The following is a 47,853-nucleotide window of genomic DNA, read 5'->3' as shown; positions in this document are numbered from 1 at the left end:
GGGGATTTTGGGGAATTTTGCAAAGGTCTCAAACAACAAAAAACCGCACATCCAAGCGTGGTCGGTTTTAAAACGGTTTTTGTCGGAACGGGAAACGAAGATCTTTTCAGACGACCTCTGAACATTTAGAGGTCGTCTGAAAAAACAAATCAAGCGATAACGTTGCCGTATTGCTTTGTGAAACTTACAAAACGCCTTGATTGGCGGCATCGTGTCCCAAAGCGGTCAAGAATTGCGACATGCTGTACGTTTCGCCTGATGCGGCAAACTTAAACGCATCTACGGTGTTGCCGTTGATATCTGATGACTGAACGGCATCCAAGACGGTCAGGGTGTCGTCGCTGCCTTTGAGTTTGACTACCCAGTTCACTTTGTTGTTTTCGGCTTTGTTGATTTCCAAATCGATGTCTTTCAGCGTCAGATTGCCTGAGAACAATACGGTATTGTCCTCGTTGCTTGCGTTCAGCGACAATTTGTCATGCCCGCTGCCTTTGCCGAATGTAATCGTATTGGAATAGCCGCTGACGGAAATGGTGTCATCACCGGCTCCGGCATCAATAACAGTATTACGCCCTACATCAACGGTATCGTTACCGCTGCCGCCGATAAAGGTGGTTTTGCCGCCATAGTTGCCTGAAACGCTGACGGTGTCGCCGTTGTCGGTGCCGTGAATAATACGGTCGGAACCTTCGTACAGTCGTTGGTCAAAGGTATCGCTGTTGTCATTCAGGTATTGAACTATCGTGCCGTCTTTGCGGACATGGGATACTTTCAAACCGAAATGTTCGATGATTTGTTCCGTGCTGTATGTGCCGTTGTCGAATTGGAACTCGGATATGGCGCCTTGCGAACCCATTTGGTTTTTAATCGTCAATACGTCATTGCTGCCTTTGATGGAAACGGTCCATGTGTTGCCGTTCAGACGAGGTCCGGCGAGGAAGTCGAATGGATCGGGCATATAGTCGATGCCGGTTTTATCGTAGCCTTGGGTAACGGAGATGCTTAAATCGTCCAATGTCAGACCGCCGGTAAATTTTACGGCGTTGCTGATGGAGGTGGGATTGAATTCTTCGTCGATATCGAAACCGAAGTCGAAAATGGTGTCGTGTCCGTATCCTTTGCCGAAGACATAGGTATCACGCCCATCGCCGCCCTCCAGATAGTCGTCGCCTGTGCCGCCGTCGAGGTAATCGGCACCAACCCGCGCATACAGTTTGTCATTGCCGTTGCCACCGTACAGTTTGTCGTCCGAAGACCATTCGTTGCCCCAGTAGCTGGTGCCTTCGTCTCGGATAATATCGTCGCCATCCATGCCGTAAATGACATCTCTGCCGTCTGTGCCGGAGCTTAATTCGTCATTAAACTGGCTGCCGACAATAATATCGTCGTTTGGCGTGCCTTCATTTTTGATGCCTTTGTCAGCTTTGTCGGTATTGACGGCTTTGAGCAGGGTTTCGGCTGTATAGTTTTCGCCGAAGAATTGGAATTGGTTGATGGAAACATGACCTTTGGCATCGACTTGGTTTTGAATGGTGGCAGAACCGTTTGCCGATGTGATTTCCCAGTTTTTACTGCCGTCGGCATTGTCGATGACGTTTACTTTGATGTCGCTCACGCGGAGGTCGTCTGAAAAACGCAGGGTGTTGTTGCCTTGATTATCGATAATCGTATCGTTGCTGCCGTAGATATAAGTGTCGTTGCCTAATCCGCCTTTCAACATATCTTTGCCTGCTCCTCCGATTAAAGTGTCGTCACCTGCATCGCCGTTGATGTTGTCGTTGCCATCGCCGCCGTCCAAGTAGTCGTTACCGTCGCCGCCGTTAATGTTGTCATTACCGCCCATACCGTAAACGATATCGTTGCCGCGACCGCTGTTGAGGCGGTTGTGGCCGTTGTTGCCGGTCAGGATATTATTGCTGTTGTTGCCTGCTGCATAGATATTGGTATTGCCGGTCAGGGTAACGTTTTCAACATTGGTAGAGGCGGTATAAGAAACGCTGCTGATTACGGTATCATTGCCTTCACTGGCATTCTCAACGACAACATCTTTAACGTTGTCAACATAATATGTATCGTCGCCGATGCCGCCGCGCATCATGTCCGCGCCTGCTTTACCGTCGATGACGTCGTTGCCGACGGTGCCATTCAGCTCGTCGTTTCCGTCTGTGCCTTCAATACGCTCGCCTGCATTGTCACGAGTTTCTACTTGTGCTTGAGTGGCTTTGATGAATTGATTGAGATTTAATGTGCCGTTTGCAAAAACAAACCGTTGGACGGAAGGCATATTGCTGCCTTCTTGGTATTGATTGGAAATGGTCAGGACGGATTGTGTGTGTTTCACCGCGATACGCCAGTCCTGTCCGCCTTCAGCATTGCGCACGGCGGTAACTGTCAGATCGTCTGCGCTGAGACCGTCTAAAAAGCGGATGCTGTTGCTGCCTTGGCGGTCGATTACCGTATCTTTGCCGCTTTTCTCGCCGAACAAGTAGGTATCGTTGCCTTCCCCGCCTTGTAAAACGTCATTTCCTGCCGCGCCGTCTAGGATATCGTTGCCTTCATCGCCGAACAGTTGGTCATCGCCCTCCCCTCCGTTGATGTTGTCGTTGCCTGCGCCTCCGTAAACGATATCATTGCCGCGTCCGCTATACAGGCGGTTGTTGCCGCGGTTGCCGACCAGCACATTATCTGAATTGTTGCCCGCGCCATAAATATTGTCCGAACCGGTCAAAACTAAATTTTCAACATTGTTCGGCAAGGTATAGCTGACATTGCTGTAAACCGTATCCTGTCCTTCATTTACCTTTTCCGCAATACTGTCTGCGGTATGGGTAACATAATAGACATCATTGTTTTTTGTTCCTTGGGAGACCTTGGGTTCAGACGACCTTTCCAAAGACGCAGAGTGTGCGACAGATTCTTCAGAAACGATAGTGCGAAAGACTTGTTTTGCATCCATGATATTATTTTTCCGTGAGTTGACGATTGCCTATCCGGGGAGATGGGATAAATAACCAGATTGGGGGTATCGTAATTTATTGATTGAATCATTTCACGCAGTCGAACTGCGTGGCTTCCTTAGACTGCTTTAACCTCAACAAGTTCTAACTCTTTCTCAAAACATTATTTAATCGGAATTTATATTTTAATTGATTAATTTGTTTATCATTTATGCCGAATTGAATTCAAACCAAGATTAAGCGTTGGCCAACGCCGCACTGCGCCAATCCAATCCGCTATAAAACGAAAAGGTCGTCTGAAAACCTGATGGATGAGGTTTTCAGACGACCTTTTATTTACAACGGCAAATTACAGCGAGCGGGCAACTTCGACGATGTCGAAGCATTCTAATTGGTCGCCTTCCATAATTTCGTTGTAGCCTTTGATCATTAAGCCACATTCGAAGCCCATGCGGACTTCTTTGACGTCGTCTTTGTAGCGTTTCAAAGAAGACAGTTCGCCGGTGTGGATGACCACGTTGTTGCGGATAAGGCGAATATGCGAATCGCGTTTGACCACACCGTCAGTAACCATACAGCCTGCGATGTTGCCAACTTTGGATACGCTGATAACCTGACGGATTTCAACCATACCGGTAATCTGCTCTTTCTCTTCCGGTGCCAGCATGCCGCTCATGGCTGCTTTGACGTCATCAATGGCATCGTAAATGATGTTGTAGTAGCGGATTTCCACGTTTTCATTTTCGGCAAGTTTGCGCGAAGAAGCGTCTGCACGCACGTTAAAGCCGATGATGAACGCGCCTGAAGCGATGGCAAGGTTAACATCCGATTCGGTAATACCGCCGACGCCGCTGTGCAATACGTTCACTTTCACTTCGTCGGTGGACAGTTTTTTCAGGCTGCCCGCCAAAGCTTCGTAAGAACCTTGTACGTCTGCCTTGATGATGACCGACAAGGATTGGGCTTGGTTTTCGCCCATGTTGTTGAACATATTTTCCAGCTTCGCCGCCTGCTGTTTGGCAAGGCGCACGTCGCGGTATTTGCCTTGACGGAAGAGCGCGATTTCACGGGCTTTTTTCTCGTCCGCCAACACCATTGCATCCTCACCGGCGTTCGGCACGTCGGACAAGCCGAGGATTTCGACCGGAATAGACGGGCCGGCTTCGTTGACGGCTTTGCCGTTTTCATCAACCATCGCACGGATTTTACCGAACGCGGTACCGGCAAGCAGCATATCGCCTTTTTTCAGCGTACCGCTTTGCACCAAGAGGGTGGCGACCGCGCCGCGTCCTTTGTCCAGACGAGCCTCGACGATGATGCCTTTGGCGGGCGCATCGACAGGAGCAGTCAGTTCCAAAACTTCGGCTTCGAGCAATACGGCTTCAAGCAATGCGTCGATATTGATGCCTTTTTTGGCGGAAACGTCGATAAATTGCACATCACCGCCCCATTCGTCAGGCACGACTTCGTGTGCGGTCAACTCTTGGCGGATACGCTCAGGATTGGCGGCTTCTTTATCGATTTTGTTCACAGCAACCACCATAGGCACGCCCGCTGCTTTAGCGTGGGCAATGGCTTCGATGGTTTGCGGCATCACACCGTCGTCGGCGGCAACCACGAGAATCACGATGTCGGTTGCTTTCGCGCCGCGCGCACGCATGGCGGTAAACGCTTCGTGACCCGGAGTATCCAAGAAGGTAATCACGCCGCGCGGAGTTTCAACATGGTATGCACCGATGTGCTGGGTAATACCGCCCGCTTCGCCTTGTACCACTTTGGCGCGGCGGATGTAGTCCAGCAGCGAGGTTTTACCGTGGTCGACGTGACCCATCACGGTAACGACAGGCGGACGCGGCAGTGCTTCAGCCTCTACTGCTTCTACGCCTTCATCCAAGAATGCTTCGGGATCGTCGGCGGCAGCAGGTTTGCCGATGTGGCCAAGTTCTTCCACCACAATCAGGGCGGTGTCTTGGTCGATGGATTGGTTGATGGTAACCATCATGCCCATTTTCATCAGGGCTTTGACCACTTCCACGCCTTTGACTGCCATTTTGTGCGCCAAATCGGCAACGGTAATGGTTTCGGGCACCAAGACTTCGTGTACGACAGGTTCGGTCGGCGCTTGGAAGGCGTGTTGGTTCGGCTCGAGTTTGAGTTTCTTACCTTTTTTACCGCCGCGTACGCGCTCGTCGTCGCCGTTGCGTGCATTGCGGTCGCGTCCGCCTTTACCGCCTTTACCTTTGGCGTTGCGGCCTTGGTTGTCATCGTCGCGGTTGTGGCGGTCTTCTTTTTTCGCGCGCGCTGGATTGGCGGCTTTGTTGTCGGCAGGCGCTGCCTTGGCTTTTTCGGCAGGTTTGCGTTGCTCACCGGCTTTGGCTTCGGCTGCGGGCTTGGCTTGTTGGTCTGCCTGTTGTTTCATGGCTTCACGACGCGCCTGACGCTCTTGTTTTTCTTTCAACAAGGCTTCTTGATGGGCGCGTAAAGCGGCGGCGCGGCGTGCTTCTTCGTCGCGTTGCGCTTGCTCTTCCGCACTGACCACAGGTTGCGGAGCGGCTGGAGCAGTGGGTTTTGCTGCTTTTTTCGCGTCTTTGCCTTTATTGCCTTTGTCTTGTTTAGGTTTTTTGCCTTCGGCAGGTTTTTCAGACGACCTTTGGACAGGTTTATCTTCAGCCTGAACTGCTTGCGCAGCGGGTTCTGCCGGTTTGTCGTCGGCTTTGCTTTCAGCTGCTTGCGCTTCGGCAGGTTTTTTAGCCGCTTCAACAGGTTTCGCTTCTTCCGCTTTGGCTTTCGGCTCGGCTTTTGCCGCTTTGGCAGCTTTCAGCTTCGCAGCTTCCGCTTCGGCTTTCGCGCGCGCTTCGGCACGGGAGGCGGCTTCTGCTTCGGCTTTCGCCTGTTCTGCGGCTTGGTCTTTCGCTTCTGCCTGCTCGGCTTTCTGCGCCTCAGCTACTGCTTTGGCTTTAGCTTCGGCGGCAAGCTCTTCCGGCGAAGGAATCGTTACGGCGCGGCCGCGTTTGCGTTCGACTTTGACGCCGCCTACGGTGCTGACTTCGGTTTTTTTGCGGCGGATGCTGATGGTTCCACCGTCATTGCCGTTTTTCTTTTTCAGATAGGCGTTCAGCAGTTGCTTGTCGTCCAGCGTCAGGGAATCGCTGCCGCTGTTTTTATTGACGCCGGCTTCTTTCAGTTGTTTCAACAAATCATCGACGGGGCGTTTCAGTTCGGCGGCAAATTGTTCTACGGTTGTGTTACTCATCTGTACCCCCATTAGTTCTCTTCGGTAAACCAGTGTTCGCGGGCGGCAAGAATCACTTTTTTCGCCGCTTCTTCATCTACACCGGTTATTTCAATCAGTTCGTCAACGGCAAGCTCCGCCAAATCGTCGCGCGTGGTTACGCCGGCTTCCGCCAGTTTGCGGAGCATGTCGGAATCTACGCCGTCCAAATTGCGCATGTCGTCTGAAACTTCTTCCAGCTTCTCTTCGGACGCAATCGCCATGGTCAGAATCGCATCGCGGGCGCGGTTGCGCAGGGTTTCGACGATTTCTTCGTCAAAGCCTTCGATGGCGAGCAATTCGGCAGCAGGAACGTAAGCGACTTCTTCCAGCGTGGCAAAACCTTCTTCAACCAAAATATCGGCGGTTTCGTCGTCGATATTCAGATGCGCGGTGAAGAGGTCGCGGATGGCTGCGTCTTCGGCGGCGGTGCGCTCATCCGCTTCTTCGACAGTCATAATGTTCAACTGCCAACCTGTCAGGTCGGATGCCAAGCGCACGTTTTGACCGCCGCGACCGATAGCAAGTGCAAGCTGGTCTTCGGCAACGATTACGTCAACTGCGTGTTTGTCTTCATCAATCACGATGCGGCTGACTTCGGCAGGAGACAGCGCGTTCATCACGAACTCAGCAGTTTCAGACGACCACAGAACCACATCAATGCGCTCGCCCGCCAATTCGTTGCTGACAGCATTCACACGGGAACCGCGCACGCCGATACAAGTGCCTTGCGGATCGATACGTTGATCGTTGGCTTTGACCGCCACTTTCGCACGTTGGCCCGGATCGCGTGCCACTTCGCGGATTTCCAACAAACCGTCAGCAATTTCAGGCACTTCCATTTCGTACAGCTTCGCGAGGAAATCGCCCGAAGTACGGCTGAGAATGACTTGTTTGCGGCCGGTATTGCCGATTTCGTCCACACGCAAAAACAGCGCGCGGATACGGTCGCCGCCGCGGAAGTTTTCGCGCGGAATCATTTGTTCGCGCGGAATCAGCGCATCCAGCTTACCCGGAACGACTTCGACGATGATGCCGTGGCGTTCTACGCGTTTTACCGTACCGGAAACGATGTCTTCTTTAACAGCCAAGAATTCGTTCAGATTTTGCTCACGCTCGGCATCGCGGATGCGTTGCAGGATGATTTGTTTGGCAGTTTGCGCGGCTTGGCGGCCAAAACCTTCGTTCGGCAGCGTTTCTTCGTAGTAGTCGCCGATTTGAATGTCGGTACCCGGAATTTCTTCTTGGATTTCCTCGATAGTTTTTTCCAGATCGGGATAGGTGTAATCCTCGTCGGCAACAATCAGCCAGCGGCGGAAAGTATAGTATTCGCCGGTATCGCGGTCGATTTCGACGCGCACGTCCATATGCTCGCGGTCAGCTTTTTTCTTGGCTGCGGTAGAAAGGGCAAATTCCAATGCTTGGAACACCACTTCCGCTTCAACGTTTTTCTCGCTTGCCAACGCTTCGGCAAGTTGCAACATTTCGCGACTCATTTTTTAGAATCTCCAATATCAAGTTTTAAAATTTAAATTCGGGGCGCAGGCGGGCTTTATCGATATTGTCTAAGCCGATTTGCGCGGTTTTGCCGTCGAAAGAGAGCGTTACGGTATCGTTTTCACAACCCTCGATGCGGCCGATAAAGTTCTTTTGTCCGTCAACAGGCAGGCGGGTTTTGATTTTTGCCTGCTGTCCTGCAAAGCGCACGAAATCGGCGGCTTTTTTCAGCGGACGGTCAAGGCCGGGGCTGGAAATTTCCAGATTTTTATAATCGATGTCTTCCACCATGAACACGCGGCTCAAATGATTGCTGACAGTCGCGCAGTCTTCGACGGTAATCCCGCCTTCTTTATCGATGAACACGCGCAGCGTGCCTTGCGCAGTCAGCTCGAAATCGACCAGTTCGTAGCCCAAACCCGGCAGGGTTTTTTCGAGAATTGTTTGAATATCCATGAATCTCCCGGAGTACATAAACAAAAAAATGGCCCGGTGGCCATTTTTCGTCGGAGTTGAAAAATTGGCTTATTATAACCGCTTTCCACTCAAAAGAAAAGCGTTGATTTATCGCGGCTTTTTTTCAGACGACCTCATAGAATGAATCTGTCGAATTGCATAAATTAAAACTTAAAATTGTTGACAAAAACAGTCGTCTGAAAAATCACCTATTAAACTTACCCTTTGATAATCATCATATTATTTCCAACCCTTCTTTTTCAGACGACCCCGTTTCCCTTCCATACGGCTTGCACGAAGCACGCCGTCATTCTAAAATCCAAAGCTGTTATCATCGAAACAAAAAGGCATTGCCATGTCCGCCCGCCCCATCTACAACTTTTCCGCAGGCCCTGCCGTCCTACCTGAAGCCGTATTGCGTACCGCGCAGCAGGAAATGCTCGACTACAACGGCACAGGCTTTCCCGTCATGGCGATGAGCCACCGCTCGGAAATGTTCCTCAGCATCCTTCATCATGCCGAACAAGACCTGCGTACGCTGCTGAATATCCCTTCGAACTACAAAATTCTGTTCCTGCAAGGCGGCGCGACCACGCAATTCAACATGGTTGCGATGAACCTGGCGCATGGCTTCCCGTCCGCCGACGCAGTGGTAACGGGCAACTGGAGCCGCATCGCCTACGAACAAATGAGCCGTCTGACCGATACCGAAATCCGACTCGCAGCACACGGCGGCGAACAATTCGACTACACCGCCCTACCGCCCGTCGAAACTTGGGACATAGACAAAAACTCCGCCTTCGTCCACTTCGCCATCAACGAAACCGTCAACGGCCTGCAATACCAAACCGTTCCCAAACTTTCAGACGACCTGCCGCCGCTCGTTTGCGATATGTCCAGCGAAATCCTCTCGCGCGAATTTGACGTTTCCGACTACGGGCTGATTTACGCGGGCGCGCAAAAAAACATCGGTCCCGCCGGCGCAACCGTCGTCATCATCCGCGAAGACCTGCTTGACCGCTGCCCCGACAGCATTCCCGACGTCTTCAACTACCGCTCGCACATCAACCGCGACGGCATGTACAACACCCCGTCAACCTACGCCATTTATATGTCGGGTTTAGTGTTCCGCTGGCTGCTGACACAAGGCGGCGTGAAGAAAATCGAAGCCGTCAACAACATCAAAGCCCAAACGCTTTACGACGCCATCGACGGCAGCGGCGGCTTCTACATCAACCGAATCAGCCCCGATGCCCGCTCGAAAATGAACGTCGTTTTCCAAACCGCCTCAGCCGAACTCGACCGCCGCTTCGTCCTCGAAGCCGAACTGCAAGGCCTGTGCCTGCTCAAAGGCTACAAAACCGTCGGCGGCATGCGCGCCAGCATCTACAACGCCATGCCGCTCGAAGGCGTACAGGCGTTGGCGGACTTTATGAGCGATTTCCAGCGACGTTACGGCTAAAGATTCATGTGTTTTTAAAAGCGCAACAGATTCAAAACAAATCCCCAAAGCGGATCAATTTGAATTGAAACAAAGCAAACCGACGCTATTCAACTAAAACTCGGTCGTAGCAAAACCTAAAAGGTCGTCTGAAAATCTTAAACTAAGATTTTCAGACGACCTTTCTTTATCCGGCGCGGCGAATGCTTGTCTAATTCAGCCAAAGCTGCCGTTGCCGAAACCTACATCCCGCCGTAATTCGGCCCGCTTGCACCTTCGGGGCAAATCCAAGTGATGTTTTGCGTCGGGTCTTTGATGTCGCACGTTTTGCAATGAACACAGTTGGCGGCGTTGATTTGCAGGTGCGGACTGCCGTTTTCTTCAACGATTTCGTACACACCCGCCGGACAATAGCGCGTTTCAGGCGAGGCGTATTCCTTGTAGTTCACGTCTATCATCGTTTGCGGATTTTTCAGCACCAAATGGTCGGGCTGGTTTTCTTCGTGCGCAAGATTAGCGAGGAAGACGCTGCTTAAGCGGTCGAAGGTCAACACGCCGTCGGGTTTCGGATAATCAATCGGCTTGCACGCGGCGGCTTTTTTGAGTTGCTCGTTGTCTTTGCCGTGATGTTTCAAGGTCCACGGAGCTTTGCCTCTGAAAATCATTTGGTCGATGCCGGTATAGATTGAGCCGAGGTAAACGCCCCATTTGAATGACGGACGGACGTTACGCGCGGCGTAAAGCTCTTGATACAGCCAGCTTTGTTCGAAACGTTGCTGATAATCCGCCGCTTCTTTGCCGCTGTCGAAACCCTCCGCTTCTTCAAGGTTTTCCAACAAGGGGAACACGGCTTCTGCGGCGAGCATGGCGGATTTCATCGCGGTATGAATGCCTTTGATGCGCGGCATATTGAGGAAACCCGCCGCATCGCCGATTAAAACGCCGCCTTTGAACGAGAGCTTCGGCAGGCTTTGCAGACCGCCTTCAATCAGTGAACGCGCGCCGTAAGCGATACGGCGGCCGCCTTCGAAGGTTTTGCGGATTTCGGGATGGGTTTTGAAGCGTTGGAACTCTTCAAACGGCGACAGATAAGGATTTTTATAATCCAAACCGACTACGAAACCGACGGCGACTTTGTTGTCGTCGAAATGGTAAACAAACGCGCCGCCGTAGGTTTTGCTGTCCAGCGGCCAGCCCGCGCTGTGTATAACCAAACCGGGCTGATGTTTTTCAGACGACACTTCCCAAATCTCTTTGATGCCCAAGCCGTAAGTTTGCGGCTGGCTGTTTTGGTCGAGTTGGAAACGTTCGATGACTTGTTTGGAAAGCGAACCGCGGCAACCTTCGGCAAACAGGGTTTGCTGCGCCCAAAGCTCCATGCCGGGCTGGAAACTGTCGGTCGGCTCGCCGTCTTTACCCACGCCCATATTGCCGGTTGCAATGCCTTTGACCGAACCGTCTTCGTGATACAGCACTTCGGCGGCAGCAAAGCCCGGATAGATTTCCACGCCCATATTTTCCGCCTGCTCCGCCAACCAACGCACGACTTCGCCCAAGCTGACGATGTAGTTGCCGTGATTGTCGAAATTGGGGGTAACGGGCAGATTGAACGCCTTTTTCTCAGTCAGGAACAACACTTTGTCCTGCGTTACCGCGCGCGTCAGCGGCGCGCCTTTTTCTTTCCAGTCGGGAATCAGCTCATTCAGCGCAACCGGATCAATAACCGCGCCCGCCAGCGAATGCGCACCCGCCTCCGAACCCTTCTCCACCACGCAAACGCTGATTTCGCGCCCGTTTTTTTCGGCAAGCTGCTTGAGTTTGATGGCGGCGGACAAACCCGATGGGCCTGCGCCGACAATCACGACATCGTACTGCATACTGTCGCGGGTGATGGATTCTGTCATGGCGGTTCCTGTATGTTTATTATTGAATTGAAAACCCGTGATTATACAACGGGAACATATAGTTACCAAATACAACAAAGGTCGTCTGAAAACCATATTTTCGGTTTTCAGACGACCTTTTCATCTTTAAAGTTATTTGGTTTTAAACCAAGCAAACCACACCAATACAATGACAAAACCGAAATAGGCGATGCTCCAGTATGGCAAGGCAATGCCCAGCAGATAGTCCGGCACGGCACAATCGCCAAAGCCGCGCACAATCGGTTCAAACCAGTCAAACAGCGGCCAGTCTTTTAAACGGAAAGTCCACGGCGCGCCACAAGACGGCGCACTACCCGGCGGCAGGCTTTGCAACCACAATTGATATGCAGCAACACCCGCGCCATACACCGCCGGCACACTGACCAACAAGGCGCTGAACAGTCTGCCAACCTTAGAAGCCTGACGGGAAAAGGCCGCTACCAAAGCCACCAATCCGACCGCTAAAACCGACAAGCGCTGCAAAATACACAAAACGCAAGGGTCCATTCCCAAAACATATTGCGAGACGAACGAACCGCAGGCAGCCAAGATCGATAAAACAACCAGAAAAAAGATAGTTTTTCTAAAAAAATTCATAACCTTAAACTTTCCAATTATTCAGACGACCTTTTTATTCATTTCAAAACAACCGCCGCATCAGATGCGCATCGGCATTACGATGTATTTGAAGTTCGGGTTGTTCGGCACGGTAAACAAGGTCGAACGGTTGGCATCACCGAAAGCAAGCTGCATATCGTCGGAATGGATGTTGCGCAATACGTCCATCAGATAGCCGATATTGAAGCCGACTTCGAGTTCGCCGCCTTGGTAGGCGATTTCGAGTTCTTCGCGGGCTTCTTCCTGCTCGTTGTTGCTGCACACGACGCTCAAGAGGCCGGGTTGCAGGAACAGGCGCGCGCCGCGGAATTTTTCGTTGGCAAGGATGGCGGCACGTTCCAACGCGCCCAAAAGTTGGGTACGGGAAACGAGGAAGATTTTGTCGTTGTCCAGCGGGATGACGCGGTTGAAATCGGGGAATTTGCCGTCGATGACTTTGCTGACGATGGTTGTGCCGTTGCATTGGAAGCGCACTTGGTTGTTGAGTAACTCGACGCTGATGGGTTCGGACGGGTTGTTCAGCAGCTTGAAGAGTTCCAAAACGGTTTTACGCGGCAGGATGACTTCGGTTTTGGGCAATTCGGCTTCGATTTGGCTGGCGGCGTAGGCAAGGCGGTGGCCGTCGGTGGCGACGAGGCGTAGTTGGTTGCCTTCAACCTGCATCAGCAAGCCGTTGAGGTAGTAGCGGATGTCTTGCACTGCCATGCTGTATTGGACTTGCGAAAGCATGGTTTTGAAAGTCTCCTGCGACAGGGAAAACGCTGCGCTGATGTCTTCGCCGACGCTCATCAGCGGGAAATCTTCGGCAGGCAGGGTTTGCAGGGCGAAGCGTGATTTGCCTGCACGCAGGGTCAGACGGTTGTCCGCCCAGTCGAGCGAAACGATGGCGCTGTCGGGCAAGGCGCGCAGGATGTCTTGGAATTTTTTGGCATTGGTGGTAATGCGGAAATCACCCGCCTGACTTTCCGGGCCGGCCGTGTTGATTTGGATTTCCAAGTCGGTCGCCAAGAGTTTGGTTTGACCGTCTTTGCTTTCGAGCAGGACGTTGGAGAGGATGGGCAGGGTATGGCGGCGTTCGACGATACCGGTAACGGCTTGCAGCGGCTTGAGCAGACTGTCGCGGTCGGCTTGTAAAATCAGCATGGTCAATTCCTTTTGAATCGGTTATTTCGGGTGTTTTTGAATCGGGTTCGGCGGACGAGATAGTTGATTCGCCGCCGTTAAAATCAAAGTGTATTTGTGTTTTCAGACGACCTTTTAAGAGAGGGGTCGTCTGAAAGACGGTTCTGACTCAGTTTTGAATCAGAATCAGGAGTTTTTCGTAATCTTGCGCCAACTCGGGATCTTCTTCGCGCAGTTTTGCTACCGCTTTCACGCCGTGCATGACGGTCGTGTGGTCGCGTCCGCCGAACGCATCACCGATGGACGGCAAGCTGAGGGTGGTCAGTTCTTTGGTCAGGCTCATGGCGACCTGACGCGGACGGGCAATGTTGCGCGTGCGTTTTTTGCCGAGTATATCGCTGATTTTAATACGGTAGTATTTGGCAGTCGCGTCGATAATGGTGTCGGCAGTAATGATTTTGTGTTTTTCGGCGATGATGTCCTGCAAAGCCGTGCGCGCCAAATCCATGTCGATGACGGGGCGGTTCATAAAGCGGCTGCTGGCACTGACGCGGTTGAACGCGCCTTCCAGTTCGCGCACGTTGGAACGAATCAGGTTGGCGACAAACAATGCGGCCTCGTCTTCAATGCTGATGCCTGCCGCTTCTGCCTTTTTCTGCAAAATCGCCACGCGCATTTCCAACTCGGGCGGCTCGAGTTCTAAAGTCAAACCCCATGAGAAACGCGATTTGAGACGGTCGTCCATGCCTTCGATTTTGGCAGGCAATACGTCGCAAGTGAGGATGAGCTGTTTTTTCTCGTTGTGAAAATGGTTGTACAGATAGAAGAATTCTTCCATCGTACGGTCTTTGCCTTTGATGAACTGGATGTCATCGATAATCAGCAGGTCGTATTGTTTGTATTGCTGCTTGAACACATCGTAAGTATTGTTGCGCACCGCCTTCATAAAGCTGCGGATATAGTCGTCTGAATGCATATAGCGCACTTTGGCGTCAGGGCGGTTTTTCAGCAGTTCGTTGCCGATGGCCTGCACCAAGTGGGTTTTACCCAAACCGGTGCTGCCGTACAGGAAAAACGGGTTATAGCCCTGCCCCGGATTCTCCGCAATGGCTTGGGCGGCGGCGGCGGCAAGGCGGTTACCCTTACCTTCCACCAAGGTATCGAATGTGTAGTCGCGAGACAGATTGGTCTGCTCGTAACGCGCTTCTTCCGCATCGCGCTGCGCTTCCGTTTTGGCTTTGGCAACGACTTTGGATTCTGCGGGCGCGGCGGCAGGCTGTTTGCTCTCGTGCGGCAGATTTTTCATGCGCTGCGCCAAAATATCCGCCGCCGTTTTCGCAACGGAGGGTTTGTCTGCGTTTTCAGACGACGTCTCATCCGAAAAAGATTCTTGCGCGTCAGTTTTCGGTATTTCTTCCGTCAACGCAGCGTGTTCGGACGCCACTCCACCTATATTTTCCGACATTTCATAATGCTGCCCCACGCCCGCCTTAAACGCAAAAGCCGCCTGCTGCGGAGCCAATTCCGCACGCACCACTTCGATTTTGGCGGCAAACTGGCTTTTGAGCATATTGCAGGCAAACTGGTTTTTACCGTAAACCACCCACACGCCGTTTTCCTCGCCCACGGTCAAGGGCGCAATCCATTGCGCGAACTGCCCGGCAGGCAAAATATCGTGAAGTCGGCGGAGGCACTGCGGCCAAAATTCTGCTAGCGTCATGAATAAGCTCGAGTCGTGGAAATCGTTGGAAAGAAACGGAGAGAAACCGTCGGAAATTGCAGCCTTTGAAAATGCGGTTTCAGCCCGACGGGAAAAGTGTCGCAAATACCGCACAAACCCTATCCGCCAAACCGAACGTCGTCTGAAAATACAATTAAATTATTTTCGGAAAATCATCACGATAAATCCATATCAACATTTTCAGACGACCTATTGCCCAGCAAAGGGACAGGAATTGCCGATTATACCCACTCCGACCAACTTTATCCACAACCCGCCGGAAATTTTATCCACAAAGCGCCACGCAAATCCGCAAACCAAACCACCCCGCGCGCCATATCCATTTACTCAACCGAGATTGACAAAAGATGAAAATTAGAGTGTAATTCACGGTTTATTTATCTACCGATTTTTTAGGAAACATCATGAAACGCACTTATCAACCTTCCGTTACCAAACGCAAACGCACCCACGGCTTCCTGGTTCGCTCCAAAACCCGCGGTGGTCGCGCAGTATTGGCAGCCCGTCGCGCCAAAGGCCGCAAACGCTTGGCAGTGTAATTTTGGACTACCGCTTCGGAAAGCAGTACCGCTTATTAAAAACGGATGATTTTTCATCCGTTTTTGCGTTCAAAAACCGGCGCAGCCGCGATTTGCTGCAAGTCTCCCAATCTGCCGACAACGGATTGAACCATCCGCGGCTCGGCTTGGTCGTCAGCAAAAAAACAGCGAAACGCGCACATGAGCGCAACTATATGAAGCGCGTCATCCGCGACTGGTTCAGACTGAACAAAAACAGCCTGCCGCCACATGATTTCGTCGTACGCGTCCGACTGGCATTCAACCGGCAAAACGCTGCCGAAGCCCGAAACCAATTGGCGCAACTCATGCGCAAACGCTGATGAACACCCTGTTGTCCAAATTCATCCTCGCGCTGATCCGTTTTTACCAATACGCCATCAGCCCGCTGATACCGCCGCGCTGCCGCTATACCCCGACCTGTTCGCAATATGCGGTCGAGGCAGTCAAAAAATACGGTGCATTCAAAGGCGGCTGGCTTGCTCTCAAACGCATCGCCCGCTGCCACCCTTTCGGCGGACACGGACATGACCCCGTCCCGTAATCCAAATCATTCGGATAACTTGATTTCCTTTAATTTCCCGTCGGTTTCTATATAATGCCGTCTGAAGCAGTTTTCATCTCCATTACATACCCGTCAATTCCAGGAATCTCTTATGGATTTTAAAAGAATAATGTTAGCTTGTATTATCTCGCTGGCAATCCTTGTAGGCTGGGAACATTTCTTCCCCAGCCCCAAACCCAATCCGGCACAACAAGCCGCGCAGCAACAGCAGCAAACCGCCGCAACCGCTGCCGCTGAAGCCGCACTCGCCCCCGCAACGCCGATTACCGTAACGACCGACACGGTCAAAGCCGTCATCGACGAAAAAAGCGGCGACCTGCGTCAAATGACACTGCTCAAATACAAAGCAAATGGCGACGAAAACAAAGCATTCACCCTGTTTAACGACAGCAAAGAATACACCTACGTTGCCCAGTCCGAGCTTTTGGATGCACAAGGCAACAACATCCTCAAAGGCGTCAACTTTACTGCAGCGCAAAAAGAATACAGCCTCAACGGCGACAAAGTCGAAGTCCGCCTGAGCGCGCCTGAAACAAACGGACTGAAAATCGACAAAGTCTATACTTTCACCAAAGACAGTTACCTCGTCAACGTCCGTTTCGACATCACCAACACCAGCGGCAAGCCCGCCAACCTGAGCGCGGACTACCGCATCGTACGCGACCACAGCGAACCTGAAGGTCAAGGCTACTTTACCCGCTCTTTCGTCGGCCCCGTCGTTTACACTCCTGAAGACAAATTCCAAAAAGTCAGCTTCTCCGACTTGGACGACGATGCCAAATCAGGCAAAAACGAAGCCGAATACGCCCGCAAAACCCAAACCGGCTGGCTCGGCATGATTGAACACCACTTCATGTCCACCTGGATCCTCCAGCCTAAAGGCGGACAAAGCGTTTGCGCCGCTGGCGACTGCCGTATCGACATCAAACGCCGAAACGACAACCTCTACAGCACCAGCGTCAGCGTTCCCCTTGCCGCCATCCAAAACGGCGCGAAATCCGAAGCCTCCATCAACCTCTACGCCGGCCCGCAGACCACATCCGTTATCGCCAATATCGCTGACAACCTGCAACTGGCAAAAGACTACGGCAAAGTACACTGGTTCGCCTCCCCCCTCTTCTGGCTCCTGAACCAACTGCACAACATTATCGGCAACTGGGGCTGGGCAATCGTCGTTTTGACCATCATCGTCAAAGCTGTACTCTACCCGCTGACCAACGCATCCTACCGCTCGATGGCAAAAATGCGCGCTGCCGCGCCCAAACTGCAAGCCATCAAAGAAAAATACGGCGACGACCGTATGGCGCAACAGCAAGCCATGATGCAGCTTTACAAAGACGAAAAAATCAACCCGCTGGGCGGCTGTCTGCCTATGTTGTTGCAAATCCCCGTCTTCATCGGCTTGTACTGGGCGTTGTTTGCCTCCGTAGAACTGCGTCAGGCACCTTGGCTGGGCTGGATTACCGACCTTAGCCGCTCCGACCCCTACTACATCCTACCCGTGATTATGGCAGTAACGATGTTTGCCCAAACATTCCTCAACCCGCCGCCAACCGACCCGATGCAGGCAAAAATGATGAAAGTCATGCCACTGGTTTTCTCAGCCATGTTCTTCTTCTTCCCTGCCGGTTTGGTACTTTACTGGGTAGTCAACAACCTCCTGACCATCGCCCAACAATGGCACATCAACCGCAGCATCGACAAACAACGCGCCCAAGGCGAAGTTGTTTCCTAACAGCGGTTTGACACACTAAAAAGGTCGTCTGAAAACTTAATTTCAGACGACCTTTTCGTTTGGGAACGTCACAAAACTTGATTGATTGGACATTCAGCAACAATCAAACACAAATGCCACACGGCTGAAATCGCGTTTAGCCAAATCTTCGGGCGTAATGAAGAAATTCGCTACACCAGAATCGCCCCACATCAGTTTTCCGGTACAGTGGTCTTTTTCATTGATATCAGTGTCTAATTGCAACAGCAGAATGTATTTGCGCCAGTCGGAATAAGTGATGGTAGCTGGATCGTCAAAATCGGCTTTTTCGTCATACTCAATAAACGGGTCGCCCTGAAGAAAAATCGGAGAACCGCCGATTTTATGCCCTTGAAATTTATTGAAATCTTCATCTTCCTCTTCTTCGCTTGCCGCTTGGAAAATCAGCGGAAACTCGCCGGAAAACGGCAGACATTCAGAATCGGTTGCCTGATAAGCGGAAAAATCGGTTTGCAATTCGCTCTCGGGCAACAGTTCGGGATAGTACATGATACGCCAACCGGTTTGTTCCGACAGGTTTTCAAAGTCGTAGCCTAAACCGTAATCCAGCCCATCAACAAAAACTTGCAAGATGCCGCGTTCAGGGAACCCAGGCAACAGCGGCACTTCGGCAAAGTTGATTTGCGCCACTAAGGTCAACGGATGCTTTTTCTCGGCGTGATACGGGTATTCAGCATTTTTTGGCAGGTAAGGTTTGCCGCCAACTTTGCTTTGATAAGGCGTAGTGGCAGCGGCTTCTCCCAATGTAAAGCGGACAGTGGGACGGTACATGAGGTTCTCCTATCGGATAGAAAGCTTTTGAATGGAATAAATTATATCGGATTAAATCAATGTTTACCTGCAATCTCTGAGGGGTCGTCTGAAAGCATAAACTTGCTCAACTAGAGTACGCCTTTAAAATACTCCTCCCCTTTCACAATGAACACAAAAAGGTCGTCTGAAAACTTAATTTCAGACGACCTTTTACATTTCCAACCTATTTCACAAACTTCAACACCTTGCCGGATTTTGCCGGCGCATCGGTTTCTTGTTTGTTTTCAGTTTCCTGTTTCGGTTGTTCTTTATCGGAAGGTTCATAAGGTTCGACTTCGAATCCCATGCCTTCGCCGCTTTCTCGGGCAAACAGGCTGACAACGTGTCCGACCGGAATCCAAATATCGTGCGCTACGCCGCCAAACCGAGCCGAGAAGCTGATCCAATCGTTGTCGATATTCAAATTATGGCTGGCAGTCGGTCCGATATTGAGGACAATCTCGTTTTCGCGAACATACTGCATGGGGACGCGGGTATGTTCGTTTACCCATGCGACAATGTGCGGCGTTTGATTGTTGTCCGTACACCATTCGTACAAAGCGCGAATCAGATAAGGCTTGGTAGATGTCGTCATGATGAATCCTTTCGGCCTTTAACGGCGCATTGCCTTCTCAGCGGGGGTCATGGCTTCGATGAAGGCTTCGCGTTGGAAGATACGTTCGGCGTATTTCAGCAATGGCGCGGCAGATTTGCCGAGTTTGATGTCGTAATGGTCGAGACGCCATAGTAACGGAGACAGCGCCACGTCAATCATTGAGAAATCATCGCCGAGAATGTATTTATTTTTGGTGAACGCAGGCGCGAGCATGGTCAGACCGTTGCCGATAGCTTCGCGCGCTTTCGCCATTTCTTTATTGGTGGAATTCGGGTTTTCCAATACATGTACTAAGCTGAACAGCTCTTTCTCCATGCGGAACAAAACCAATCGTCCGCGGCCGCGCATGACGGGGTCGCCGGGCATCAGTTGCGGATGGGGGAAACGTTCGTCTATGTATTCATTGATGATATTGGATTCATAGAGGATCAAATCACGTTCAACCAAAACGGGGACTTGGTTATACGGATTCATTACGGCAAGATCTTCGGGCTTATTGAAAATATCAACGTCTTTGATTTCAAAATCCATGCCTTTTTCGTACAGGACGAAGCGACAGCGTTGGCTGAACGGGCATGTAATGCCTGAATATAATATCATCATGGTATTTGGCTCCTATAAGCATCCCAGACAATCCATTGCCTGAAATTGCAGAATAAAACAATCGCAAAATTATACTCGATTGTATCTAACAATTCCACAAAAAGCGCATATCCTTTTGTTTATAAATAAATTTTTAGTAAAATCTAAAATCCTAAAAATGATGGCAAACTCGGATTATTTGCTTTTCTGATGTATAGTGGATTAAATTTAAATCAGAACAAAGCGACGAAGCCGCAGACAGTACAAATAGTACGGCAAGGCGAGGCAACGCCGTACTGGTTTAAAGTTAATACACTATATCTCGATTTTTAGGGCGGATTTGAATGGAAGCAGGACAGTGCCGCCTCTCCTTATGCTTAGGTGAAATAATCAGCAGCTTTATTTTTTCCACTTGCTTCCCACAAGTGATAAAAGGTCGTCTGAAAACCGGTTTCCCTGTTTTTCAGACGACCTTTTGTTTGTTTTGCCTCTTCAGCCCAATTCTTTCAATTTCCGGCTCAAGATGCCGTGTACTTCCTGCGCCGTTTCATAGCGGTCTTCTTTGGCAGGAACTGGCTCCAGGAAATGCAGCTCCACTTTACTGGAAGGCTGGCTGATAATCATGCAGATGGATTGCCATAAGCTGGTATCGCCCACATAAGCCGCCTGAAGGTTCGGACTGGTGCCGTCGGGATTGGGGTAGCGGCAGAGCATGGGGATAATGGGAACACCTGCATCGTAGGCAGTTTGGAAAAAGCTGGGCTTAAACGGGAGGATTTCATAACCTTCCGTACTCGTCCCTTCCGGGAAAATGGTTACGGTATCGCCGTTTTTGAGGGCTTCGGTTACCGTGGCGATTTTAGCGGTATTGCCTTTGGTGCCTTTATTGCGTGAAACGTAAACGGTCTGCGCCTGCGTGGCGAGATAGCCGACCACCGGCCATCTGGCGACATCGTCTTTCGCCACAAATCGACCCGGAAATGCGCCGTTGACTGCCATGATGTCTAACCAAGAGATATGGTTGCTGATTAACAACTGCGCCTGCCCTTCCTGAGGCAGCGTGCCGAAGGTTTCCAGCTTCATGCCGCATGAAGCGAGGACGCGCAGCGACCAGATTTGGATGGCGCGCAGTTTGCGCCGTTTGCTGTAAAAGGGAAACAGGAAGAACATTTCCGCCATGCCGTAAAGCAGGCAGATGCCGATGCAGAGCAGGCGGAAGGTAAAACGTAGTTTGGCAATCATAAGGTTGTGGTGTGTACAATCTTGGTATAGGGTGAAACCGCTAAAAATCAATTATTTGCTGATTTCACAATAGTTGAGGTCGTCTGAAAAGGTTTTCAGACGACCTTTTAGTCTTTATGGTTTAGGGGCGAAACGTTGGAGGTAACGGTCTGCCAGGCGGGTGATGTCCATCATGATGAGCACGTCGGCGCAGTTGAACGCTTCATCGACGCAAGGCTCGCCGCAGAACCATGCGCCCGCATTGAGGTAGCCTTTAATCAGCGGCGGGACGTCCGGTTTGTCCGACGGGGTAATTTCGTCCCATTTGAGCGGATTGAGCGGCTTGACGCACCATTTTTCGGGCGCAAGGTATTTGGATTTCAAGGCATGATACAGACCTGCCGCATCGCTGCCACCGTCGTGCATATCAATGCTGCCGCAGCCTATCATGAAGCGCAGGTTTTCGTCTTTCATGAATTTGACCAAACCCGACCACAAAAGCATGACCAAACCGCCGTTGCGGTAGTCGGGATGGGTGCAGGCGCGACCTAGTTCGACGGTTTGCGGCAAAATGTCTTTCAAAGGGGACAAGTCAAATTCGTGTTCACTATACCAGCCGCCGACTTTTTTGGCGGTTTCTTCGGTAATCAGGCGGTAGCAGCCGATGACGTCTCCGGTTGCGTCGTCAAAAGCCAAAAGGTGGTGGCAATGTTCGTCGTAAGGATCGACATCGCGACCGTCGTCGCTTTCGATTTCTGCACCCAGTTCTTGGGCGAATACCTGATAACGCAAGCGTTGTGCTGCTTCAATTTCCGCCTGCGTTTCCGCAAGGCGCACGCTCAGACCGATTTTGGGGCCGGTTTGGTTGAAACGGCTTTGGGACATGAATTTTCCTGTCTTATACATTGGATAATCGATTTGCGATTATAGCGGATATAGGACGGAATTTATATTGAGTTCGGACAAGTGAAGCAAATTAGGGATGAAATGTCTATGCAGAAAGAATTTTTTACAACAGAATGGGTATGGTTGTTTTCAGACGACCTCTTCCCTGTTTTGAAAACATCCTGCATCCCCTTTCCCCAAACTTACTCTAAAAGTTTCAGGTCATCTAAAAATCCTATTCACTCAAAAACAAACCGCCCTTTCAGGCGGTTTGTTTTCAGCTTAAACAGACGGTTATTGTTTTTTACCGCCGAATACACCGAAGGCATTGTTACTTGAAGAGCCATTATCACCTGGTTTTTCATTGTAACTGTATCGTCCCGCCATTTCGGCAGCTTTATCGCCGTAGAATCCGCCGGAGATAGAACCTTGCACACCGGAATCCCATTTACCATTAAAGCTGCTGCCTGCAATATCTGCAGTAAAGGCTCGTTCATTCATGAACCATCTGTCACCACTATTGATTTTACCTGCGATGGTTTTGGTATCGAAGTTAACATCTGCGGTAAACGAACCGGCAGTACGGTAGCCTCCTGTATCACCCACCCAGTTTTCCTTATTATCCAAGTTGCGGGCACGGAAATTCAACACATCGCCGGCGTATTTAGCTGTACCGGACGGCAAAGAAGCACTCATTTCACCCTGAACAAACAAGGAGTAGGCATTATCGGCAAGTTTTGCCGCACCGAAGACAACATTGCTCAAATTGCCTGAAGCAACAAACGACTTGTAGTCCGAACCCAATTCAGTTTGATAGAGCTTGTTGGTAACAGGTGCCAAAGCGATTGCCGTACCGTTGATGACGACTTTGGTCAAATCGGCGATATTCGATAAGAAGTATTGCTCGCCTGTTTCGCCTTTTTTCAATTCGGTTGCGGCAGCGTCAACTTTAGGCTGAGTTACAGGCGCATCAGGTTTGACAACCGGCGCATCAGGCTGTCCGCCTGCTTGAGCTGCATCTTGGCGTTTTGCACCAAACACACCGCGCGCCACTACGTCTTCATCACGTTGGTTTTTGCCTGCCGCACTATATGTACCGGCAAGTTGGTCTGCCTTCGCGCCAAAGAATCCGCCTTGCATCGTACCTTGCTTGTTGGAGAAGGTGTTGCCGTGCAAATCGCCATTGAAAGACAGATTTTCCGCCATATCGCGCGCATTGGATTTGACGACACCTGCAATCCTATTGCCACCGCTACCACCGCCAACCGTTTGATCGGAATAGCGGTTGATACCGACATTGATGGTTTTTTGGTCGAAATTGACTTTTGCGGTAACATCGGTTGCTCTGGCGGCAGGATACAGGTTTTCCAATTTAGATGCAGAGCTTGTATCAGGAAGCTCGTTTAACAAGCTGGTATTGACCGGCAATCCGTTTGCAAAATGCAAACCGATACCTTTATAAGTAGCTTCACCTTTTAGAGCGGCAACGGTTTCGCTACCAGACGGCGCACCTTGTACAAATAAAGCTTGTTTGAAATCACGCAGGTTGGTTACATCGGCAACACCGCCGTAACGAACGTCAGGCAGCAGGTCGCCGCTGTGTACCGCATATTGTGCTGCATCGGCTTTACCGCCGTTCGTACTTCTTTCGCCCAACGTGAACTCACCTGCTTTAACGTCTTTGGTATTAATGGCGACACCATCAAGTACGACGCTGTTTTTATCCGAAGCAGTCGGAGCTTCGGTTTTGGCATATTCCAAATCGCCGGTTTCACGCTTTTTCGCTACCAAGACACCGCCATCCAAAGCCTTGCCCATTACTTTGCCTTCACCGCCAAAACCTTGACCTGAATTGGCCTCATTGGCTTTCTTAGCTTCCTCAGCTTTCTTGGCCTCTTCAGCTTTCTTAGCTTCTTCAGCTTTTTTGGCTTCTTCAGCTTTTTTGGCTTCTTCAGTTTGTTTTGAATCGCTTCCTCCGCCCGAGCCGGAATTATTGCCCGGCTGTTGCGGGGTCGGTGCAGGCTGTGCAGAAGGCGTGCCACCACCGCTTGAGCCGCATGCACTCAATGCGATGCTGCAAGCAATCGCCAACATACTTAATTTAAATGATTCCTTCATGGTCAAACTCCTGAATGTGATAATGGCATTTTGGAATGATGATAAAATATTTGATAATTATTTACATCAAACCAATTAAAATCTACCGCAAATGCGGATAACCAAACGGTACTAAACTTACATCAGCATGAAGGTCGTCTGAAAACAGAATTTATGAATCCGCGTATACAGATGTGTTTCAGACGACCTCTACTTATATCGTCAAACCATTAATGACGGTGCGGAACAAAGCCTTCCGGAGCTTCCGCACCTTCAGGCAGACCAAAGGTTTCACGCAACACGACTTTGTAGAACGCAAATGCATCTTTTGCACCTTGAATCGCTTCGGCTTCAGCTTCAGGGCTTAAACCCAAAGCATTCAGATGCTCGACAAAAGCACGCCAATGTTTGCCGCGGCCGTTCGGATGAGGGGCGAGGTGGCGCGCGCCGTGTTCACCGTTGTAATCCAGCTTTTGCGCGTGTTTAAACAAAAATGCTGCGCCCAAATTGGAACCTTCGGCGCAATACAGCCAACCGATGGCTTTATTGCCGGTTTCATGCGGCAGCGGGTTCCCGTATTCGTAAGGTTTGTCACCCAAATCCGCCAAGTCTTGCGTTACCGCATCGTAACGCGCCATGTATTCCAGCTCAGGAATGGCTTTGTTCAACTCGGGGTCTTTATAGATATGATCAACCGCTTTGTGGAACACGGATTGCAGTTTCAAAAATTTAATGTAGTTCTCTTTATTGGTAAACGGCTCGACAGACATAACCAAGTTGTCCACGCTATCATGAACGGTGGTGGTTTGCTCTTTCAGACGTTTGGCAAAAGTCAGCTCTTGTGTTTCGTTCATGTGAATATCCTTTGATAATCTACAAAATTCAATGAATGTTTTAATAAAACCCGCACAGCGGGTTTTCAGACGACCTCAAATGAAGACCGCCCCGAATCAATAAAAAATTAACTGATGAAAAATCTGTATCTAGAAATGGAAATTAAGATACTTCGACATTGACTCGTTTACAAACGAAGATTGTCATATTACAAAACAATTTAGGAATATATATCATTTCTATTACAATAGCAAGAATTTAACTTGCTATTATTTACATAAACCTGTTGTTTCTACATATTTGCAACAAATATGACAAGGGGTCGTCTGAAAACGTTTCAGACGACCCTTTATTAATTACAAACGATACTATTTATATAGTCATAATTTATTTTCCAGACACTATCTCCCCCATATGTAAGCAATTTGGGCTATCCCTATGTTTTCCTTTATAATACCTGCCTCTTTGACCTCTTCCCTCCTCCATGAAACCGATTCCTAGCTATACGCGCTGGTGGCGTTATAAATCCTACCTGCCCGACGCATCGCTGCCGGCGCATACGGTGGATTGCCCGGACTGCGGCAACCGCATGGATATTCCGCGCCTGCGGCAGGGGCAGGAGGCGCATTGTCCGGTGTGCAATCATGAAGTGGTCGAGGTGGAAAACAATCCTTATGTTGCGCCGCTGGCTTACGCGACGACTTCGCTGATTTTGATGGCGTTTGCGTACAGCATGGTTTATATCCGCGTGGAACTCTTCGGCGTAACATCAGTCCTGTCGCTGCCGGAAATGATGCGGCTTTTGATTTATCAGGATTACGGTTTTCTGGCGGAAGTGATGTTCGTCCTCACTTTTGGCGCACCGGTATTGTTTTTACTGCTTTGCCTCTATGTTTATACGGCACTGGTGCGCGAGCGGGCTTATCCTGCGTTGAGGTTTGCGACGCGGGTTTTGGTCAGGCTGCGCCATGCGATTATGGTGGATGTGTTTTTTATTTCCACTTTGGTGGCGTATATCAAGCTCTCGTCTGTGGCGGCGGTAGAATTCGGTTCGGCGTTTTATTTGATGTTTGCGCTGTCGGTCATGCTGATTCGGACTTCAGTCTCGATTCCTCAGCATTGGGTTTATTATAAAATCCACAGACTGACGGGCGGGGATGCGGTGCAAACGGCATCCGACGACAAAACCTGTTGCAGCCGATGCCTGTATTTCCGTGATAAAGACGAGCAGCCTTGTGAGGTCTGCGGTGCGGATTTGTACCGCCGCCGCCCGAAAAGCCTGAGCATTTCGCTGGCGTTTTTGATTGCGGCGTTTATCCTGTATTTCCCTGCGAATATTCTGCCGATTATGATTTCGTCGAACCCTACCGCGCTGGAGGTCAATACGATTTTCAACGGCATTGTGTATATGTGGAACGACGGCGACAGGCTGATTGCGGTGATTATTTTCAGCGCGAGTATTTTGGTGCCGGTATTGAAGATTATCGCGATGGCGGTTTTGATTGCATCCGCTTATTTCAAACCGCCGATGAGCGCACCAAAAATGTCGGTGCTTTACCGGATTACCGAATCCATCGGCCGCTGGTCGATGATTGATATTTTTGTGATTATTATTTTGATGAGCTCGTTCCACACCAACATGGCGCGCGTCGTCCCCGGCGGGGCGGCGGTTTATTTCTGCCTGGTGGTGGTATTGACCATGCTGTCTGCCTATTATTTCGACCCCCGCCTGATTTGGGACAGACACCAGCAGCTTTCAGACGACCCCGATTCCGACGATAACCAGAAACAATGAAAAAACACGATTCTTCTCAAACACATCGCGCACCTGCGCGTGTCAAAAAAACCAATGTCTTCACGTCTATCGTGTGGCTGATTCCGCTGATTGCGCTGATTGCAGGCGGCTGGCTGCTGGTGAAAGACATCCGCAACCGAGGTCCGGTCGTCACGCTTTTGATGGACAGCGCGGAAGGCATTGAGGTCAACAACACGGTGATTAAAGTGTTGAACGTCGATGTCGGACACGTTACCCGCATCAAGCTGCGCGACGATCAAAAAGGCGTGGAAGTCACCGCCCAGCTTAACGCCGATGCGAAAGACCTCATCCGCAGCGATACGCAGTTTTGGGTGGTGAAACCGCGTATCGACCAAAGCGGCGTAACCGGTTTGAGTACGCTCCTGTCCGGCTCGTATATCGCGTTTACGCCCGGCAAAAGCAATGAAACGAAGGACGTATTTGAAGTACAGGACATTCCGCCGATTGCAGCCATCGGACAAAGCGGTCTGCGCCTGAAGCTGGTCGGTCAAAACGACAAAATCCTCAACGTCAGCAGCCCCGTGCTTTATGAAAACTTTATGGTCGGACAGGTAGAAAGCGCGCATTTCGAACCTGCCGACCAAACCGTGCATTACACCATCTTCATCCAAAGTCCGAACGACAAATTGATTAATTCGGAAAGCCGCTTTTGGCTGGAGAGCGGCATCAATATTGAAACCACAGGCAGCGGCGTGAAACTCAATTCCGCTCCCCTACCCGCGTTGCTTTCCGGTGCGATTTCGTTTGATTCGCCGAAAACCAAAAACAGCAAAAATGTGAAGAGCGAAGACAGTTTCACGCTTTACGATAGCCGCAGCGAAGTGGCAAACCTGCCCGATAACCGTTCGCTGTACTACACCGCGTTTTTCAAACAGTCCGTGCGCGGTCTGACCGCCGGTTCGCCCGTCGAATATAAAGGGCTGAATGTCGGCGTGGTTTCCGACGTTCCCTATTTCGACCGCAACGACAGCCTGCATCTGTTTGAAAACGGCTGGATTCCCGTGCGCATCCGCATCGAGCCGTCGCGCATGGAAATCAATGCCGACGAACAAAGCAAAGAACATTGGAAACAACAATTCCAAGCGGCTTTGGGCAAAGGTCTGACCGCCACCATCTCCAGCAACAACCTGCTGACCGGCAGCAAAATGATTGAATTGAACGATCAGCCTTCGTCTTCGCCCAAGCTGCGACCGCACACCGTTTACGCAGGCGATACCGTCATTGCCACGCAAGGCGGCGGTTTGGACGATTTGCAGGCGAAAGTGGCGGATTTGTTAGAGAAATTCAACAATCTGCCGTTGGATAAAACCGTTGCCGGGTTGAACGGCTCGCTCGCTGAACTCAAATCCACCCTTAAATCTGCCAATGCCGCCCTAAGCTCCATTGACAAACTGATCGGCAAACCGCAAACGCAAAACATTCCGAACGAGCTGAACCAAACCCTGAAAGAATTGCGTCAAACCCTGCAAGGCGTATCGCCGCAATCGCCCATCTACGGCGACGTGCAAAATACCCTGCAAAGCTTGGATAGAACCCTCAGAGACGTACAGCCCGTCATTAATACTTTGAAAGAAAAACCCAACGCGCTGATTTTTAACAGCAGCAGCAAAGACCCCATCCCGAAAGGAAGCCGATAATGCGCCTCTTCCCGATTGCCGCCGCCCTGACGCTTGCCGCCTGCGGCACTACGCAAAGCCCGCAATATTTCGTTCTGCCCGACAGCCAATACATCCGACCGGTGGCGCAAGGCAGTGAAATAGCGGTCAAAGTCAACCTTGCCGAGCCGCTTGCCAACGGCGGCCTTGTTTACCAAACCGACGCGTATCATGTGAATCTGGCGAAAAACCACCTTTGGGCGGCGCCGCTTGACGGCGCGTTGGCGGCGAACTTCAGCAACAAACTCAACCGCCTCAACCCGCGCCATACTTTCGTTCCCGCCTCACGCAGCCAAAGCAGCCAAACCCTGAAAATCTATGTTGAAGCCTTCCAAGGCAGCTATCAGGGGCAGACTACCGTCAGCGGCTATGCCCTGTGGCCGGACGGACGCAACAAACCGTTTGACATCACTACTCCGCAACAAGGCGACGGCTATACTGCCATGCTGGAATCTTTGGAAAACGGTTTGAACGAAGCAGCAAAAAGCATTGCCTATTGATGAGGTCGTCTGAAAACCCGCTGCGCTGGTTTCGTCAAACCATTCATCGTGTAAAGGATAAAACATGCAAAACATCACGCTCTACACCCATCCCCTTTCACGCGGCAGATACGTCGTATGGATGCTCAAAGAATGCGGCGCGGAATACACCGTCGTACCCATTCAGTTCGGCACGCAAATGAAATCCGCTGAATATCTCGCCATCAACCCACAAGGGCAAGTCCCCGCGCTCAAATTTGGTGATGCCGTACTGACCGAATCGACCGCCATCATTACCTTTTTGGCAGAACAGTTCCCCGACAAACACCTCATCCCCGCCGCAGGTACGGTGGAACGCGGCGAATACTACCGCTGGATGTGCATATTGATGCACCTCGAATACGCAGGCTTCAACAAACTGCACAACCTGCCGGTCGATACACCCGAGTGCCGCCGCCAAATCGGTTACGGCGATTTCGATACCGCATGGAACACATTGCGCGAACACTTGAAAAACCACGACTACATCGTCGGCAACAGCTTTACCGCGATGGATTTGTACTGCTCCGCACTGATTCTGCACTTAACGCAAAATTGGAAAGTGTTGCCCGCCGATGAAACCGACGTATTGCAACGCTACGCCGCCAAACATCTCGCCCGCCCCGCTTTCGCCGAAACCCAAGCATGGACGCAAGAAACCGCCGCCCAAATGCCGCCTGTGGCATAAATCAAGATTATTAAAACCAAAAGGTCGTCTGAAAACCCTTCGCAATCAGGTTTTCAGACGACCTTTTATCAGACGATTGGAAAATCAGTATTTCACTGAATCATTGCCGCTGTTTTTTTGGATAAATTCGATTTTATAACCGTCAGGATCTTCGACAAAAGCGATAACGGTCGTGCCGTGCATCATCGGTCCTGCCTCGCGCACGACTTTGCCGCCTTTTTGTCTGACCCGTTCGCAAGCTTCATACGCGTCATCCACTTCTACCGCGATATGACCGTAAGCGTTGCCGATATCGTAGCTTTCCGTATCCCAGTTGTGCGTCAATTCCAGTACGGTATTTTCAGCCTCATTACCATAACCGACAAACGCCAAAGTAAAACGTCCTTCGGGATAATCGTGGCGCCGCAGCAAAGACATACCTAAAACATTTTGATAGAAGTCCAAAGATTTTTCGAGGTTGCCAACGCGCAACATTGTATGGAGCAGTCGCATAATGTATTCCTTTTATAGTGGATTAACTTTAAACCAGTACGGCGCTGCCTCGCCTTTCCGTACTATCTGTACTGTCTGCGGCTTCGTCGCCTTGTCCTGGTTTAAAGTTAATCCACTATATATTGTTTTAAAAACAGATTTTATCATAGTTCGCCCTAAGCGCCGATTGTCTGCACGGAACGAAATAGCGACACATTTTATCCATAAGGAACAACTTTTTCATCCGTCAGGCAGCCATCCTCGTTTTTCAGACGACCTTGCTTTATAATTATGCTTTATGTGTTTTTCAGAACTATCATGAAGTTAAGACAAACAGCCGCTCTTTTATGGCTGTCCATCCTCTCTTTGCCGGCATTTGCCATCGATTTCGGCCGCATCCCTCAAGACGAAATTTCTGTGTATGTTCAAGAATTGGACAGCGGAAACGTCTTGGTCGACCACCGTTCGAATGTGCCGGTCAACCCCGCATCGACCATGAAGCTGGTTACAGCGTTTGCCGCATTTAAAGCTTTGGGCGGCGATTACCGCTGGACGACACAATTCAAAAGCGACGGCACGATTCAAGGCGACACCTTGCAAGGCGATATTTACTGGGTTGGCAGCGGAGACCCTGTTTTCGACCAAGAAGGCTTGGTCGGGATGCAGCAGCAATTGCGCGATAAAGGCATACGCAAAATCACCGGCGGCTTGGTACTCGACCGCCATTTATGGGGAGATATTCAAAATCCGAGCGATTTCGAATCCGATGTCGGCTCTCTATTTATGACGCCGCCCGACCCGCATATGCTGGCTTACAAAGTCGTATCGGTCAAACCGGAACGCAATGATATGGGCGATGTGGATCTTGTGACCAACCCGCCCCTTCCCGATATTAAAATCGACAACAAAATCAACGTCACACCATCAAATGCATCCTGCAAAGCCTTGCAAAACCATATGCGCGCAAACTACAAAGGCGGCGTATTGCATGTTTCCGGCAAAGTTCCGGAATCGTGTTTGGGCAATGAAATGTACGTCAACATGTTGAACATGCGTGAATTTGTGCAAAAAAGCTTTATCAACCAATGGCGTTACTCAGGCGGAGAAATTACCGACGGCATCAAGACCGCATCCGTGCCGCCTCATGCCAAAACGCTGGCGGTACACCAATCCAAACCCATGTCTGCCATTTTGACGGACATGAACAAATATTCGAATAATCTGATTGCACGCTCCGTATTTTTGAAATTGGGCGGCGAACATTCCGGCAACTCTGCTTTGCAGCAAGCCTCTTCAGCCGTAAAACGTGAATTGGCCACCGCGGGCGTGGATACGGAAAACTTGGTCTTGGAAAACGGCTCCGGTTTATCCCGCCGCGAACGCGTCAGCGCCAATATGCTCGCGCAAATGCTGGAAAAAGCCTATTTCAGCCCGTTCAAACAAGACTTCATCGACACCTTACCCATCGCTGGTCAAGATGGCACACTGAAATACCGCCTCAAACAGGCAGGTCCCGCCCTGCGCCTGAAAACGGGAACGCTCAAAGACGTACGCGCACTCGCCGGATATTGGTTGGGAGACAAACCCATGATCGTGGTGGTGGTGATTAACAGTCCGAATGCAACCAACTATCTAAACGACTTGGATAAACTGGTTTCAAAAATCGTACAGCCGGGCGGTGATACTTGGATTGATGCAAGAATGAAGTGCGAAGAACGAATGGAAGCATAAAGCACTAATACACTTCAGGCAGCCGAGAAATGAAATTCCGGCTGCCTGAAGTGTATTTTAAAGGCGGTAAATCCTGCTATTTGGTTTCATTGCACTAAGCTGATTCCGAATCGGCTTTACCTTTATTTTTCTTATCAGGAAAAATGAAGGAAGCGGCAATCCCGCAAGTCAGTACAACCAATACAACCAGCAAAGACACATTAGGCGAAATGTCCCATCCGTGATGGAACATATGGTTGCTTGCCGACAAGCCCAGTTTGACCGCGATAAAGAACAGTAACACGACCACTGCTTTTTCCAAGTGGACCAAATAGCCCTTCAACGCTTCCAATACGAAATAAAGCGTACGCAAACCCAAAATGGCAAACATCATGGCGCTGTAAACAATCAACGGTTCTTTAGATACGGCAATCACCGCAGGTACGCTGTCAAACGCAAACATCACGTCCGACAACTCAATCACTGCCAAACATAAAAACAGCGGCGTTGCGACCAACTGACCTTTACGCATTTTCTGAGGATGGTTATTTTCAGGATGCTTGAGGTCTTCGCCCGCCGGCTCAAGCCGCACCTCGGGATATTGCTCATGCGCTTTTTTCAACTCCTCGCCTTTTAAGAAAAAATGGCTGCCGTAAAGACGGGGAAACACAGGGAAAAAGCGATGGACTGCACGATATGCCAAATGTTCGGAATAATCGGCATCTTCTTCGCCCTCCTCTTCATCCCGCCGCAGCATCATAACGGCGGTATAGCCGACAATGACGGCAAAAACCACTTCCACAATCGGTCCCAATGCCAACAGTCCGGCACCGATGGCGACAAAAATCATGCGGAAAATAATCGCACCGATAATCCCCCAGTACAAAACGCGGTGGCGCAGGCCCTCAGGCACTTTAAACCAAGCAAAAACCGCCATCATTAAAAACAGATTATCTACGGACAATACTTTTTCCAAAGCATAGCCGGTAAAGAACAGGCTGGCGGCTTCACTGCCGTGATGAACCCATAAAAATGCGCCGAACAAAATCGATATCAATACCCAAAACAGCGACCATATCGCGGCACTTTTCAGCGACATCGGTTTGTTGTCCCTATGGGCGAATAAATCGATGGCAATCGCACCCACAGACAAAATCACGAAAACGGCGACGGTTTCAATGGGGAAACCCAAATGGTTCATAAAAAGCCTTTGTTATCAAAGTTATCAAAATAAAGCGTAAGTATAGTGAAACAACGCGGAATAATATAGAGAAATCCAATAAAGATAATGTAATATTCTCAAGAGCCAAGATAAAAGCGATTCCGCTCTTTATCCATACCCAACAGTTTGCCAAGAGGTCGTCTGAAATTTTCAGACGACCTTTTGCCTTGCATCCCCGACTACCAAACCATATCCCATCTATTCAAATTGTTGTCTGACTACATGCAATCTGCGACTGCTTCCAAACGTTTCAGAAAGATAGTTTCAAGCCTATTTAAATGCAATATTTTCAAGATAATTTGTAAACTAATGTTTTTAATATGGTTTGAAAAATATTTGAGTAAAACCGGCGAGCAACGGTCATCACAAGCTTTGCAAGCCTTCTGTTTTCAGGTATGCTCAAACGGATTATTTACAATTTCATATGCCTTAATTACATATCCATTTGAATTAATAAATAATTTATTTTCAATAAGCTGCAAAAAAATAGAAATTTCCGCTGTATTTTAATTAGAAAAATGTTTGGGCGTGGATTGCCTGCAATTTCATCAGCCCGTGATTTTGAAGTTTTAGATGAGGAATAGTACATGAATCCCATGTATATCACTTTTGCAATCTATCTGGTTGCTGTTCTCTTGATTGGTCTGGCCGCGTATTTCTCCACGCGCAATTTCGATGATTATATTTTGGGCGGCCGAAGCTTGGGCCCGTTCGTTACGGCGATGTCGGCGGGTGCGTCCGATATGTCGGGCTGGCTTTTGATGGGTCTGCCCGGCGCGATTTATTTAAGCGGTTTGAATGAGGCTTGGATTGCCATCGGTTTGGTGATCGGCGCGTATTTCAACTGGCTTTTGGTGGCGGGCCGTCTGCGTGTGCATACCGAATATGCCAATAATGCGCTGACGCTGCCGGATTATTTCTTCCACCGCTTTGGAGCGGGCGGACATTTGATGAAAGTAGTTTCCGCATTAATTATTCTGTTTTTCTTCACGATTTATTGCGCCTCGGGCATTGTGGCCGGTGCAACTTTGTTCCAAAGCCTGTTTGAAGGCATGACTTACACCCAAGCCATGTGGTTAGGCGCGGGCGCGACCATTGCTTATACCTTCTTGGGCGGTTTCTTGGCGGTAAGCTGGACGGATACGCTGCAAGCTTCTTTGATGATTTTTGCGCTGATTTTGACGCCGGTAATGGTGTATTTGGGCTTGGGCGGTGCGGATCAAATGTCTGCCGCGATTCAAAGCGTTGCCGCAGGTACGGGCAAGGAATACGACAGCCTGCTTGCCGGTACGACCGTTATCGGCATTATTTCCACCGCCGCATGGGGCTTGGGCTATTTCGGTCAGCCGCACATTTTGGCGCGCTTTATGGCGGCTGAGAGCGCGAAATCGCTCGTATCCGCACGCCGCATCGGTATGACTTGGATGGTGTTGTGTCTGGCAGGCGCAGTAGCGGTCGGTTATTTCGGCATTGCGTATTTTGGTGCCAATCCTGACCAAACCGCTTCCATGCACGGCAACCACGAACGTATCTTCATCGCGCTTTCTACTTTATTGTTCAACCCTTGGATTGCAGGCATTATTTTGAGCGCGATTTTGGCGGCGGTCATGTCCACTTTGTCTTGCCAGCTTCTGGTTTGCTCCAGCGCGATTACGGAAGACTTCTACAAAGGCTTTTTGCGCAAAAATGCGCCGCAGTCAGAATTGGTGTGGATTGGTCGTCTGATGGTATTGGCGATTGCCATTATCTCGATTCTGATTGCGTCCGACCCTAAGAGCAAAGTTTTGAGCTTGGTGTCTTATGCGTGGGCAGGTTTCGGCGCGGCGTTCGGTCCGATTGTGATTCTGTCGGTATTGTGGAAACGCATTACGGCATACGGTGCTTTGTCGGGAATGATTGCCGGTGCGCTGACTGTGGTGGCATGGGTGGAGTGGGTTAAAAAACCTGCTTTGGCTGCACATGAAACCGGTATTTGGACTATGTACGAAATCGTCCCCGGCTTCATCGCCTGCTTGATTATCGCTGTTCTGGTTTCACTGACCGACAAAGAGCCGTCTCGTGAAATCCAAGAACGTTTTGAAAAAGCGGACGCGGAATACCGCGAGGCGAAATAAGTGTTTTCAGACGACCTGCCGTTGACCGTAGGTCGTCTGAATTTTTATACGGGAAGGCAGGCTTTATTTTTATATTGATGCTCATGCGGATAATTCGGTCTTTGGGCTTTATCTGCTTTTTATCAAAGCAAAAAATCCTGTTTTCAAGGTAAATTACTTGTTCGCCCCGTATAAATTTATTACGATATTATCTATATGCTTTAAATCTTTTCAGACGACCCCGCGAAGGGATGGGGTCGTCTGAAAATCATCATAAAAACTTTGGAGAACCTTAAAATGTTTGACTTTGCTTTTCCGACACAAACGCCACTGCGTCAAGCGATTACCGATGCTTACCGCCGCGACGAAATCGAAGCCGTTCAGGATATGCTGCAACGCGCACAGATGAGCGATGAGGAGCGTCGGGCAGCGTCCGAACTCGCACGCCGTTTGGTTACGCAGGTTCGTGCCAGCCGCACCAAAGCCAGCGGCGTGGATGCGCTGATGCACGAGTTCTCGCTCTCCAGCGAAGAAGGCATTGCGCTGATGTGTCTGGCGGAGGCTTTGCTGCGCATTCCCGACAATGCGACGCGCGACCGCCTGATTGCCGACAAAATTTCCGAAGGCAACTGGAAAAGCCATTTGAACAACAGCCCCTCCTTGTTCGTCAACGCAGCGGCATGGGGCTTGCTGGTTACCGGCAAACTGACCGCGACGAACGACAAGCAGATGGGTTCTGCCCTGAACCGACTCATCAGCAAAGGCGGCGCGCCCCTGATCCGCCAAGGCGTGAACTACGCCATGCGCCTCTTGGGCAAGCAGTTTGTGACCGGACAAACCATTGAAGAAGCGCTGCAAAACGGCAAAGAGCGCGAAAAAATGGGCTACCGCTTCTCCTTCGATATGTTGGGCGAAGCCGCCTTTACCCAAGAAGATGCCGACCGCTATTACAACGACTACGTTCAAGCCATTCACGCCATCGGCAAAGATGCTGCCGGACAAGGCGTTTATGAAGGCAACGGCATTTCCGTCAAACTTTCCGCCATCCATCCGCGCTACTCGCGCGCCCAACACGAACGCGTCATGAGCGAACTCTTACCTCGTCTGAAAGAGTTGTTCCTCTTGGGTAAAAAATACGATATCGGTATCAACATCGACGCCGAAGAAGCCAACCGCTTGGAGCTGTCTTTGGATTTGATGGAAGCACTCGTTTCCGACCCCGATTTGGCAGGTTATAAAGGCATCGGCTTTGTCGTTCAGGCATACCAAAAACGCTGCCCCTTCGTTATCGACTATCTGATTGACCTTGCCCGCCGCAACAACCAAAAACTGATGGTTCGTTTGGTTAAAGGCGCGTACTGGGACAGCGAAATCAAATGGGCGCAAGTGGACGGCTTGGACGGCTATCCGACCTACACCCGCAAAGTCCATACTGACATCTCCTATCTTGCCTGCGCGCGCAAACTGCTGGACGCGCAAGATGCCGTGTTCCCGCAATTTGCTACGCACAACGCCTACACCTTGGGCGCGATTTACCAAATGGGCAAAGGCAAAGACTTTGAACACCAATGCCTGCACGGCATGGGCGAAACTTTGTACGACCAAGTGGTCGGCCCGCAAAACTTAGGCCGTCGCGTGCGCGTGTACGCTCCGGTCGGTACGCATGAAACCCTGCTCGCCTACTTAGTACGCCGCCTGTTGGAAAACGGCGCGAACTCGTCGTTCGTCAACCAAATCGTCGATGAAAACATCAGCATCGACACCTTGATTAGAAGTCCGTTCGACACCATCGCCGAACAAGGCATCCATCTGCACAACGCTTTGCCGTTGCCGCGCGACTTGTACGGCAAAGGTCGTCTGAATTCTCAAGGCGTCGATTTCAGCAACGAAACCGTGTTGCAACAGCTTCAAGAAAAACTCAACCGCTCCGCCGCGCAAGACTTCCACGCCGCGTCCATTATCAACGGCAAAGCCCGCGATGTCGGCGAAGCGCAGCCGATTAAAAACCCTGCCGACCACGACGACATCGTCGGCACAGTCAGCTTTGCCGATGCCGCGCTTGCCCAAGAAGCGATTGGCGCAGCCGTTGCCGCGTTCCCTGAATGGAGCGCAACGCCTGCCGCCGAGCGTGCTAATTGCTTGCGCCGCTTCGCCGATTTGCTGGAGCAGCACACTCCCGCGCTGATGATGCTTGCCGTGCGCGAAGCAGGCAAAACGTTGAACAACGCCGTCGCCGAAGTGCGCGAAGCCGTCGATTTCTGCCGCTACTACGCAGGCGAAGCCGAAAATACCCTGCCCAAAGACGCCAAAGCCGTCGGCGCCATCGTCGCCATCAGCCCGTGGAACTTCCCGCTCGCCATCTTTACCGGCGAAGTCGTTTCCGCATTGGCGGCGGGCAACACCGTCATCGCCAAACCTGCCGAACAAACCAGCCTGATTGCCAGCTACGCCGTTTCCCTGATGCACGAAGCAGGCATCCCGACTTCCGCCTTGCAACTTGTCCTCGGCGCAGGCGATGTCGGCGCAGCGCTGACGGGCGACCCGCGTATCGGCGGCGTCATTTTCACCGGTTCGACCGAAGTGGCGCAACTGATTAACAAAGCCCTTGCCAAACGCGACGACAGCCCCGTATTGATTGCCGAAACCGGCGGTCAAAACGCCATGATTGTCGATTCCACCGCGCTGCCCGAGCAGGTTTGCTTGGACGTGCTCAACTCCGCCTTCGACAGCGCAGGACAACGCTGCTCCGCCCTGCGTATCCTTTGCGTCCAAGAAGATGTCGCCGACAAGATGCTCGCCATCATCAAAGGCGCGATGGACGAATTGGTCGTCGGCAAACCCGTTCAGCTCACCACCGACGTAGGTCCCGTCATCGATGCCGAAGCGCAGCAAAACCTGCAATCGCACATCAACAAAATGAAAGGCGTTGCCAAGTCTTACCACGAAGTCAAAGCCGCCTCCGACGTTGATCCTGCGAAGTCCACTTTCGTGCTGCCGATTTTGTTCGAACTCAACAACTTGAACGAACTCACCCGCGAAGTCTTCGGTCCGGTACTGCACGTCGTCCGCTACCGCGCCGACGAGCTTGATCAAATCATCGACCAAATCAACAGCAAAGGCTACGCGCTCACCAGCGGCGTACACAGCCGCATCGAAGGCACGGTCAAACGCATCCGCGAACGCATCGAAGCGGGTAACGTTTACGTCAACCGCAACATCGTCGGCGCCGTCGTCGGCGTACAACCGTTCGGCGGACACGGCATGTCAGGTACAGGTCCGAAAGCAGGTGGTTCGTTCTACCTGCAAAAACTGACCCGCATCCCCGAATGGGTTGCCCCGCCGCTGAGCCGTATCGGACAAGCGGACGAAGCCGCGCTCAAACGCCTTGAAGCCCTGATTCACAAGCTGCCGTTTAATGCGGAAGAGAAAAAAGCAGCGGCATCAGCATTGGGACATGCCCGCATCCGTACCCTGCGTCAAGCAGAATCCGTCTTGGTCGGCCCGACCGGCGAACGCAACGCCCTAAGCTGGCGCGCACCCAAACGCGTCTGGGTACACGGCGGCAGCCTCCTGCAAGCCTTCTGCGCCCTGACCGAACTTGCCGCCGCAGGCATCGTAACTGTCGTCGAACCCGACAGCCCGCTTGCCGCCTACACCGCCGACCTCGAAGGCTTGCTGCAAGTCAACAGCAAACCTGAAAGCACAGGCGTAAACCACGTCGCCGCCCTAAGCCCGCTGGACAGCAGCCGCAAGCAAGAACTGGCAAAACGCGACGGCGCACTCATCCGCATTCTCCCGTCCGAACAAGGCTTGGACATCCTGCAAGTGTTTGAAGAAATCTCTTGCAGCGTCAACACCACAGCCGCCGGCGGCAACGCCAGCCTGATGGCGGTTGCCGACTAAAAGGATTGAATAAACGCAAGAGCGTTTGAACAAAGGTCGTCTGAAAACGTCAGCGAAATCCGCTAAGTCCGTTTTCAGACGACCTTTTTCTATAAATTATAGTGGATTAACTTTAAATCAGGACAAGGCGACGAAGCCGCAGATAGTACATCAGGACAAGGCGACGAAGCCGCAGACAGTACAAATAGTACGGCAAGGCGAGGCAACGCCGTACTGGTTTAAAGTTGATCCACTATACTTAATGGCAACAAAATCCCCTGCTTCTATTTCAATTCACATCCACAAAAAAAGGAAGAAACCGAGGTTTCTTCCTTTTGCATTTGAGGTCAAATTTTAACCGCCGAAGTCATCCAAGAGGATATTTTCATCTTCCACGCCCAAGTCTTTGAGCATTTTGATGACGGACTGGTTCATGATCGGCGGGCCGCACATATAGAATTCGCAGTCTTCGGGTGCTTCGTGGTTTTTCAGGTGGTTTTCGTAAACCACGTTGTGGATGAAGCCTGTGTAGCCGTCCCAGTTGTCTTCCGGCAGCGGATCGGACAAAGCGACGTGCCATGTAAAGTTCGGGAACTCTGCTGCAAGTTGGTCGAAGTCTTCAACATAGAACATTTCGCGTTTGGAGCGTGCGCCGTACCAGAAGGTGATTTTGCGTTTGGAGTTCAAACGTTTCAACTGGTCGAAAATGTGGGAACGCATCGGCGCCATACCTGCACCGCCACCGATGAATACCATTTCCGCATCGGTGTCTTTGGCGAAGAATTCGCCGAACGGGCCGGAGATGGTTACTTTGTCGCCGGGTTTGAGCGACCAGATGTAAGACGACATTTGTCCAGGAGGCGCATCGGGTACGCGCGGAGGCGGCGTGGCGATACGCACGTTCAGCATGATGATGCCTTTTTCTTCTGGATATGAAGCCATGGAGTAGGCGCGCAAAATCGGCTCGTCCACTTTGGAAACATATTGCCACAGATTGTATTTGTCCCAGTCTTCATGATATTCCTTAGGAATGTCGAAGTCCTTATAGGCAACAGTGTGCGGCGGGGCTTCGATTTGGATGTAGCCGCCGGCACGGAAGGGGACTTCTTCGCCTTCGGGAATGGCAAGCTTGAGTTCTTTAATGAACGTGGCTTTGTTGTCATTGGAGATGACGGTGCATTCCCATTTTTTCACGCCGAACACTTCTTCAGGGACTTCGATGTCCATGTCGGTTTTAACGTTGACCTGACAAGACAAACGGCAGCCTTCGCGTGCTTCGCGTTTGCTGATGTGGGACAACTCGGTCGGCAGAATGTCGCCGCCGCCGCTTTTCACGACAACGCGGCATTGTCCGCACGAACCACCACCACCGCAGGCGGAGGGGACGAAGATGCCTTGGCTGGCAAGTGCGCCCAACAGTTTGCCGCCGGCGGGCATAGTCAGCTCTTTTTCATCATTGACTTTGATGGTGATGTCGCCCTCGCTCACCAGCTTGGATTTGGCAAACAGAATCATCAGTGCCAAAGCCAAGACGATGACGGTAAACATCACGATACCTAAAATAATTTCCATGCCGAATCCTTTCTTATAACTGGATGCCGGAGAACGACATAAACGCCATCGCCATCAGGCCGGCGGAGATGAAGGTGATGCCCAATCCTTTGAGACCTTTGGGTGCGTCCGAATATTTCATTTTTTCGGTAATGCCCGCCAAAGCGACAATCGCCAACATCCAGCCCAAGCCTGCGCCGAAGCCGTACACGACGGATTCGCCGAAGTTGTATTCGCGCTGCGCCATAAACGAAACGGCACCAAAAATCGCGCAGTTTACGGTAATCAGCGGCAGGTAAATACCCAGTGCGTTGTAGAGGGCGGGGAAGAATTTGTCCAAGAACATTTCCAAAATCTGCACCAAAGCTGCAATCACGCCGATGAAGGTGATGAATTTCAGGAAGGTCAAATCTACGCCTTCGACAATCGCGCCGTCTTTGAGCAGCGAGTAAACGAGCTGGTTGGCAGGGACGGATAGACCGAGCACGAAGGTAACGGCAACGCCCAAGCCGAACGCGGTGGATACTTTTTTCGATACCGCCAAGAAAGTACACATGCCCAAGAAGAAGGACAGCGCCATGTTTTCAATGAAGACGGATTTCACAAAAAGGCTTAAATAATGTTCCATGTCTTATTTCTCCGCCTGTTCGGGTTTCCAAGTACGCAAACCCCAAATCAAAAAGCCGATGATGAAGAACGCGCTCGGAGCCAGCAGAAAGAGGCCGTTGGTCTGATACCAGCCGCCGTCCTGTACGGTTTGGAAAATGGTGTAACCAAAGAGTTTGCCCGAGCCGATCAATTCACGGATGCTGGCGATGATAATCAGCAACATGCCGTAACCTGCACCTTGACCGATACCGTCCACCAAGCTTTCCAACGGCGGCTCTTTCATGGCGAAGGCTTCGGCACGACCCATCACGATACAGTTGGTAATAATCAGACCAACGAATACGGAGAGCTGTTTGGACAATTCGTAGGCGTAGGCCTGCAACAATTGGTCAACCAGCGTAACCAGCGACGCGACAATCGCCATCTGCACAATAATGCGGATGCTGTTTGGAATGTAATTGCGCACCAGCGAGATGAAGAAGCTGGAAAAACCGGTTACCAAACTGACGGAAATACCCATCACAATGGCCGTCTGAAGTTTGGTGGTAACTGCCAGCGCCGAACAAATACCCAAAACCTGCAAGGCAATCGGGTTATTGTCGATAAAGGGTGAAAACATTAAATGTTTCAAGCGTTTCATATCAGCCATTATTGTGCTCCTGCTGATTTCAATTTATTCAGGTAGGGGATATAGCCGTTTTCGCCGAACCAGTAGTCGAACGAGCCTTGTACGCCTTTGGAAGTCAGCGATGCGCCGGAGAGTGCATCTACGCCGTGTTCTTTATCGGAACTCGCGCCTTTGCCGACATGCAGGGCAAGTTTGCCTTGTTCGTCAAAGAGTTTTTTGCCGACGAATTTTTGTTGCCACAACGGATTGCCGATTTCGCCGCCCAAGCCCGGAGTTTCGCCTTGGTCGTAGTAGGTGATGCCGTTGATGGTATTGCCGTCAGGTTGGATGGCGACGAAACCGTACATGACCGACCACAAACCATTGCCGTGCATAGGCAGGATGATTTGGTTGACTTTGCCGTCATCGCCTTTTACCAAATAAACTTCGGTGTATTTTGCGCGGCTTTTGATACCTGCCAAATCGTCTTCAGGTTTGATTTGGATGCTTTGCGCGGGGTCTTTGGCGGCAACGCGCGCGCTGAAGTCTTTCGGCGCGTCTTTCACATATTCGCCGGTTGCCAAATCAACCACGCGTTGTTCGATGCGGTCGGCAAAGGTTTTGCTGATGTCGGTATTCTTATCGAGCAAACCGGCAACGCTCAGGATGTAGCTTTGCTTATCCTGAACCTTTTGTTTTTCCTGCACCGGTTTCAAGCCGACAACCGCGCCCGCCACGATGACCGAGCAAATCAGGCTGACCGCCAACACCACAATCAGCGTGCCGCTGAAGCTGTCTTTATCGAATTTCTTAGCCATTGCTGCGCGCCTTTCTGCGTTTGATGTTCGCTTGTGCGACGAAATAGTCGAAAATCGGGGCAAACAGGTTGGCAAACAGAATCGCCAACATCATGCCTTCGGGGTAAGCCGGATTGACCACACGGATTAACACGCACATCACGCCGATTAGCGCTCCGTACCACCATTTGCCGACATTGGTAAAGGAAGCGGAAACGGGGTCGGTCGCCATAAACAACATACCGATGGCGAAGCCGCCGACGACCAGATGCCAGTACCAAGGCATGCTGAACATCGGGTTAGTGTCTGAACCGATGACGTTAAACAGCGAAGACATGGCAATCATACCGATCATCACGCCGGCAATAATGCGCCAAGAAGCGATGCGGGCAAACACGATAAACGCGCCGCCAATTAAAAGCGCCAAAGTGGATACTTCGCCGATGGAACCGGGCAGGTTGCCGATAAACGCATCCATCCAAGTGATGGATTTACCGGTAACGGCATTTTGCAGGCCGTCTGAACCGTGCGCCGCCCACTGAGCTAACGCAGTTGCGCCGGAATAGCCGTCAACCGCTGTCCAAACGGTGTCGCCGGTAATATTGGCAGGATAGGCGAAGAACAAGAAGGCACGGCCTGCCAGCGCAGGGTTCATAAAGTTTTTACCCGTACCGCCGAATACCTCTTTCGCAACCACCACGCCGAAGGTAATACCCAAGGCGGCCTGCCACAGCGGCAGCGTAGGCGGAACGATTAAGGCAAACAGAATCGAAGTAACGAAGAAACCTTCGTTGATTTCGTGTTTACGCACGGTGGCGAACAAAACTTCCCAGAAACCGCCGACGGCAAATACGGTCGCGTAAATCGGCAGGAAGTAAATCGCGCCGAACAGCATTTTGCCCAACGCGCCCGCTTCAGACGACATATTGATGCCCAAAGCGTTGGCAAGGGCGTAATGCCAGTCGTTGGCGATGCTTTGTTGCAGCAAATCGGGTGTTAATGCACCGAATGCTTGCGCGCCGACGTTGTACATACCGAAGAACATGGCGGGGAACAAAGCCAGCCACACCAAAATCATCATGCGTTTGGAGTCGAGCGCGTCGCGGACGTGTGCCGCTTTGCGCGTTACCGCACCGGATGTGTAGAAAATCGTCGCCGCAGCTTCATAGAGGGCATACCATTTTTCATGTTTGCCGCCCGGCAGGAAGTGCGGTTCGATTTTTTCCAGAAAATGTTTCAAGCCCATAATCAGCCTTCCTTCTCAATGGTTTCCAGCACCTTGCGCAATAGCGGGCCATATTCGTATTTACCCGGGCAGACGAAGCTGCACAAAGCGAGGTCTTCTTCGTCCAATTCCAAGCAACCCAAAGCCTGTGCGCTGTCGGTATCGCCGACGATTAAATCGCGCAAAAGCAAGGTAGGCAGGATGTCCAGCGGCATCACGCGCTCGTAAGTGCCGATGGGAACCATGGCGCGGTCGCCACCGTTGACGGCTGTCGTGAACTTGAAGAGTTTGTTTTTCAGGAAATGACCGAGGGTCGTACGCGTAATCGAGTATTTGTCCGGCTGCGGTGCAACCCAGCCGAACAGCTCTTTGCTGCGGCCTTCTTCGATAACGGAAATCTGATTGTGGTAGCGTCCCAAATAATCATGCGCGCCTTGCGCAATCGCGCCGTTCAATACCGAACCGGAAATCACGCGGTTGTCCGCGTCAACCAATTCGCCGGCAGTAATTTGCGACACCTTCGCACCCAAAATGGTACGCAAGAGGCGTGGCTTGTTGACTTGCGGACCGCCCAAAGCAACTACGCGCTCGGTATTCAGACGACCTGTTACGAACAAACGTCCGATCGCAATCACGTCTTGATAATTGATGGTCCAAACGGTTTTATTCGCGCCGACAGGCTCGATGAAATGAATGTGCGTACCGCTCAAGCCAGCGGGATGCGGGCCACCGAATTCGTGTGTTTCAATGTTGGCGGCGTTTTCAGACGGCACGTCCGCACCGGCTGCTTTACAAAAATGGATTTTTCGTTCGGTCAGGCGGCTCAACACCAGCAAACCTCGTCTGAAATCCTCGGCGGCTTCTTTGATCACAACCAAAGGGTCTGCCGCCAGCGGATTGGTGTCCATCGCATTGACGAAAATGGCGAACGGCTCGGCATCGACGGCAGGGATTTTACTGAACGGACGGGTACGCAGCGCAGTCCACAAACCGGATTGAATCAGATTTCGGCGCACTTCTTCGCCGCTTAAGTTTGCCAACGCATCGGGCGCGTAGCGTTCAAACTCGATTTCGTCATCGCCTTCAACGGCAATCACAACCGACTGAAGCACGCGCTTTTCGCCGCGGTGAATCGCGGCGATTTTGCCGGAAGCCGGCGCAGTAAACACCACGCCCGGATTTTTCTTGTCTTCAAACAGCACTTGGCCTTTTTTGACGGCATCGCCTTCCTTGACTTTCATCGAGGGGCGCATACCGGCATATTCTTCGCCAAGCAACGCGACTTCGGTAATGGCCGGACCGTCGTAAACGGCTTGCTCTGGTCTGCCCGCGATGGGCAGGTCTAGGCCTTTTTTGATTTTAATCATAGGTTTGCATTACTTGTGATGAGTTAAACAGAATAAAATGATCCAACTTTTCAGACGACGTTTGAAACTGGAAAGCGTGGGAGAGGTCGTCTGAAAGTAAAGCCTTACTTACGGAAAACAACAATCAAATGAAAACTGTAAAGTGTTTGATTTTAGCAGGAACAGCCCGCTTTATGTCAGATTTACGCAGATTTTTTCCAGCCTTCTACCCCATGTCTCGTACGAAATAAGCCTTCAATAAAAGCACAACATATTGATGCCAAAAATTAATCTCTTCAAAACAAGCGGCAGAATACAAAAAGGTCGTCTGAAAACCGAATCACAAGAATCAGGTTTTCAGACGACCTTTTGAGGACAAGCAATTATCAGAACAACTGCCAAACAAAGAAAATCAGCGTATGCAGTATAAACAGCGGAATCAATATCCCTACCGACCACATCATATAACCAAAGAAAGTCGGCATTGGAATACCGCGCTGCTCGGCAATCGCTTTAACCATAAAGTTCGGCGCATTACCGATATAAGTGAGTGCGCCCATAAACACCGAACCCATGGATATAGCCAGCAGCGAATGGAACAAATGCCCCGTCATCAGAGCCTGAGCATCGCCGCCCGCCATATTGAAGAACACCAAATAAGTCGGCGCATTATCCAAAAAGGCGGACAACAAACCGCTCATCCAGAAATACATCGTATTAATCGGATTGCCTGCGGCGTCATGCACCAACGACACCACCGCACCCAGTGCACCTGCCTCGCCTGCCTTCAAAATCGCCAAAACAGGGGAAATCGTAATGAAAATACCCAAAAACAGTTTGCCCACTTCGGCAATCGGGTCGAAATTGAATTCATTGCCCGCCCTAACCTGCTTGGGCGTAATCAGCAGCGAAACAATGGTCAACACCAGCAAAATCACATCGCGGACCAAGTTTTGCAAAGCATAGTGGCTGCCAAAAATTTCAAATCCCGGATGATTGGGCTTCCACAAGCCGGACAGCAAAACCGCACCGACCACGCCCGCCAGCAGCAGGAAGTTCCATTTACCGGAAATCCGCAAATCTTCCTCGACTTCCTCTTCCTGCTGAATCTGTTCCACACTAGTTTCACGCGCGTGATAGCGGCTGTCGATAATATAAAACACCAGCAACAGCACCACCGTACTGATCAATACGGGCATCAACATGTGTTTCACCGTCCACATGAAATCCACGCCCTTCAAGAAGCCCAAAAACAGCGGAGGATCACCCAACGGCGTCAGTCCACCGCCGATATTTGCCACTAAAAAAATAAAGAATACAACGATATGTACTTTTTTCTTGCGGTAATGATTTGCTTTCAGCAGCGGACGAATCATCAGCATCGCCGCACCGGTCGTTCCCATAAAGGAAGCCATCACCGTACCCGCCGCCAACAACCCAGTATTCAGCGCGGGCGTACCGTGCAGCTTACCCCAAACCAAAATCCCGCCCGAAATCGTGTACAAAGCCAAAAGCAGCAGGATAAAGGGGATATATTCCTCAACCAACGCATGGGCAACCGTATGCACACCCGCCCCGAAACCGAACACAACGGCGAACGGAACCAAAAACAGCAGCGTCCAAAACGCCGTAATCTTGCCGAAATGGTGGTGCCAAGTATGTGCGAAAAAGAGCGGCCCCAACGCAATAGACAAAAGAATCAACGCAAACGGCGCACCCCAAAACAGACTGAGCGACGCGCCGTCAAAATCAGCAGCGTGCGACAAAGTAGGGAATAAGATGAGGGATAAAATTGGTAAGCGGCGCATTGTTTTTCCTTGTTTTTCTTACAGACAAAAGCCCGAACAAACACGCCCGAACAATGCCGAGAAGTCAAACAGAAAACGCCTGCGACCCATCCTGACATTGAACGGAGAAATGTTGCCATACGTAAACCTTGTTTGATTGTAAGTGAAAACCCCTCCCCAAACCAGTCAAAATAACCGACCGCCCAACCCTGTTTCCCAATCTTCAAGCACCTGTTACACCCTACTCAGCCAACCATATTTTCAAAATCCTTTTGAAAATAGAATGCTAGGTCATCAATAATGTAAACTATCGAAATATAACTTTAGATTTATTCTTTCAAAAATTTACAATCAGACCATCAAGCAAACCAATCTGCTGCTGCTTAAATCAGGGTTCAAATCAAGGCAGCCAATCACAGACAACCCAAGTTTGCTGCACTGTAGTGACCAAAATTAAGACGATTCACAATATATTTCATCAATATAAAATCGACCGACAATAACACACACATTATCTTTTTCAGACGACCTTGTAAGCGGAATAATTTATGATACAATACGCCCCTACTCTTGAACGGGTCTGTAGCTCAGGGGTTAGAGCAGGGGACTCATAATCCCTTGGTCGTGGGTTCGAACCCCACCGGACCCACCAAACAAATCAATGCCTTGCGTAAGCAAGGTATTTTTTCATGTCGCAACTGTGTCCAAGTTGTGTCTTTGTAAATAGCCCGATTCCGTCCAATACCGCGGCATGGACCTGCAGATGTTCCGCCGACAAATTCACTAAATCCGTTCCCTGTCTGATCTACTTACATCAGAGTAAACCCATGCAGTTCCCCACCCAATCCACTTGCTGCCATTCCAAATCCCAAGCAACCGACAAAGAATCGTGTGGCATTTATAGTGGATTAAATTTAAACCAGTA

The 47,853-nt window shown here is 50.8% G+C and carries 37 protein-coding genes, 1 tRNA gene and 2 pseudogenes; 15 read left to right on the top strand and 25 right to left on the bottom strand.

Translation table 11 applies throughout. From position 1 onward, the window contains the following. Positions 1-184: 184 nt before the first annotated feature. From HMPREF2572_RS07910 to rimP, 4 genes are all read right to left on the bottom strand, one after another. Complete coding sequence (locus HMPREF2572_RS07910) at positions 185-2,956, bottom strand: calcium-binding protein (protein WP_070497515.1); 2,772 nt, start codon at positions 2,954-2,956, stop codon at positions 185-187. A 350-nt stretch (positions 2,957-3,306) separates the two neighbouring features. Beyond that, positions 3,307-6,210, bottom strand: a complete 2,904-nt coding sequence (gene infB / locus HMPREF2572_RS07905) for a translation initiation factor IF-2 (RefSeq protein WP_148132306.1) — start codon at positions 6,208-6,210, stop codon at positions 3,307-3,309. An 11-nt stretch (positions 6,211-6,221) separates the two neighbouring features. Further along, positions 6,222-7,724, bottom strand: coding sequence for a transcription termination factor NusA (gene nusA / locus HMPREF2572_RS07900; protein WP_070497510.1), 1,503 nt, complete (start codon positions 7,722-7,724; stop codon positions 6,222-6,224). A 25-nt stretch (positions 7,725-7,749) separates the two neighbouring features. Next, positions 7,750-8,181 (bottom strand): ribosome maturation factor RimP, encoded by a 432-nt coding sequence (gene rimP, locus HMPREF2572_RS07895; protein WP_003741871.1) that lies wholly within the window; start codon positions 8,179-8,181, stop codon positions 7,750-7,752. Between the two features lie 355 nt (positions 8,182-8,536). On the opposite strand from rimP, the gene serC reads away from it, so the two are divergent. Beyond that, complete coding sequence (gene serC, locus HMPREF2572_RS07890) at positions 8,537-9,643, top strand: phosphoserine transaminase (RefSeq protein WP_070497507.1); 1,107 nt, start codon at positions 8,537-8,539, stop codon at positions 9,641-9,643. Positions 9,644-9,864: 221 nt separating this feature from the next. On the opposite strand, the gene HMPREF2572_RS07885 is transcribed toward serC, so the two are convergent. The 4 genes from HMPREF2572_RS07885 to dnaA all read right to left on the bottom strand — a co-directional run bounded on the left by HMPREF2572_RS07885 (position 9,865) and on the right by dnaA (position 15,007). Continuing rightward, on the bottom strand, positions 9,865-11,526 hold the full coding sequence (locus HMPREF2572_RS07885; RefSeq protein ID WP_070497504.1) for an electron transfer flavoprotein-ubiquinone oxidoreductase: 1,662 nt from the start codon (positions 11,524-11,526) through the stop codon (positions 9,865-9,867). Positions 11,527-11,658: 132 nt separating this feature from the next. Further along, positions 11,659-12,144, bottom strand: coding sequence for a disulfide bond formation protein B (locus HMPREF2572_RS07880; RefSeq protein WP_070497502.1), 486 nt, complete (start codon positions 12,142-12,144; stop codon positions 11,659-11,661). A 60-nt stretch (positions 12,145-12,204) separates the two neighbouring features. Beyond that, the gene (gene dnaN, locus HMPREF2572_RS07875; RefSeq protein WP_003758101.1) at positions 12,205-13,308 is read right to left on the bottom strand and encodes a DNA polymerase III subunit beta; all 1,104 of its coding nucleotides are present in this window, start codon (positions 13,306-13,308) and stop codon (positions 12,205-12,207) included. Positions 13,309-13,456: 148 nt separating this feature from the next. Further along, the gene (gene dnaA / locus HMPREF2572_RS07870) at positions 13,457-15,007 is read right to left on the bottom strand and encodes a chromosomal replication initiator protein DnaA (RefSeq protein ID WP_070497500.1); all 1,551 of its coding nucleotides are present in this window, start codon (positions 15,005-15,007) and stop codon (positions 13,457-13,459) included. Between dnaA and HMPREF2572_RS13505 the strand changes: the two genes are divergently transcribed. From HMPREF2572_RS13505 to yidC, 5 genes are all read left to right on the top strand, one after another. After that, complete coding sequence (locus HMPREF2572_RS13505) at positions 15,006-15,386, top strand: hypothetical protein (RefSeq protein ID WP_168161782.1); 381 nt, start codon at positions 15,006-15,008, stop codon at positions 15,384-15,386. The genes dnaA and HMPREF2572_RS13505 overlap by 2 nt on opposite strands. A 46-nt stretch (positions 15,387-15,432) precedes the next feature. Next, positions 15,433-15,567 carry a 50S ribosomal protein L34 gene (gene rpmH / locus HMPREF2572_RS07865; RefSeq protein ID WP_002214728.1) on the top strand — a complete coding sequence of 45 codons (135 nt, stop codon included), beginning with the start codon at positions 15,433-15,435 and terminating at the stop codon, positions 15,565-15,567. 2 nt (positions 15,568-15,569) lie between these two features. Beyond that, the gene (gene rnpA, locus HMPREF2572_RS07860; RefSeq protein WP_003758090.1) at positions 15,570-15,908 is read left to right on the top strand and encodes a ribonuclease P protein component; all 339 of its coding nucleotides are present in this window, start codon (positions 15,570-15,572) and stop codon (positions 15,906-15,908) included. Next, the gene (yidD, locus tag HMPREF2572_RS07855) at positions 15,908-16,129 is read left to right on the top strand and encodes a membrane protein insertion efficiency factor YidD (RefSeq protein WP_003762642.1); all 222 of its coding nucleotides are present in this window, start codon (positions 15,908-15,910) and stop codon (positions 16,127-16,129) included. Before rnpA ends, yidD begins: the two co-directional genes overlap by 1 nt. Before the next feature lie 112 nt (positions 16,130-16,241). Further along, positions 16,242-17,885 (top strand): membrane protein insertase YidC, encoded by a 1,644-nt coding sequence (gene yidC / locus HMPREF2572_RS07850; RefSeq protein ID WP_070497498.1) that lies wholly within the window; start codon positions 16,242-16,244, stop codon positions 17,883-17,885. A 93-nt stretch (positions 17,886-17,978) separates the two neighbouring features. Here the strand turns inward: yidC and HMPREF2572_RS07845 are convergent, their stop codons facing one another. From HMPREF2572_RS07845 to HMPREF2572_RS07835, 3 genes are all read right to left on the bottom strand, one after another. After that, positions 17,979-18,695 (bottom strand): YwqG family protein, encoded by a 717-nt coding sequence (locus tag HMPREF2572_RS07845; RefSeq protein WP_070497496.1) that lies wholly within the window; start codon positions 18,693-18,695, stop codon positions 17,979-17,981. Positions 18,696-18,900: 205 nt separating this feature from the next. Next, complete coding sequence (locus HMPREF2572_RS07840; RefSeq protein WP_070497494.1) at positions 18,901-19,311, bottom strand: ClpXP protease specificity-enhancing factor; 411 nt, start codon at positions 19,309-19,311, stop codon at positions 18,901-18,903. Between the two features lie 18 nt (positions 19,312-19,329). Then, positions 19,330-19,935, bottom strand: a complete 606-nt coding sequence (locus HMPREF2572_RS07835) for a glutathione S-transferase N-terminal domain-containing protein (protein ID WP_003762636.1) — start codon at positions 19,933-19,935, stop codon at positions 19,330-19,332. Between the two features lie 192 nt (positions 19,936-20,127). Here HMPREF2572_RS07835 and HMPREF2572_RS14860 point away from each other — a divergent pair. Then, a pseudogene (locus tag HMPREF2572_RS14860) lies at positions 20,128-20,238 on the top strand (IS5/IS1182 family transposase); the annotation flags it as partial. 168 nt (positions 20,239-20,406) lie between these two features. On the opposite strand, the gene HMPREF2572_RS07830 reads toward HMPREF2572_RS14860, so the two are convergent. From HMPREF2572_RS07830 to HMPREF2572_RS07815, 4 genes are all read right to left on the bottom strand, one after another. Beyond that, positions 20,407-21,156: a lysophospholipid acyltransferase family protein gene (locus HMPREF2572_RS07830; protein ID WP_070497492.1), complete on the bottom strand. Its 750-nt coding sequence runs from the start codon at positions 21,154-21,156 to the stop codon at positions 20,407-20,409. Positions 21,157-21,270: 114 nt separating this feature from the next. After that, positions 21,271-22,020 (bottom strand): GNAT family N-acetyltransferase, encoded by a 750-nt coding sequence (locus tag HMPREF2572_RS07825; RefSeq protein WP_070497490.1) that lies wholly within the window; start codon positions 22,018-22,020, stop codon positions 21,271-21,273. A gap of 294 nt (positions 22,021-22,314) precedes the next feature. After that, the gene (locus tag HMPREF2572_RS07820) at positions 22,315-24,138 is read right to left on the bottom strand and encodes a transferrin-binding protein-like solute binding protein (RefSeq protein WP_070497487.1); all 1,824 of its coding nucleotides are present in this window, start codon (positions 24,136-24,138) and stop codon (positions 22,315-22,317) included. A 209-nt stretch (positions 24,139-24,347) separates the two neighbouring features. After that, on the bottom strand, positions 24,348-24,971 hold the full coding sequence (locus tag HMPREF2572_RS07815; RefSeq protein WP_070497484.1) for a biliverdin-producing heme oxygenase: 624 nt from the start codon (positions 24,969-24,971) through the stop codon (positions 24,348-24,350). 464 nt (positions 24,972-25,435) lie between these two features. Between HMPREF2572_RS07815 and HMPREF2572_RS07810 the strand changes: the two genes are divergently transcribed. From HMPREF2572_RS07810 to HMPREF2572_RS07795, 4 genes are all read left to right on the top strand, one after another. Continuing rightward, a complete protein-coding gene (locus HMPREF2572_RS07810; protein ID WP_070497482.1) occupies positions 25,436-26,746 on the top strand; it encodes a paraquat-inducible protein A in 1,311 nt (436 codons plus the stop codon). Then, positions 26,743-28,404 (top strand): intermembrane transport protein PqiB, encoded by a 1,662-nt coding sequence (pqiB, locus tag HMPREF2572_RS07805; protein WP_070497480.1) that lies wholly within the window; start codon positions 26,743-26,745, stop codon positions 28,402-28,404. Before HMPREF2572_RS07810 ends, pqiB begins: the two co-directional genes overlap by 4 nt. Next, the gene (locus tag HMPREF2572_RS07800) at positions 28,404-28,922 is read left to right on the top strand and encodes a PqiC family protein (RefSeq protein WP_070497477.1); all 519 of its coding nucleotides are present in this window, start codon (positions 28,404-28,406) and stop codon (positions 28,920-28,922) included. The genes pqiB and HMPREF2572_RS07800 overlap by 1 nt, the downstream gene beginning before the upstream one ends. Before the next feature lie 64 nt (positions 28,923-28,986). Continuing rightward, complete coding sequence (locus HMPREF2572_RS07795) at positions 28,987-29,628, top strand: glutathione S-transferase family protein (RefSeq protein WP_070497475.1); 642 nt, start codon at positions 28,987-28,989, stop codon at positions 29,626-29,628. 84 nt (positions 29,629-29,712) lie between these two features. On the opposite strand, the gene gloA is transcribed toward HMPREF2572_RS07795, so the two are convergent. Beyond that, positions 29,713-30,120: a lactoylglutathione lyase gene (gloA, locus tag HMPREF2572_RS07790; RefSeq protein WP_003756006.1), complete on the bottom strand. Its 408-nt coding sequence runs from the start codon at positions 30,118-30,120 to the stop codon at positions 29,713-29,715. Between the two features lie 15 nt (positions 30,121-30,135). Beyond that, positions 30,136-30,255, bottom strand: a pseudogene (locus tag HMPREF2572_RS14855) (IS5/IS1182 family transposase); the annotation flags it as partial. Positions 30,256-30,390: 135 nt separating this feature from the next. Here HMPREF2572_RS14855 and dacB point away from each other — a divergent pair. After that, positions 30,391-31,830, top strand: a complete 1,440-nt coding sequence (dacB, locus tag HMPREF2572_RS07785; RefSeq protein ID WP_070497473.1) for a D-alanyl-D-alanine carboxypeptidase/D-alanyl-D-alanine endopeptidase — start codon at positions 30,391-30,393, stop codon at positions 31,828-31,830. A 94-nt stretch (positions 31,831-31,924) separates the two neighbouring features. On the opposite strand, the gene HMPREF2572_RS07780 is transcribed toward dacB, so the two are convergent. Next, positions 31,925-33,010 carry a TerC/Alx family metal homeostasis membrane protein gene (locus tag HMPREF2572_RS07780; protein ID WP_070497471.1) on the bottom strand — a complete coding sequence of 362 codons (1,086 nt, stop codon included), beginning with the start codon at positions 33,008-33,010 and terminating at the stop codon, positions 31,925-31,927. A 608-nt stretch (positions 33,011-33,618) separates the two neighbouring features. On the opposite strand from HMPREF2572_RS07780, the gene putP reads away from it, so the two are divergent. Beyond that, positions 33,619-35,145 carry a sodium/proline symporter PutP gene (gene putP / locus HMPREF2572_RS07775; RefSeq protein ID WP_070497469.1) on the top strand — a complete coding sequence of 509 codons (1,527 nt, stop codon included), beginning with the start codon at positions 33,619-33,621 and terminating at the stop codon, positions 35,143-35,145. Between the two features lie 276 nt (positions 35,146-35,421). Next, positions 35,422-39,027, top strand: a complete 3,606-nt coding sequence (gene putA / locus HMPREF2572_RS07770; protein WP_070497467.1) for a bifunctional proline dehydrogenase/L-glutamate gamma-semialdehyde dehydrogenase PutA — start codon at positions 35,422-35,424, stop codon at positions 39,025-39,027. Between the two features lie 333 nt (positions 39,028-39,360). On the opposite strand, the gene nqrF is transcribed toward putA, so the two are convergent. The 7 genes from nqrF to HMPREF2572_RS07730 all read right to left on the bottom strand — a co-directional run bounded on the left by nqrF (position 39,361) and on the right by HMPREF2572_RS07730 (position 46,949). Further along, positions 39,361-40,578, bottom strand: a complete 1,218-nt coding sequence (gene nqrF / locus HMPREF2572_RS07760; protein ID WP_003741084.1) for an NADH:ubiquinone reductase (Na(+)-transporting) subunit F — start codon at positions 40,576-40,578, stop codon at positions 39,361-39,363. A gap of 13 nt (positions 40,579-40,591) precedes the next feature. After that, positions 40,592-41,185 (bottom strand): NADH:ubiquinone reductase (Na(+)-transporting) subunit E, encoded by a 594-nt coding sequence (gene nqrE, locus HMPREF2572_RS07755; RefSeq protein ID WP_003741087.1) that lies wholly within the window; start codon positions 41,183-41,185, stop codon positions 40,592-40,594. A gap of 3 nt (positions 41,186-41,188) precedes the next feature. Next, a complete protein-coding gene (locus HMPREF2572_RS07750; RefSeq protein WP_003741088.1) occupies positions 41,189-41,815 on the bottom strand; it encodes an NADH:ubiquinone reductase (Na(+)-transporting) subunit D in 627 nt (208 codons plus the stop codon). After that, positions 41,815-42,591 (bottom strand): Na(+)-translocating NADH-quinone reductase subunit C, encoded by a 777-nt coding sequence (locus tag HMPREF2572_RS07745; RefSeq protein ID WP_070497464.1) that lies wholly within the window; start codon positions 42,589-42,591, stop codon positions 41,815-41,817. The genes HMPREF2572_RS07750 and HMPREF2572_RS07745 overlap by 1 nt, the downstream gene beginning before the upstream one ends. Further along, positions 42,584-43,816, bottom strand: a complete 1,233-nt coding sequence (locus HMPREF2572_RS07740) for an NADH:ubiquinone reductase (Na(+)-transporting) subunit B (RefSeq protein ID WP_070497462.1) — start codon at positions 43,814-43,816, stop codon at positions 42,584-42,586. Before HMPREF2572_RS07740 ends, HMPREF2572_RS07745 begins: the two co-directional genes overlap by 8 nt. A gap of 2 nt (positions 43,817-43,818) precedes the next feature. Continuing rightward, positions 43,819-45,162: a Na(+)-translocating NADH-quinone reductase subunit A gene (locus HMPREF2572_RS07735; RefSeq protein WP_070497460.1), complete on the bottom strand. Its 1,344-nt coding sequence runs from the start codon at positions 45,160-45,162 to the stop codon at positions 43,819-43,821. Between the two features lie 365 nt (positions 45,163-45,527). Continuing rightward, complete coding sequence (locus tag HMPREF2572_RS07730) at positions 45,528-46,949, bottom strand: sodium:proton antiporter (protein ID WP_070497458.1); 1,422 nt, start codon at positions 46,947-46,949, stop codon at positions 45,528-45,530. Between the two features lie 555 nt (positions 46,950-47,504). On the opposite strand from HMPREF2572_RS07730, the gene HMPREF2572_RS07725 reads away from it, so the two are divergent. After that, a tRNA-Ile gene (locus HMPREF2572_RS07725) sits at positions 47,505-47,580 on the top strand. Positions 47,581-47,853: the final 273 nt, after the last annotated feature.

Origin of the sequence: Neisseria sp. HMSC064E01, from assembly GCF_001808875.1 — a bacterium.
GTDB lineage: Bacteria > Pseudomonadota > Gammaproteobacteria > Burkholderiales > Neisseriaceae > Neisseria > Neisseria sicca_A.
This window is presented reverse-complemented; position numbering and strand designations above follow the sequence as displayed.

Bases quoted from the DNA above. Each gene is read 5' to 3' on its own strand.
- dacB (WP_070497473.1), top strand. From the start codon at position 30,391: ATGCTTTATGTGTTTTTCAGAACTATCATGAAGTTAAGACAAACAGCC.
- HMPREF2572_RS07910 (WP_070497515.1), bottom strand. From the start codon at position 2,956: ATGGATGCAAAACAAGTCTTTCGCACTATCGTTTCTGAAGAATCTGTC.
- HMPREF2572_RS07830 (WP_070497492.1), bottom strand. From the start codon at position 21,156: ATGATTGCCAAACTACGTTTTACCTTCCGCCTGCTCTGCATCGGCATC.
- HMPREF2572_RS07825 (WP_070497490.1), bottom strand. From the start codon at position 22,020: ATGTCCCAAAGCCGTTTCAACCAAACCGGCCCCAAAATCGGTCTGAGC.
- HMPREF2572_RS07820 (WP_070497487.1), bottom strand. From the start codon at position 24,138: ATGAAGGAATCATTTAAATTAAGTATGTTGGCGATTGCTTGCAGCATC.
- rimP (WP_003741871.1), bottom strand. From the start codon at position 8,181: ATGGATATTCAAACAATTCTCGAAAAAACCCTGCCGGGTTTGGGCTAC.
- HMPREF2572_RS07880 (WP_070497502.1), bottom strand. From the start codon at position 12,144: ATGAATTTTTTTAGAAAAACTATCTTTTTTCTGGTTGTTTTATCGATC.
- rpmH (WP_002214728.1), top strand. From the start codon at position 15,433: ATGAAACGCACTTATCAACCTTCCGTTACCAAACGCAAACGCACCCAC.
- yidD (WP_003762642.1), top strand. From the start codon at position 15,908: ATGAACACCCTGTTGTCCAAATTCATCCTCGCGCTGATCCGTTTTTAC.
- HMPREF2572_RS07730 (WP_070497458.1), bottom strand. From the start codon at position 46,949: ATGCGCCGCTTACCAATTTTATCCCTCATCTTATTCCCTACTTTGTCG.
- HMPREF2572_RS07750 (WP_003741088.1), bottom strand. From the start codon at position 41,815: ATGGCTGATATGAAACGCTTGAAACATTTAATGTTTTCACCCTTTATC.
- nqrF (WP_003741084.1), bottom strand. From the start codon at position 40,578: ATGGAAATTATTTTAGGTATCGTGATGTTTACCGTCATCGTCTTGGCT.
- HMPREF2572_RS07835 (WP_003762636.1), bottom strand. From the start codon at position 19,935: ATGATGATATTATATTCAGGCATTACATGCCCGTTCAGCCAACGCTGT.
- HMPREF2572_RS07740 (WP_070497462.1), bottom strand. From the start codon at position 43,816: ATGGGCTTGAAACATTTTCTGGAAAAAATCGAACCGCACTTCCTGCCG.
- putP (WP_070497469.1), top strand. From the start codon at position 33,619: ATGAATCCCATGTATATCACTTTTGCAATCTATCTGGTTGCTGTTCTC.
- HMPREF2572_RS07845 (WP_070497496.1), bottom strand. From the start codon at position 18,695: ATGTACCGTCCCACTGTCCGCTTTACATTGGGAGAAGCCGCTGCCACT.
- HMPREF2572_RS07780 (WP_070497471.1), bottom strand. From the start codon at position 33,010: ATGAACCATTTGGGTTTCCCCATTGAAACCGTCGCCGTTTTCGTGATT.
- nusA (WP_070497510.1), bottom strand. From the start codon at position 7,724: ATGAGTCGCGAAATGTTGCAACTTGCCGAAGCGTTGGCAAGCGAGAAA.
- nqrE (WP_003741087.1), bottom strand. From the start codon at position 41,185: ATGGAACATTATTTAAGCCTTTTTGTGAAATCCGTCTTCATTGAAAAC.
- putA (WP_070497467.1), top strand. From the start codon at position 35,422: ATGTTTGACTTTGCTTTTCCGACACAAACGCCACTGCGTCAAGCGATT.
- pqiB (WP_070497480.1), top strand. From the start codon at position 26,743: ATGAAAAAACACGATTCTTCTCAAACACATCGCGCACCTGCGCGTGTC.
- dnaN (WP_003758101.1), bottom strand. From the start codon at position 13,308: ATGCTGATTTTACAAGCCGACCGCGACAGTCTGCTCAAGCCGCTGCAA.
- serC (WP_070497507.1), top strand. From the start codon at position 8,537: ATGTCCGCCCGCCCCATCTACAACTTTTCCGCAGGCCCTGCCGTCCTA.
- HMPREF2572_RS13505 (WP_168161782.1), top strand. From the start codon at position 15,006: ATGAATAAGCTCGAGTCGTGGAAATCGTTGGAAAGAAACGGAGAGAAA.
- HMPREF2572_RS07810 (WP_070497482.1), top strand. From the start codon at position 25,436: ATGAAACCGATTCCTAGCTATACGCGCTGGTGGCGTTATAAATCCTAC.
- HMPREF2572_RS07885 (WP_070497504.1), bottom strand. From the start codon at position 11,526: ATGACAGAATCCATCACCCGCGACAGTATGCAGTACGATGTCGTGATT.
- HMPREF2572_RS07840 (WP_070497494.1), bottom strand. From the start codon at position 19,311: ATGACGACATCTACCAAGCCTTATCTGATTCGCGCTTTGTACGAATGG.
- HMPREF2572_RS07800 (WP_070497477.1), top strand. From the start codon at position 28,404: ATGCGCCTCTTCCCGATTGCCGCCGCCCTGACGCTTGCCGCCTGCGGC.
- HMPREF2572_RS07735 (WP_070497460.1), bottom strand. From the start codon at position 45,162: ATGATTAAAATCAAAAAAGGCCTAGACCTGCCCATCGCGGGCAGACCA.
- gloA (WP_003756006.1), bottom strand. From the start codon at position 30,120: ATGCGACTGCTCCATACAATGTTGCGCGTTGGCAACCTCGAAAAATCT.
- HMPREF2572_RS07745 (WP_070497464.1), bottom strand. From the start codon at position 42,591: ATGGCTAAGAAATTCGATAAAGACAGCTTCAGCGGCACGCTGATTGTG.
- HMPREF2572_RS07815 (WP_070497484.1), bottom strand. From the start codon at position 24,971: ATGAACGAAACACAAGAGCTGACTTTTGCCAAACGTCTGAAAGAGCAA.
- infB (WP_148132306.1), bottom strand. From the start codon at position 6,210: ATGAGTAACACAACCGTAGAACAATTTGCCGCCGAACTGAAACGCCCC.
- dnaA (WP_070497500.1), bottom strand. From the start codon at position 15,007: ATGACGCTAGCAGAATTTTGGCCGCAGTGCCTCCGCCGACTTCACGAT.
- HMPREF2572_RS07795 (WP_070497475.1), top strand. From the start codon at position 28,987: ATGCAAAACATCACGCTCTACACCCATCCCCTTTCACGCGGCAGATAC.
- yidC (WP_070497498.1), top strand. From the start codon at position 16,242: ATGGATTTTAAAAGAATAATGTTAGCTTGTATTATCTCGCTGGCAATC.